A 57,671-nucleotide genomic window follows, 5' to 3' on the forward strand; every position below is an offset into this window, starting at 1 on the left:
ACGATTAAAGGTTTTCTTGATGGAAGCCTTGCAACCAGCTTTCGCATGTTTCAATTCCTGCATGGTACGATTAAAGGGCGCTTATTGCCGTCCTGAAACTCCACGATTAGTGCACAGTTTCAATTCCTGCATGGTACGATTAAAGGTACTGGTGCAAGTTCATTTACAGATATTTCAAAGTGTTTCAATTCCTGCATGGTACGATTAAAGGGCACCAGAAGCTTTGGGCAATTTGGCTGCATTGCCTGTTTCAATTCCTGCATGGTACGATTAAAGGGTTAAAAGGGTCATAGACATAAGCCAGCCCATTATGTTTCAATTCCTGCATGGTACGATTAAAGGATCGACTTTCTTTTGTAAGCCATTGTCTTTTAATACTGTTTCAATTCCTGCATGGTACGATTAAAGGTAATCGAACACTCACTATTAACTTCGTTTTTCTCGTTTCAATTCCTGCATGGTACGATTAAAGGAAAAGAGTAGGCGTAAATTTTTAAACATTTAGTATTAGTTTCAATTCCTGCATGGTACGATTAAAGGATTGGGTACTTATGGCATTGCTAACCGTAACGACCCGTTTCAATTCCTGCATGGTACGATTAAAGGTCGGTACGTCAGCGACAGACAAGAAAACGGCAGACTTGTTTCAATTCCTGCATGGTACGATTAAAGGCTTTACTTTTTGAACTAACTAAACATTTTATGCCAGTTTCAATTCCTGCATGGTACGATTAAAGGATCTTGACAAGCCTTTCCCATTTGTCAAAAATAAATGTTTCAATTCCTGCATGGTACGATTAAAGGAGACCGAAACACAAGCCAAACGAGCACTAACGGCCATGTTTCAATTCCTGCATGGTACGATTAAAGGAAGCAGTCGTTTAATAACTTGCTACGCACTAGGTAGTTTCAATTCCTGCATGGTACGATTAAAGGCGGCTCTGTAGGTAAGTCACACACTACATAAGAGTGTTTCAATTCCTGCATGGTACGATTAAAGGACAGCAATGGCCAGAATGTTCGCTAGTGGCTTACATGAGTTTCAATTCCTGCATGGTACGATTAAAGGTCGCAGGATTTGCTTTGGTATCGTGTCCAGTCTGACAGTTTCAATTCCTGCATGGTACGATTAAAGGCATTTTAAACCGTATTGAAAAACATTTTAAAAGCCGAGTTTCAATTCCTGCATGGTACGATTAAAGGTAAAGTGTTCTTTCCAAGAATGCCGTCTATTTTTTGTTTCAATTCCTGCATGGTACGATTAAAGGCTTTTCATCTAGTTCTTTATTAGGTTGGATATTCAAGTTTCAATTCCTGCATGGTACGATTAAAGGTGTTCCTAGCTTCAAAATCAGCAATATTATTAACGTTTCAATTCCTGCATGGTACGATTAAAGGGAAGTGCAGATAACATCGAAGCTGGGGGGAATATATAGTTTCAATTCCTGCATGGTACGATTAAAGGTTACTTGCTTTTGTCTTAATCGCTATTGGTATTCCGTTTCAATTCCTGCATGGTACGATTAAAGGTATTTAGTTTAAGGGTAAATTTTCCAAGTAATCTTGTTTCAATTCCTGCATGGTACGATTAAAGGTAATCATGAAAAGACCTGCCTTTTGCATGGTGCCGTGTTTCAATTCCTGCATGGTACGATTAAAGGGCTTGTTTATGGCATTCAAGTCTGAGCCAATACCGTTTCAATTCCTGCATGGTACGATTAAAGGCTACGTGAAAGAACTAATTGAGGCGTTCCGTGACAGTTTCAATTCCTGCATGGTACGATTAAAGGGCAAAATTCGTATCTGCAAGTCCAGTTCAATTGATTGGGTTTCAATTCCTGCATGGTACGATTAAAGGCGAGCGATAAAAATGTATAGAGTACGTCCAAAATAGTTTCAATTCCTGCATGGTACGATTAAAGGTGCACATGCAAATCAACTTCTTGTGCATTTTGAGGCGTTTCAATTCCTGCATGGTACGATTAAAGGATGCTAGGTAAAAATGACAAGCTTTCAATTGAAGATTAGTTTCAATTCCTGCATGGTACGATTAAAGGAAGAAATTAAGCCTCTACAGCTAAAAAGTCTGCCTGTTTCAATTCCTGCATGGTACGATTAAAGGCTTATACACGTGCAACGATGATAGTAGGGTAATTGAGTTTCAATTCCTGCATGGTACGATTAAAGGTGTTTACAGGGATTTATTTAAAGAGTTTCCAGACTGTTTCAATTCCTGCATGGTACGATTAAAGGCCATTCTGGTCGAATAGGATAACACCTTTTACCTTGTTTCAATTCCTGCATGGTACGATTAAAGGGGTGCTGGGAGCTCTAAAATTGTCATTTCAACACCGTTTCAATTCCTGCATGGTACGATTAAAGGTATTCAATCAAAAACGGTTTGTTTCAAAATTAATAGCGTTTCAATTCCTGCATGGTACGATTAAAGGAACATAAAATTGGAGACGATAGAAGAAAATAGATTAGTTTCAATTCCTGCATGGTACGATTAAAGGAAATACCCTTGTTTTTTGACAGAAGAAAGACCAAGATGTTTCAATTCCTGCATGGTACGATTAAAGGTCCATCAATACAGTGCTTTTACCTCTCTGTGAGTTAGTTTCAATTCCTGCATGGTACGATTAAAGGAGGAATATACCAAGTGTAAACGTGTGAACTTGTTTCGGTTTCAATTCCTGCATGGTACGATTAAAGGGGTAGCAAAGGTGGAGTAACTGTTCGGACTGCGAAAAAGTTTCAATTCCTGCATGGTACGATTAAAGGACAGTTATAACAAGCAGTTTATCGAAGGCACAACGATGTTTCAATTCCTGCATGGTACGATTAAAGGTCGACCAAGCGGGCGTTTCTGTCAAAATCATTAGAGCGTTTCAATTCCTGCATGGTACGATTAAAGGTTGTAAGTATAGTAAAAGAAGGACGTCCCAACATCGCGTTTCAATTCCTGCATGGTACGATTAAAGGTTTAGTTTTGCGGGCTTCAGTAAGGAAATTACTGCGTTTCAATTCCTGCATGGTACGATTAAAGGTTGTATAATTCGCTTGTAAAAAATTCACCTTCAACCGGTTTCAATTCCTGCATGGTACGATTAAAGGAGGACGAAAAGGTAGCTGAAATTGCCAGAAAAAAAGCGTTTCAATTCCTGCATGGTACGATTAAAGGATTAAGTGTATCGAAATCTATAATCAGGCTCTTTCGTTTCAATTCCTGCATGGTACGATTAAAGGATACCTTTTTTTCAGGATTGGCTTTTATAGGATTATGTTTCAATTCCTGCATGGTACGATTAAAGGCCGAACCTGTTGTATAACTAGCAAGTTTAATATTCTGTTTCAATTCCTGCATGGTACGATTAAAGGAATGAGTGCCATCTACAATCACGACGAAATATTTATGTTTCAATTCCTGCATGGTACGATTAAAGGGAAATACTAAGAAATATCATTGAACATAGTCAAAGGTTTCAATTCCTGCATGGTACGATTAAAGGGAATTAGAAATCGGTGGTGTCTACACTGGAGAGATGTTTCAATTCCTGCATGGTACGATTAAAGGAAAATACTATTACCAAGATCATCCGTTGCACCAATGTTTCAATTCCTGCATGGTACGATTAAAGGATATGATTACATCATTGACTACACAGATACAATGTGTTGTTTCAATTCCTGCATGGTACGATTAAAGGAAGATTTAATGGTTGATTTGAACCAGGAGCAAATGTAGTTTCAATTCCTGCATGGTACGATTAAAGGAGCGGAAACGTGCTAATAGTCCCAGTAATAGGCACGAGTTTCAATTCCTGCATGGTACGATTAAAGGTACAGTGATTTTGCCATAATAGAGGACATCGTACTGTTTCAATTCCTGCATGGTACGATTAAAGGTTGCCAGGGTGGGTTACATAGAATACCTTGAGTAGTTGTTTCAATTCCTGCATGGTACGATTAAAGGACGTTTTACGGTTTTGGCTTGTTCCTTAGTGAAAGTGTTTCAATTCCTGCATGGTACGATTAAAGGTTGTACAAGGAAAAGCAGCTCTTTCCTGGACAAATCATGTTTCAATTCCTGCATGGTACGATTAAAGGCGGCGCTCAAGACTTTCACCAGCTTTCAGCTCAAGCTGTTTCAATTCCTGCATGGTACGATTAAAGGGTGGCAAAAAAATTTTCAAGCAGGCATTTATTTACAAGAGTTTCAATTCCTGCATGGTACGATTAAAGGCGACAGACGAGGCGATGGAGGCTATTGAAAACCAGTTTCAATTCCTGCATGGTACGATTAAAGGCATTGTATTTAAAAGCTGATAATGCACATACGGTAAGGTTTCAATTCCTGCATGGTACGATTAAAGGCAAAGGAGTAAAAAGCAAGTCGATAGGCATTGTCACGTTTCAATTCCTGCATGGTACGATTAAAGGAACAGGACAAAATCCGATAAGTTACAGTGATTTGTTGTTTCAATTCCTGCATGGTACGATTAAAGGTGTACTTCTTGTTTAGGGTAGTCAATCCAGTAACCAAGTTTCAATTCCTGCATGGTACGATTAAAGGTTTTTGCAAACTTTCTTCTAATTGGGTGATTGAATCAGTTTCAATTCCTGCATGGTACGATTAAAGGAGAATAGAACTAGTAAAGCAATTTGTTTTTTCATTTGTTTCAATTCCTGCATGGTACGATTAAAGGCTAGTACTGGTGGAACAGGCTATTTGGCTTTAGACGGTTTCAATTCCTGCATGGTACGATTAAAGGATGTAGATACAAATATTATTACTTGTATGTCATTGAAGTTTCAATTCCTGCATGGTACGATTAAAGGAGGTTTCTAAGTGCTTCTTCGAAATACCCTGCTTAGGTTTCAATTCCTGCATGGTACGATTAAAGGTGGCTCTCGAAAAGACATTTGCAGTTTGACAATTCCTGTTTCAATTCCTGCATGGTACGATTAAAGGGATCTAGTCCGCCATCCATCGTCGCTTTGGAAAATTCTGTTTCAATTCCTGCATGGTACGATTAAAGGAAAAAAGGCAATCAGTTCCATGTTCTGCACTCTTACAGTTTCAATTCCTGCATGGTACGATTAAAGGGATTGAATGTAGCTTTGTTCCATTTCTGAAACTTTGTTTCAATTCCTGCATGGTACGATTAAAGGCGTAGGTATTTCTGTAAGGTTAGATTATAGCTTTTTGGAGTTTCAATTCCTGCATGGTACGATTAAAGGCGAGTCCAGATGCCGAATAGGGTACCCGATTTCTCGTGTTTCAATTCCTGCATGGTACGATTAAAGGGAGTCTCTTTTCAAATTAGAGGTATCAATTGTACCAGGTTTCAATTCCTGCATGGTACGATTAAAGGTTCTCATGTTCTTCAGTGTACCATCTATTTTTATCGTTTCAATTCCTGCATGGTACGATTAAAGGCTTGCAGGGCTACCAGAGTTCCAGTAGTAAGTATTTGCGTTTCAATTCCTGCATGGTACGATTAAAGGGGAATATGCTCTTTTCGTGGAGGCTAAAGGATATAATGGTTTCAATTCCTGCATGGTACGATTAAAGGGGTACTTTATTTTGAAGAAACCTTTAATCGAATCTGCTGGTTTCAATTCCTGCATGGTACGATTAAAGGCACAAACAAAAACGTATTATGTTGTTTGTGATTTGTTTCAATTCCTGCATGGTACGATTAAAGGAAGCATTGACACCACCAACGAAGCGCAATATAACAAAAGTTTCAATTCCTGCATGGTACGATTAAAGGTAATAAATCCGTCTTCAGTTTGGTTTTTAGCCAACTTGTTTCAATTCCTGCATGGTACGATTAAAGGTCCGATTTCATAACCGTTTTAATCTTAATCGAAAAGTTTCAATTCCTGCATGGTACGATTAAAGGCAGCTTCATCATTTTCACAATATTTCATTATTTCGGCTAGTTTCAATTCCTGCATGGTACGATTAAAGGCATTTTGCTGTGTGCCGTTTTCAAACATTGTCGATGTTTCAATTCCTGCATGGTACGATTAAAGGAACTGGAGAGTGATTTCATATCGATAGCCTACAATATTGTTTCAATTCCTGCATGGTACGATTAAAGGGCATCATTGCTCTCCAGTTGTCAATTGCTATCGTTGTAGTTTCAATTCCTGCATGGTACGATTAAAGGTGTATATAATCCAATCGTAGATTTAAAAAGAGAGTGTTTCAATTCCTGCATGGTACGATTAAAGGGAAGAAGGCTATTTATTGGATTGGTGGACGTTTTGGAGGTTTCAATTCCTGCATGGTACGATTAAAGGTAGTAAGCTCGCTACTACTGCGCTCTTGTATTCGTTCGGTTTCAATTCCTGCATGGTACGATTAAAGGTTTTGCAAATTATTCATAGCTATAGTTTAATATTAAGTTTCAATTCCTGCATGGTACGATTAAAGGTTGAAAAATATTTCACAAATATAGCACCAATATTGAATAGTTTCAATTCCTGCATGGTACGATTAAAGGAGACAGCAAGGAAAATCAACTTCGGGGCGTTGCTGTACGTTTCAATTCCTGCATGGTACGATTAAAGGGGCGTAGTGTTGTCCTGAGCCAGTGGCCAGCTCGGAAGTTTCAATTCCTGCATGGTACGATTAAAGGTGTTTTCTACTTCAGAAAGCCGTAAAATTGAATTGTTTCAATTCCTGCATGGTACGATTAAAGGAGAGTAGGTCTGACAAAAATCAATATCTCGCTCGAGTTTCAATTCCTGCATGGTACGATTAAAGGACACCATCGGGGTGCTCCAAAAAACTTTGTATGGCGTTTCAATTCCTGCATGGTACGATTAAAGGTCAGTCATTTTCAGGACAATAACTTTATTCTTATTCAGTTTCAATTCCTGCATGGTACGATTAAAGGAAATCTTTTCTAGTTATTACTCCAAATGCTATGCATGTTTCAATTCCTGCATGGTACGATTAAAGGGGGACAATTTTATTGGGAGCACTCTTTTTGAAAATTGCAAGTTTCAATTCCTGCATGGTACGATTAAAGGGCATTTTGTTTGCCTCGGTAACTCGGCTAATATATTGCGTTTCAATTCCTGCATGGTACGATTAAAGGTAACTAAGTACAATGGCAAGATACAAGAGGCTCAATCGTTTCAATTCCTGCATGGTACGATTAAAGGTTGCTCCTGCTGCTAATACTGCTGCAACGCCAATTATCGGTTTCAATTCCTGCATGGTACGATTAAAGGCTCCCTGCACAAAATTCAATTTTCCAATAGACTTGTTTCAATTCCTGCATGGTACGATTAAAGGAGATGCTCACCAATTGACAAAAGACAAATTGAAAGCTGGTTTCAATTCCTGCATGGTACGATTAAAGGGTGAAAAATGTGGACGCTTAGCATATTCTACTTCCTAGTTTCAATTCCTGCATGGTACGATTAAAGGCAAACGTTAAAGCCAAATTCCGTTGTAATTCAATCATGTTTCAATTCCTGCATGGTACGATTAAAGGACGAGGCTGGAGACTTAGAGTACACAGCGTTTTTGGAACGTTTCAATTCCTGCATGGTACGATTAAAGGTAGAGCATTTGGCGATTTTTGGAGGAACGTCAGATTTTAGTTTCAATTCCTGCATGGTACGATTAAAGGTTTGCTGGGCAGTAAGCAAAGCCTGTTCAATTTTGGCTGTTTCAATTCCTGCATGGTACGATTAAAGGAGTTTCAATCACTGGTTAGCGACTGGGATTTGGATGTTTCAATTCCTGCATGGTACGATTAAAGGAAGCTCTTAACGGTTCTTCTGATAGGCCCCAACTTGGTTTCAATTCCTGCATGGTACGATTAAAGGTTGAACTGCAGAATTGGAAGGCAACAGGCTGGCGTTCCTGTTTCAATTCCTGCATGGTACGATTAAAGGTTTTGCGACTTCAGCTTTTGCCTCAATAGGTTTTAATGTTTCAATTCCTGCATGGTACGATTAAAGGAAGGTGAGTGTATCTTTTGCGAAAACCATTTCGCCGTTTCAATTCCTGCATGGTACGATTAAAGGGTAGCTGTTGTCGCAGATGCAGCTGCTTGAGTTGCGTTTCAATTCCTGCATGGTACGATTAAAGGGGCTGTTGTTTACAGCCTTCTTATTAGTTGTTTCCAGTTTCAATTCCTGCATGGTACGATTAAAGGCCGTAGTCAGAACGAACAGCTCAAAGAGCTTGCTAGTTTCAATTCCTGCATGGTACGATTAAAGGTTCATATTTCTTGGTCAGGTCTTCGGGTTGCTTCAAGTTTCAATTCCTGCATGGTACGATTAAAGGTCTCCATAAGTATCATCATTCTGAGTATGGTCAAGAAGTTTCAATTCCTGCATGGTACGATTAAAGGCTACTAGAGTTCCGTTTCCGCCTCTTTTGTCATAGACCTGTTTCAATTCCTGCATGGTACGATTAAAGGTTCGTTGTGGGAGTCTTTCTGGGACTGGTTCAGCTTGGTTTCAATTCCTGCATGGTACGATTAAAGGCAAAGATGTGCTTCCATTGCCTCAAAGATTCTTTTGTTTCAATTCCTGCATGGTACGATTAAAGGTCGGTACAAAAATCGAAATACAGTCCAATAATCCGTTTCAATTCCTGCATGGTACGATTAAAGGGTTCCAAGATGTTCAAAACGCTATGGAGGCTATGACATCGTTTCAATTCCTGCATGGTACGATTAAAGGCGCCCCAAAAGTACGGTGCTTGTGTCACCGTTAGGGGAGTTTCAATTCCTGCATGGTACGATTAAAGGATGTCAAGGGACAACGAATAATTGTCCCTTCTGCGTTTCAATTCCTGCATGGTACGATTAAAGGTTTGCTCGGCCATCTTTTTCAATACACCTTCGTCAGGTTTCAATTCCTGCATGGTACGATTAAAGGGCAAAATCGTCATCTACCGAAATTCCAAATTCTTTTGTTTCAATTCCTGCATGGTACGATTAAAGGTTGAAGAGTCATTCATAGAATCTGAGAAAAACACCGTTTCAATTCCTGCATGGTACGATTAAAGGAACAATACGAATTTTATCGGTAGAAATCACATTTGTTTCAATTCCTGCATGGTACGATTAAAGGAATTGTGAAAGTTGTGGGTCAAGAAGAAGATCAGCTGTTTCAATTCCTGCATGGTACGATTAAAGGATCCCTTGATTGCTCTATTGCCATCCTGAATATCTGTTTCAATTCCTGCATGGTACGATTAAAGGGTGGTTAGGTTAGCTATCTGCCAAGGCAGATAGGTTGTTTCAATTCCTGCATGGTACGATTAAAGGATTCGGGTCTTTTGCTTCCCAATCTGAGTATGTCCAGTTTCAATTCCTGCATGGTACGATTAAAGGTATCAACCATCAAAATATCTTTTATGTGAACTTTTGTTTCAATTCCTGCATGGTACGATTAAAGGGAAAAATTTTGCAAGTATTATTTTCCTGTATTTTTGTTTCAATTCCTGCATGGTACGATTAAAGGAAACAGAGCTGAGCATTATGGTGATATTCTAAGCTTGTTTCAATTCCTGCATGGTACGATTAAAGGCGTATTATCACAAAATATACTTTCGGGTGTTTCGCTTAGTTTCAATTCCTGCATGGTACGATTAAAGGCCGTTGGAAAAGTGGCCTTGATTTGATAAAATAACACTTTTTCCCTCGAAAAAACTAGAAAAAAATCGTCGATGTGTAATGATAAGATTTACCCCGTACATCGACGACTATTGATTATCAGAAACTTAACTCAAAAACCTATCTCTTTGATTGATAAAATTTCAGTATTTCAATGAACTTTATAAGACTCGACGACTTGCGTATATCATTATACGTCATAAAAAATTATCCGTACTCATACGCTCTACTCCTATTATTTGCTTGTCAAGCCAACGCTCATTCCTGCTCTTAAAGATAATCAAACTATCTTCGTTTTCATTCATGATTTTTCGTGCACCTATCTCTAACTCCTTCAACTTTACCTCCGTAATTTCTCCCTCGAATACCGAATTTTGAATCCAGTTTAAATACTTTCGGCAATGTTTCATCATTTTGCTTACTCGCTTTTCTCCCATATCATACACCAAAATCACATACATATCAATCAAAGTTTTAATTCCATCAGCTTTATTCACTAAATCACTCATTCATAGCTCACTAATTGGCTTTACCACATCATTTTAAACGGTTTATAAGTCTCTATTCCCAAAATATGTTTGCTGAGTTTATAACATTCCAATTTTACTAGGTGCTTGTAACTAACGTTACGTCCTAATGTTCGATGTTTGAAGGTCTCTTTTAATCGTTCGTCAAATGCTTGTACAAATACCTTCTTGGCGTTGTCCTTTAAGACACATCTGTTGGTATCTTGTCGAAAATCATTCGCCTGAATTTGCTTTTTATTCAATACACTAAAAATTGTCCTATCTACCAACAATGGCTTAAATATCTCAGAAATATCCAAGGCCAATGAATATCGTCGCACACCTGGCTCATGCAAAAAACTAATCGTAGGGTTCAATTGAGTATGATAAATTTGATCCAAACACATCGTATAACACATCATATTTCCAAATGAAATCAAGGCATTCACTTCGTTTTTGGGAGGTTTTTTACTGCGATTTCCCATCTCAAAATCATTGATTATCGTATCAAAAGCATCATAATACGCCTGACGAATATTGCCTTCTATCCCCATTAATTCATCAACCTTTTTGGCACTTTCAATCAAAGAAACGTAATTTTCTATACGTTCCAACGAACTGGTAACATCTTTACCTCTACTCTGGTAATATTTCAAGTTACGACTCATATTAAACGCCGCTCCATTAATCAAGGTCTGGGCAATAACCATTCGTTTTTTATCCGAAATATAGTGCTTGGTTTGCTCTACTTGCATTTTGCCTGCCAACAGGTAATCTTTAGACATAAACGAGCCAGTGTAGTGCTCATAATAGTCAAAAAAATGTACCGATATATGGTTTTTACCCATAAAATTAAACAAAGCGCTATTGGCATCCAAACTTCCAAAACAGTATAAATTATCTACCGATTCAACAGGTATTGGGCGAACTTGACCTTCATTCCCATGCTCATCTACAGGTGTAAAGTAGAGCGTATTATCCTTACGACTCATACGCCCAGGGTTAAATAGGTAATAGGATTTTTTCATGTTGTCAAAAGGTTTATATTATGGTGTTCAAACGATGTTACTCTTCTATTTCACCAGACCAACAAAAATCAAAATAGCTACATGAACGGCATTTGGATATAGATAGTTTGGGTGGACAGACTTCTCTGTGAATAATCTCGGAAACATCTTTTATCCAATTTTCAATCTCCGACATTTCATCATCAAGCAATTCAACTCGTTCGGTAGTTCGAAGTTTTGGATACTCGATAATGCCATAATGTGCTGGAATACCATTTTTTCTCAATAAAAAGAGATAAAATTTCACCTGAGCCACATGGGCTCTTTCCTTGGCATCCGACTTCTTGGTCTCATGAACAATGCCTTTTTGAGCATCAAAAAAGTCTATCTTTGCCGAAGCTCGAATACCATCATTCAACTCTGCCAAAATTTCTAATTCTTGATTTTTCTCAGCACGCTGCGGGTAGCTTTCTTCTCCAATAAGTTTACCTTCATAAACCACATCAGAAGTATGCTCCATCGTAATACCGTTGGCATGAAGCCAAAGTTCACGGTGACAGATATGGTAAATATTAATAAGTGTGGCGTTGATGGTTTTCATTATAAAAAGAAATTTTCGGTAGTCTGAATAGCATTTTCATTTAAGCCGTGTTCTATCAAATAAACTGGGGTGCTCAAATTAAGACCAGATTCGGTTATTAATTGAAAACCATATTTTTCTTGTATAAATCCACAGCTTCTTAATTCTGTTACAACTTTTGTATGTGCAAACAACGAAAACGTAAATTTAGACATGATACTTTGCAGTATTTTAAAGTCTATTTTCGTCTTAATATCAAATCCTTTTTCTTCCTTTTTACTTTTTATCTCTCTATCAATCAACGACTCATAAACTCTCCAAACCTCACTCCCATCCAACAATTCATCTTCTGGAAGAACATTAAACCCTTTTAAAAACTTCAAATCGTCGGCTGAAAAAATATCTTCCTGTTCCCCAGTTTTACTTGATTCTATTTGAATAGGTAAATGTATCGGAACGAATACTGTTTCATTCTGTTGATCAATTATTTTAAAGTTTCTATCAACATCGTCAAAATTTAATTTTCCTACGTTATCCAAAATTTCTGCCTCGAAATTATCAGCATAAGCTTTTCGGTTATACAGGTTTATTCTTTCAAAAACCTCTTTATAAAGTCGGTAAAATTCCTTTTTGTTTAAAATATCAGATATATCTTCTTTTGAGATTTTAACTTCAGTATTTTTTGAATTTAAAACCTTATACCGTTCGTCTTTACCATAAATAAAATTGGCATCATTTAATTTGAATAAATACACTTCACAGGTATCCTTACTTGCATTTCTATTAACACGCCCAGCCAACTGTTCATCGCTATCTAAAAGAGAAGCATTTTTAAAGCCCAAATCCATATCAATATCTACGCCTGCTTCTACCACTTGCGTAGTAATGAGTAAGATATTTTTATCTCGATTGTCTTTATTCTTAATCTTATTGATGATTTTTCTTCTTTCTGGCTCCAATATCGTTCCAGAAAGGACAAGGATATTTTCTTCATCAAACAAGGTTTGTTCAGAATCTAAAATGAGTTGTCTAAAATTCGAAGCTGATTTCTTAAAAATAAATTCTATAATCGTATGAACACTACCCTTATTATCTGCGTAAGCTTTTGATTTTTTCAATACAACATCTCGTAGTTTTTCAATTGTTAAATTGCTCATTAGTTCTTCTTCAAACACAAATTGCACCCTTTGACTAAAGTTGGGATTTGAGAGATATTTCTGAGCATTAGGTAACAAATTCACGAACTCCTCCTTAAATGTTGGAATATCTAATTCATCAATTTTGGGCAAAGTTGCCGACATTAGAATAAATCGAATATTAAAATAGGCTGAATATTGGCTGATAAAATACAGCATTTTATCCCAAATATTGGGGTTGTATGTTTGTACTTCATCAATAATTACAATAGAATTTGCGAGTCGATGTAAAAGATAATTGGTCTCTTTATTATTGGTTTTTAGAATATCAAAAAACTTCACATGAGACAGCACACTCACTGGAAACAATGCAAACTTGTTATCAATGTAATCCTTTTTCTCATCTCCATACTCTCCATCTTCATTTTCTTCTCGTTTGCTATGAAACCCTGCCTTTGAGTGAATTTCAACCAATTCATTATCATTAAGAATAAGAGTTTCTTTCAACGATTTGTACGTTTGGGTAATCAATGTAGTAAAAGGAAAAACATAGAATACTTTATTCAATTCAGGATTCTGGTCTAACAATTCGGTTAGAGCAATCATTGAAAGGTTTGTTTTTCCTCCTCCAGTTGGTGCTTCGATATAAAAAAGTCTTTTATCAGCATTCTTCCGAATATTCCTAATCAACTCAACTGCCATTTGCTGACGAAGAAGATTCAAGTTCGATTTCGACATTTCTTGCAGTTCTTTGGCTGCATCATAATCTTTCCATGTTTCTAATTCGTCAAACGTTTTCTGATTATGAGGTTGGCTTTTACGAATATTTTTACAGACTTCTAGAATTCGGTCTCTATTTTTGAATACCCCAAAATCCCCAATAGCTCCTTCTTTACCATGCTCAGAACTATTCATATATTCGTGAGTTGCCAAATAATCAGAAGCAGTAAGTAAAGAAAAATTGAGTTTTAATAGTGCATAAAGGGGGAATGCATCCTCCTTTTTTTGTTTTTCATGAAACTGTTTTAAAAGGGTGTTGTAATCATCTTTTAAAATAAAATCAGAATAATCCTTATTAAAAGTAAAGCCATATTTTGCTAAATAAGGTTGCATTGCCTCATAAAATTTGCCAAAATTTGAATCTTTAATTTTATCTCCAACACTACCTAAGTTACTGCTATGGTGCATTAAAATAGAATAACTAAAAAAAGTAGTGATCATGAATAAGTTTTCATAATCTTCTTCACTTTGTTCTTGAACTACCTTTTCTAAAAACTGACTATTAAAAATATATGCTCCTAACCAAGAATGTCCGTGTGGGGGAGTAAAAGGGGATGATGTGTTTTTTCTAAATTTATTATTAGTCATTCTCAAAGCCTGAAAGTTTTCATTGATTTTACCATAATCATGAAAAACTATCGTGCTGACAAATAACTTTTTAATGAAATTTTCAACTTTTTCCTTTCCTTCAAATTTTAGCTTATTGCATAAGTCTATAATCAAAGAATCAATAATGTTTTCTAAGTCATGTTCTTCGATTAATTTGAGGAAATAGGTATTAACTAAATGGCAATGTTCATGCAAAAGCTCTACTGATTTTTTTTCAGCATCTTCTTTATTAGGTAAGTGAGCTAAATAGTCACTGTGGTTTTTGAGTTGTTGCTCAATTGGGAGCAACAACTCAAAGATTTGTTTACAGGTAAGCATCTTAGAACAACTGGATGATTTGAGGTTTATCGTTATCCCTATAAATTTCGTATAACTGATCAATAGTTGAATCTGCGGCAATAGTCCAATCTGTCAAGGCAAATTCTGCCATTTCATATTGAATCATTTTACCTTCTTCAAATCCAATAGGTAACCTTTCAAAATAAGTAAAAGTTGGTCTGTGTACAGTATCCTTATTTCTAAGTGTTATTTTGACGTTTATTTTTTGATTTTTTAAAATGCCATTTTTTATAAAAATTGAACGTATAAAAAAATCACTTCTTTCATCAAAAATCTTATACTCATACTCCTGAATAAACCCATTTATTGAAATAATCCACGCCTGAAACTCATTTTTTCCTAAATATGGTACATACTCAGCTTGACCATTTTTCAAATACTCATATAATTTCGCATGAAGTTCATTCTCTAGATCCAATAATAAATAACAGCGATACGCAGGCTTAACCAACATGGTTTCTTCAACCAATAAATTACCATCATCATTGGCATAACCAACGGTATTGGTATATTTTACAGACGTTTTTTGAAAATTACCTTTTTCATGAAAGCCTTCCAAAGGTTCTATGCCCACTGGAATATCTTTCAACTTGTGATAGTATTCGGGTAATTCTCCTTTTTTCTGATAACCTTCCAAACCAATTATCGCCCCTAAAATACCTAGTAGAGCTGGTTTATGAAGCATATTATAGGATAGTAAAATTCCTACGTTATGGTCTGGTTTCTTAAAAAAAGCAAAGTCAGCCTGTAAATCAAAAGAAATTAATTTTTGATTTGCCATAGCTTAATTAAGTTCAAATACTGTAGCATCAGCAGGTGCATTGATTACCGTTGTAACAGCACTATCGTAGTATAACTCTATTTTCTCAATCTGACTTTTTACGCTTTCTTTTGCCAAAACAGCAGAAACCTTTGTCAAATCAATGGTTCTGTTATCATCATTATTTACCGATACTAATTCAACAAAAGAAGGCAATACCAATTTGGAATCTTCTTTTAGTTGTACCCAAAGCAACAACTCGTTTTCTGTGCCAGCTTTAGCAGAAGAATCATAAAAAGACACACCCGAACGCATCGCCTCTTTTAATATTGCTATATCATTTTGCTGTAAACCATCATTTTCCACCTTACTTGCCAAATCCTCTAAATTTCGGGGATTGATAGAAAAATGATGAACATAATGTCCTTCTCTCAATTTGAACTGAGTACCCAATGTCGTTTGCATCGAGTCGGTACTTTTATCATTAGAGTTACGGAAGGGCGAAGAAATCTGCTCAGAGTAAATAATTCCTTCAGGGAAACGATTTACACCGTGGGTAATTTGTACTGGACCATGTAAGGAAATATTCGCATCTTTACTGGCAAATGTTCCGCCAAACAGACGAATATCAATACATGCCAATAAGTTTTTCAAGATCGTTTTACGGACTTTCAAAGCACCATCTTTACCAGCTTCTTTTTTGGGAAATTCTCCAAAATATTTGGTGTAAGTCTGGTCAAGGTCACGAGGTTGCATTTCTTCGTTCAAACTTTTAAAGTAAAAAACATCTTCATTACCAAAGTTCTTAGAGACATAATTACGGATACTATACTTAAACGTTTTGTCCGTTGCATACACTGTTCCGTCAGGTAAAGTACGTGGCTGATGAGAAAAGTCTGCGTTATAATTTGAATTAATTGATTTAATAATGGCACAGCCAAATACACGGTTTTTGAATGAGTTGCTCATTGTTGAATATTGTTAAAAGGTAGAAATATTATTCTTCTGCTTGTGTATCGTCATCTGATACTGCATCTTTTTCTTTATCACTAAAAAGGGCATTTTTTGAGAAAACACCTGCCAATAAAGTAGGCATATAATCCCTAATATTGGCGGAGGTTTCATAGTCCATCACTTCCGCAAAAGGGTTTCTAAAATTGCTTGAAAATGGTTCATGCTTGTAAGTATCAAACAATCTTGCTATTGCCTTATTAAGTTCTTTGGCATGAACTTGTTGTACAAAAGGTTCAAGGCGTTTGTAGCTTGTATCTGATGTTTTACTTTTAGTAAACAGATAATAAATCACTTGTCCAACTGCAAAAGCATATTGGTCATCTGATTCAATAGATGTTTCGCCTTTCGTTAGTTTTTCTATAAACTCTCGATGGGCTTGTAATTTGCTTGCCATACTTTCAGCGTTTGTTTTATTATTTATGTCAAATTTTTCGTAGAGACTAAACCAAATATTAAGCTTTCTTAGTATTGAAAATCGCTCGGAATGATTGCCGTTTTTAAGCTCATCCAATCGTATATCATCCAAAATACTGGTCCGCATGATATCATGAAACATCAAAGATGTAACTGCCTGTCTTTTGGATTTATAGATAAAATCATAAAACGCTTTTCTATATTTGTTGACCAAAAGGAAAGTATTATCCGACTTACAATATTTTGCATCAATATCATCAAAATAACGGTATTGAAAATCTCCAGTTTTAGTCTTCATCACCAAGGAGTTATTAAATGCAGGTTGCATTACAGCAATGTGTAAATCGAAAACATTATCTAACGTTCTGTTATTTTTTACACCAAATAAATCTTTTATTTCCCATTTATTACCTTCTCCGTCTATTAATTCATATTCAAATTTTGAGACAAAATCAAAGTCTTTAATTTCTCCGAAACTGTAAAAAAGTAGGTAATAATTGCCGAAGTCATCTTTATGTTTATCATAAAGTTTTTCGATAATTCGCTGGTAGCTAATTTTATCACCACTTTCAGCCGCTTTCTTGAACAGAGCGATAGCATCCGTTTTTAATTCCTCTTTATGAATAAAAATAGGCAAGGGCTTAGGTAGAATATTTCTTCCAATTATATCCTGAAATTCATACAATGACTTAGCATCATTGGCAGAAATTCTACCTGCAATATCAAAAGAAGCTGATTGATGCGTCAAAAAAGCTTTTTTGGTAGGAAATCCATTGAAAAAATCACTTGTACCAAAAACTGATTGTCCAATCTCTACATTATAATCACTCGTATTAAAAAGCTTATCCGCCAAATACTTTTTATTCGTAGCTTGATATTTTTCGATAGGCTCTTTCAAATAGAAAATCACATAATCTGAATCTTTTAATTCTGACCAGTATCCAGAATTTTCTACCCAAAATTGAAAACGCTCTTCGGTATTCAAGGCGTTCTTGAAAATCTCAAGGTACTGTTTCTCTTCCTCTGAGTCCAGCAACTCTGAAGCTTTCCCAAAATAGGCATTGATACGCTCATATACTTGCGACTTCTTTCCTGAAGCATTGCTTGCATACTTCTCTCCACCAACCAAATTTTCACGTTTGAGTGCAAGACAATAAGGCGAACAAGAGTGAATAGCCTTGATAGGTAAATCAAAACACTTATTGGTGTTTACGCACCAAGAAAGCTGCGTTAGCGTTGAAGTACGCTTTATCAAGGCATTTTCATCGGGCGTTAACTCTTTTTTACGAGTAAAGACAACTTCCATATTATCATCAATCCAGAAACGCTCACCATCGTTCTGAACTTCCAAGAAAATATGGAGTCCTTCTTTATTCTTCATACCTAAAGCCTTAAATTCTGGGTCTAAGGAATCGGTAAAATTGATTAATTCTCTAAGCATAGTGTATTTAGATGTGTATTATATCCATTACAAATTTCACATTCATTATCCAATTGACATACATACGCACAACATTGCGAACACTTTGGACGATTTACTAAAATATCATTACGTTTCATTATGCTATATGAATTTAAGTTCATTGCAAAGCTAATGAAAAAAATCAATAAATATCAAGTAATACAATAAATAGATTTTTTATTTTACAGATACTATATGAATACTATTTTGGCTAAAAATTACTATCTTTATAACTCGGAATATAAAGTTTCATTAATAGGATTTGAAATAGTAAGACAATCAATAATAATAATCGTACCATTCTATGAAACTTTATTTATTCTTAATGTTTGTATGTAAATATCAAGTTAACAAAACAAAGTCAATAAATTCCCAGAAAAAGACTATTCTTATTAAACGGTATCTATACTTATATTTTCATGCAAAACAGCTATTACTTTATTGATGAATGTGGAGACCCAGAGTTCTACGGAAAGGGAAAACGTCTACTTGTTGGTACCTCTGGTTATCAACCCTTATTAATCATTGGATTAATTGAAACACCTAACCGCAAATCTATACATAAAGCAGTTAAAGAATTTAGCGACTCGATTCGTCAAGATGTTCTTTTTAAAAGTATTCCTTCCGTAAAAGACCCACATTGGTTTTTACATGCCAAAAATGACCACCCTGAAGTTCGATCTCAGTTTTTTCAATTTCTTCGTCAATATCACGATATTACTTTCCATGCTGTCATTGCCAGAAAAGATTTAAATATTTTCAACAGAAAACATAACAACAATGCTTCTGAGTTTTATTTTGATGTCATCCGTAAACTTCTTGAAAATCATTGGTCTGTGGACTTAAAATATCATATTTACTTAGCTCACAAGTCTAAATCTACTACTGAAAAACTGATTAATTCAATCGAAAGAGCCATTGATAGCAGTAATAAGAAAAAGGGAATTATTGAACAAATAGACTATCAATGTACGATTGAGAAAAGTAGTTTTTTACCAGAATTGAGTGTTGTAGACTACTTTCTATGGGCATTACAAAGGTATATCTATAAGGGTGAAAGCAGATTTTGGGAGACGATAGAACCCTCTGTAGGTAGTGTTATTGATTTGTATGATGAAAATAAGCTATATGATAAACAAAATGTATTTCGACTTGAAAAAGCTCCTGCTTTTGAACTTATTTTGTAGAAAACTGATAAATCCCTTTATCCTCGTGCCAATACTGGCAACCCGCAAATAGTGATGCGTTCTGAGATAAAAACATTTATCAGTTCTTGTCACAAAGATAGTACTTTATTCTGGTTCTACAATTCCGAAAAAAATATTAACTACCTCTCCCAAACCTCCACACAACCACAACCAACGGCACAGTATTTTCCTAATCCTCCCAAAAATCCTATTTCCAAAAGCCTAGCTGGGGCGGTTATTTCGAAGGTAAAATTATGATAACCAATAACTTTGGTTTCATCCTTAAGCTTTCCTTCTTTTACGAAAAAACCTCGTTTCTTCACTTTTGTAGGGTCTGATATAAGTTTGAACTTCACTAAACTTTGGGCGATAGTACTATCTACTTGCAAACTGTCGGTACCTTCTATAGTGCGGTATCTGTCAACCAAGTTGATGGCGAAAAACTCGCTGTAACGTTCGTCTGTTGGACTTAAATATTGGTCTAATCCTTCCTCTTTTCTCGCTACCACCATAGGTGAAATGGTTCTGAACGACATCGTTACGACTTGATTACCCGTAAACGTATCGAATGGATTAGGCAATGCTTCGACGTTGGTTACGATAAAGTTGGCGCGGTAGTCGCGATTGAATAAACTTACCTCCTGATTCTGAAATAATCCTACGATAAATCCTTCGGCAGCTTTGTCGATATAGAACGATACCACTAACGAAATACTATCCGAACTGAGCTGTATATACGTGTCGCCAGATCTAATAGGTTTGGTCTTTCCGAGTTGTAATGAGGAAAATGTAAAGTGCTTAAAACTTTTATGGCTATTGGGCACTGCATAACCTTGATTATGCAAAAAGGAAGCATACGATTGGTCTGCCTGATACAAGATTTTATATAACCAAGCTTGTAAGGGATACTGATAATTAAAAAGTAGCTTTTGTCTATCTTCGGTCGGTTTAAGATGTAGCCTGAATCTCATTTTTTGGCGTAAAAGTTTAGTTTTATAATGGGTTCTAAAGGTGGTATAAATGTAGAAAGAATTATTGTTTTAAAAAAAAGAAAACAATAATTCTTATTAAGTGGATTTAGGCTTGATCTCGAGCTTTCAAAATCCTATTTTACACCTGAACAAAATGTCATAAAATCGGAAAACAATCTATATCATCGTTTTTTCCATATCATGATAAAGTAAGATTTTCCAATTTGCTTCTTGGGCTTGTTGCTTCCATTGAGTTCTTAGATCTCTGGCTTTTTTACCATCATAATCCGATTTGTAGGCAATGCTATGTTGCCAGTAACTTTCCTGTGGAAGATTATCTGAGCCAAAGAAATAGGTTTCAGCACCGTCTTTAATCCAAAATACTTGTAAATATGGTGAGTGCCCTCCTACTACTTGATAGGAGATTTCAGGTGTGAGATTTCCGCTATCTTCCTGCATCCAAACCATATTGGTTAGGTGCTGTAATGGTGTTAGTTTTGAGAAATTATAGGAGGTACTTTGTGTTTGCAAAAGTGCATATTCATATTCTCTCTGTTGTCCAAAAACTTGGGCATTAGGAAAATTTATTTGGTATTCCCCACCCTTGATAACTCCCAAACCATCAATATGATCTTTATGAAAATGCGTCAGAAATACCTTAGTTATTTGTTCGGGACGAATTCCCTCTTTGGCTAACAAATCTAGGATAATTGGGCGTCCTAAGTCTTCGTGCCCCGAACCAGTTTCGATAAGGATATAATCCGTATTGGTAATTACTAGAAATGGTTGCACTGCTAGTTTTAAACCTTGCTCGTTTATGGCAGAAGTCAATGAGATAAACGCTCGATTTTTATCAACAAAATAGTTGCCTTCTTGTAAGGGGATAATTTTCATATTCTCAAGTGGAGTATGAGCCTATACACTCAGTACACGGCTCTTAGTCAATATTTTATTTCTTAAAACAACCATGGTAATGATATTGACAAATGCCAAAACTACCAGTAAACTGACAAATTTTTTGACACTAAAATGAGCAATCATATAGCCACTCAACAGAGGTGTCAGTGCCTGTGCTACCATTGGTAGACCCGCCAATCTGCCCATGATCGTTGCATACGAGTCGGCACCAAATATCCACAAAGGTAATGTGCCTCGCAAAATTGAACGCATTCCATTACCCAAACCAAAACAAATGACCGCTAAAAAGGCTATTTGCTGACTCATTAAAAATAACACCAGACCAACAAAAATGGTTACTGACGATACCAAAGCTGAATTTAAAGGTGTTTTTTTAGGTAAAATTGCATCCAAAAATCGTATTCCTACTTGACTTGGACCTAACATAGCACCAACACTAATCGCCATAGTCAAGGGAAGTCCATTGTCATTTAAGATTTCTACTAAATGTACAGAAATCCCAGTCATCAAGATAGATCCAATGGTGAAATTTACTAAAAGTATCGTAAACACGCTGGTATTTTCCAAGCCTGTTGGGAGTTCTTGTTGAGTATTCGTTGAGGTATTTTCCTCCTCTATCATTTGTACTTTTTCTGGAATCAAAAATTTGTGCACTGGAAAAACCCAAACGATAAGAATTCCGGCATACACAAAACAAGCATTGCGCCAGCCATAATGATTCAATAAAAACGAAAGCAAAGGCCAAACAACCGTTGTAGTAAACCCCGAAATTAGGGTAACTTGTACAATAGATTTACGGGCGATTTTACCATATTTTTTACCTAAAGTAGCAAATAGTGCATCATACAAACCCATCGCCATAGCCACGCCAACCACACACCAACCTACTAAAAATAGTAAAAAATGATGGGATAAACCTATGATGATAAGCCCCGCTCCCATGACAAACCCTGCATATAACAAATTGTAATTTTTAGCGATTGTCTCAATCATTTTTCCCACTTTCGATGCCAACATTCCTGATACCAACATCGCCAAAGACAAGGCGCCATACACCAATTGGTGCGACCATCCTGTTTCTGCAATAATTGGTTTAGCCAAAATAGCCAACAAGAAAAATGAGCCACCCCAAAGTAATATTTGGGTAAACCCTAGGATAAAATTTTTCGGTAATGAAACCGCCTTATATTCGATATTCATGAATTGGGATGTTTTACGTTATGCAACATTCTTCTCAATATCATCCACACTCTAGAAATGCTTCATGATTACGCTACAAAGTTGTAGAGAAGTTTTAAATTCGTAAAACGCTTTTTTTCTATCACATCAATCGGTATTTTCGATTTAGAAAAGCCCCCTCAATTTCGGATTTGGGATATTTGATTTCGGATTTATAATAAATCCAAAATAGGGAATACCCTAAAACAATTCACAATTACGGCTGTACGAAGGATTCCAAACTATTTCAGATTTGGGATTACGGATTTCGGAAATTAGGTTAGTTATCTTTATTTTTTTAAGAAATGTAAATGATTACATTTCCGAAATCCAACATCCGATATCCGAAATAAACAGTTTTAGAATCCTTCGTACAGTTGTAATTCAAAATTCACTAATTCACTCAATCCCCATGGAGCTTCGTCAATTAAAATATTTTCTCAGGGCTAAAGAATTACTCAATTTTACAGAGGCGGCAGAGCAACTCAATATTAGTCAGAGTACTCTTTCTCAGCAGATTAAGCAACTAGAGGATGAGCTTGATATACCGTTATTCAATCGTATTGGCAAACGTATTACTCTAACTGAAGCGGGTGCATTATTTGCAGATTTTGCTTTGCAAAGTATCAATAAGGCACAAGATGGATTGCTGATGCTGAGGGACTTGCACAACTTTCAAACAGGAAAAATTACGATAGGGGTTACTTATGGACTGCGTTATGTATTGACTCCAGCGCTGATTCGTTTTGCAACGCAATACCCACAAATTAAGATAAAAGTCGTATTTGGCACTTCCGAAGAATTGATTGATAAATTAAATCATTTGGAACTTGATTTTGCCTTAAGTTTTTTTGGGGATATAGCTGTTGAAAAACATTTTGATTATCAAAATCTATTTTGCTCACCTATGACGGTTGTGACGGCTCCAAATTCAGGATTAGCGCAAAAAGAAATGATAACTTTAGAACAAATTACGCAATATCCATTGGTTCTTCCTGCCAAAGGATATATGACCAGCAAATTTGTTCATGATTTATTTGAGCGCCATGCCCTGTCGCCCAATATTGCGATTGAAATCAATGATATTCCGACTTTACTGGAATTGGTCAAAACAGGAAATTGGCATACGATTTTGGCAAAAACTTCGGTTAGTCAGAAAGACGGATTGGCAACGATTCCGCTGTTGGGTGAAAATATGGACAGAACGGCTATGATTATTTCAATGAAAGAAGTTTATCAGAAAAAGGCTGTCAAAGAATTTTATCGAATTCTGCATGAGGAAATTAACTTGTAAGATAGTTTTCTTGTTGTCTTTTACAGGTTCGTTTGATTTTTTATAACTTTACTTCATGGAAAAGGTTCATACTTTAGAAGATTTTTATCTGAATAGCGCAGATTGTTTACCCGAAAACCTCCGTAAAGACGTAGGGCATTTCAATGTATTCAAGATGGAGGATTATATTGGTAAACCGACAAAATCTGTGCCTTATAGTCGTAAGGACTACTATAAAATTTCGTTGATTATTGGCAACAATATTTATCACTACGCAGACAAATCGATTGAAGTAAAGTCTGCGGGAATCTCATTTGCTAACCCTATGATTCCTTACAAAATCGAGCGAATCGGGGAATCTCAGCGAGGATATTTTTGCGTGTTCACAGAAGCTTTTTTGAATCAAATTCCTAACATCAAAGAATATCCTATTTTCAAGCCTGGCAGTTTTCCCATTTATAATCTCGATGAGGAGCAAATTGAGGAATTTCGACTTATTTTTGAACAGATGTCTGCTGAAATAAATGTCGATTATGCCTTCAAATACGATTTTTTGAGAGCATTAGTACAACAAGTTATTCATAAAGCCATGCGTTTGTCGCCCAATGATAATATCCAAAAACATCCACATTCGGCCAATAACCGCATTACCTCTTTATTTGTGGAATTACTCGAAAGACAATTTCCGATTGAATCGCCTTTACAAAGAATGAAACTGCGCATTCCTGCCGATTTTGCTGGGCATCTTTCCATCCATATCAATCATCTCAATCGCGCCTTGAAAACAGTTACTGGTAAAACTACCTCTCAGTTGATTCAAGAAAGGGTGTTGCAAGAGTCGCAAACCCTCCTCAAACATACCGATTGGAATATTGCTGAGATAGGATACGCCGTTGGATTTGACGACCCTTCGCATTTTACTTCATTTTTCCGTCGTTCGTTGCAAACCACTCCAAAGTTATTCCGAGAAATATAAATTGTTTGATTTTTTATAGTTTCTGTTTCGTTTGGGATAACTGTACACAAGAGTTTTGTAAGAAATTTGCATCAGATTTTTAGTAAAAACTTTTTCAAAAACTAATAAAACAAAACCTATGAAATACAATTATGTAGGCGAAACTGGTCTTTTGGTATCAGAATTATGCCTCGGAACTATGACTTTTGGCGGACAAGACGCTGGTATATGGGGAAATATTGGTCAACTTCAACAGGAGGAAGTAAACCAATTAATCAAAGCAGCGATTGATGCAGGCATTAACTTTATCGATACGGCCAACATTTATTCATTTGGTCAGTCAGAACAACTACTCGGACAGTCACTTATTGACCTCGGTATCCGTCGTGATCAGGTGGTGATTGCAACCAAGGTTTTAGGACGAATGGACGAATCGCCTAATAGTGCAGGCTTGTCACGCTATCATATTTTTAACTCGGTAGACGCAAGTTTAAAACGTCTTCAAATGGATTATGTAGACATTTTGTATGTTCACGGCGTTGACCCTCGTACTTCGGTTGAGCAAATTGTACATAGCTTAAATGATGTAGTAAATGCAGGAAAAGCCCGCTACATTGCCATTTGTAACTGGCCAGCATGGATGGTGGCTACGGCGCAAGAAATTGCCAAAAGCCACAACTGGCATCATTTTATTGGTTTACAGTACTATTACTCGGCTGTTTCTCGTGATATTGAGCATGAATTAGTACCGATGGCACAGCATCACAAATTAGCAATTTTCCCTTGGAGTCCATTGGCTGGGGGGTTCTTAAGTGGCAAATATACCCGTCAGCAAGTTGTAGCAGGTTCGAGAAGAGAGAATTTTGATTTTCCTCCAATCGATAAAGAAAAAGCTTATGATTTGGTAGACGTTATGCAGGAAATTGCAACAGCTCATCAAACTACTGTGGCACAAGTAGCTTTGGCATGGGTTCGTCATCAACCAGGTGTTACCAGTACGATTATTGGAGCTAAAACAATTACTCAATTACAAGACAATATTGCTTCGACACAAATACAGCTTTCGGCTGAGGATTTGCAGAAAATTGATGCAGTGAGTCCACTTCCAATGCAATACCCGGGCTGGATGGTAAAACGTCAAGGAGATTATAGAAAATAATTAAGTGAATTGTGATGAGCGATTATTCTTCGTGAATTTAACTTGTAGAGACGCAATGATTGCGTCTAAGAATGTGTCAAAGGGAATATAGCATCCAAAAAGGCGTTCGAAATGAGTTTTTCGAACGCCTTTTTGGATGCTAATACATTTTAAAATAATCACTCATTCTCTCAATCACAAATCACTCAATCTAGAGAATGTCTCTTTTTTAGCTATTTCAACGCTTCTTTGATTGATAACGCTGCTTGCAAGACGGCAACTTTAGAGGCCGTAACCCCTGAAATAGGGTTCAGCATACCGTAGTCATGAATCAATCCATTATATCTTGCTAAAGTAACTTTGACACCAGCTTCATTGAGCTTTCTTGCATAAGCCTCACCTTCGTCACGTAATACATCATTTTCTGCGGTTTGTACCAATGCCTCTGGCAAACCTTTTAATTGCTCTACCGTAGCTTGCAAAGGTGAAGCATAGATTTCTTTACGTTTTTCCACCTCTGGCAAATAGTTGTCCCAAAACCATTTCATCATATTTTTAGTCAAAAAGCGACCTTCTGCAAATTCGTTATATGAACCAGTCTCAAAGTTGGCGTCGGTAACGGGCCACAAAAGTACTTGAAGTTTTATCGCTGGACCGTGGTTATTTTTTGCCATAAGCGCAACTACCGCTGACATGTTCCCTCCTACGCTATTACCTACTACTGCTAAGTTTTTACCATTTACACCTATCTCTTTACCATGTTCGGCTACCCATTGTGTAGCAGCATAAATTTCATTGATTGCTACTGGATACTTTGCTTCTGGCGATGGAGTATAATCAGGAAAAACAGCCACGGCGCCACTATTTACCACTAGGTCACGGACTAATCTTCTATGTGTTGGATAGTCTCCTAACACCCAACCTCCTCCGTGCACGAAGATAAAAACAGGTGCATTTGGTTTTACGCCTATAGGCTTGGTGATATGTACTTTTACTTTATATCCATTTTGAGAAATCACTTTTTCGCTCTCTTGAATACCAGAATAATCTACCTGAACCGATTTTTGTGCTCCGACCAATACTTGACGAGCATCGGTTGGACTGAGTTGTTCGAGCGGTTTACCATTACTTGTGTTGAGTGCTTTCAAAAATGGTCTTATTTCGGTAAAAACTTGTGGGTCGTCCTGACCAGCATAAGGGCGCAATTGACCAAATGTGATATGCGCTACTAAGGCTAAAAAGAGTACTAAAAATGACTTAAGGAAAGTCAAATATGATGTGTTGCTATACGAAATAGTTAGTGCTTGAGCTTTCATGTTTTTGATTTGTTTAGTTGTTGTTTCAAATTGATATGACAAAATTACTCCAACGAACCACCCAGATAAAGGCACAAAAGCATACAACTATTGTACTTTTTTCCCTTGAATGTATTTATTTCTAAAATTAGTTGTCGTATCACCTACTTTTTGAGCAAAAAGGCGATTAAAATAGGCAGGGTCGTCATACCCCAAGTGATACGCAATTTCTTTAGCGCTCATTTGTGTGTAGGTCAGAAGACGTTTTGCCTCCAAAATAATACGGTCTTTGATTACTTCATTAGGCTGCGACAAATGCAGTCTTTTAAATTTATGTGTCAAGGTTTTTGGGGCAAACCCCAATAAGTCCGCATAGTCAGCGACGCTATGTTTTTCTTTATAATGGATTTCTACCAATCGACTAAAATCTCGATAAAATTCCATGTCACTATTAGTTCCATCTTGAATTTGGTGTAGTTCTTGCTTTTTCCAGATGCGAGTCGCACGAATGATTAACTGTTTCAAATATACTCGTAACATTTCTTCCTGCCCTGATTCGTTCATGGTCAGCTCTTCCTCTATTTGTGCCCAAAGATGATTTGCCCATCCCTGTTCACTTGTTGGAAGTTCCACCATCGGCATATTTTGCAAATTGTTAAACAATAAACCATCGCAAGCCACCTCGGCATCGTGAATTTGAATACAATAAAAATCACGGTTGTAATACATTATATATCCTAACTGCTCCCCCACTTGGTCTATCTGTAAAAACTGATTGGAGTTCACAAAAAATAAAGTCGGTTCTAGTGTTTGATATTCTTGAAAATCTACTTTTAGTTGGTATCCTTTGGGCAAGTACAAGACCTTAATAAATGGTTTGTACATATCACTATTAGCTGATGCCAAAGTATCCGTTGAAAGTGGTAGTAAACCTAATTTTTTATAATGTGATTCGAAAATAGAAGGTGTTTGTTGAGTCATGTTAGCGGGAGTTAAGGATTCCTTTTTTGAAAGAACTATTTCGAAATTACTTACGTTGATTGAGTTTAACAAATCTATAACCCGACCTATGTCTTATTGCAAAGCTATTCAAAATATGCAAGCTGCCGACCGCAAGGCCTTGCATGCCAACTATCACGACCATCACTACGGCTTCCCGATTCACGACGATAATGCACTATTTGGAAGATTGATTTTAGAAATCAATCAAGCGGGTTTGAGCTGGGAAACGATTCTTAGAAAAGAAGAGGCCTTCAAGGAAGCCTACAGCCATTACGATATCGACAAAGTAGCTTCTTATACAGAGGAAGATCGAGAAAGGCTTTTGTCTGATGCTGGCATTATTCGCAATCGCTTAAAAATCAATGCAGCGATAGAAAACGCCAAAAAAATTCAGGTTTTGCAAAAGGAATATGGCTCTTTTGAAAAATGGCTAGAAGCACACCATCCCAAAACCAAGGAAGAATGGGTAAAACTTTTCAAAAAGACTTTCAAATTCACAGGAGGCGAAATTGTAGGCGAATTCTTAATGAGCATTGGCTATCTCAAAGGCTCACACGACGACGATTGTCCGACACAACAAAAAGTACTTGCCCAAAACCCTAAATGGGCGGAAGTTTAATGGTGAATTTATTCTGGTTTCCCTCCTTTAAATGGGTTTAGAGGAGGGGCAACTGGGATACGAAATAGCGACTCATGTTTTTTTTAGCTTCATGACAACTTTATAAACGTGAGAGCCTAAGTTTTTAGGATATTCTTCATCTTTTTCATCTAATTGCTTTGCTTGTTCGATAGCAAAATCAATGGTTGGAAGAAATAACTCTGGCTTAGGATTACTTTTATTATACGCACCTAAAATTTCCACTATTTTAGCATCTACGTAATTTTTCTTGCTACTTACTTTCCCATTTTTCAACATTAAATTAAGCTCTTCTTCACTGTATTCTGCTATATCTTTAATGTGTAAAAGTAACCAAAACTCAAAGCAAGGATTACTCACAGCGACAAACATATTTGACTGCTTTTTACATTCTGAAATTATATCTGGAATGTTTTTCCATCTATCTGTATCAATTATCATCCAAAGCTCATCGGTATCCTTAAAATTATACTCATCTTTTGCTTCCTTTTTCAGTTTTCTAAAGACGTGATTTGGAGCACTATTGGTGTCTTTTTTAGGTCGTTTTAGGAGGTGTAAAAATATCAAGGCATCATTGAAAATCTCTGAGTTCTTAAATTCCTCAAAATAGATTTCTTCCGTATCGTTACCTTCAAAGGCTAAAACTATTATTTTTTCTTTTTCTAAAGAATTGCTTTCTCTAAATAAATCCTCTCTTTCTCTTGGCATAATTTACAATAAATGATGATTTAAAATTGTAAGCTTATTTCTATTGCCTATGCGAGGTACTGCCTTAAATCTTCCTAATAAATAATCTTTTCTAATTTCTTTGTCGAATCGTACATTGTAATCTTCGAGAGAATGAAGTTTACTGGCTCCAAAATTATCTTTTACCACAAACCAAACTTCATCTTTTCGTAATAATTTTTGAGTTAATACAGATGATTCGTGACTAGCCAAAATAAGTTGGCTATTAATATTTGTAGCTTTTGAAATGAACAAATCGATTAAATCGTACATCAGATTAGGGTGCAGACTTCTTTCCATTTCGTCAATAATAAATACATTATCACCTTTTAACAAGTCCATTAAAAGTGGTATAAAATCCATTATTCTATTTGTTCCGTCAGACTCATCACTTGTATCAAACTTTTCTAATTCGTCCTGTCCTTTAACAGAATGCTTAGTCATAAATTTCTCTACAACTAAATCTGTATCTTTAATAGAAAGAAAATAGGTGGTATTTCTATTTGACAGAATTGAAGCTCTTACATTTTCTGACTTCTTACTTAATAGATCTTCTTTTATTTTACTTAAAATTGATTTAGGCACATCTACGCTATCAAAATCAACTTTTTCAAGGCATACACCATTTATACCAGTATCAAAATATTTTAAAAACTGCTCAAATGTTGTTAGTAACTCTTCATCTTGATTCAATTCAAACTTCAAACCCTCATTGTATTTGTCATCAGGAAAAATAACTTTTAAAGAGTTTTGAAACCAATCTATCACATTCAGTATATCTTCAATTTTTGAAACATTTTCTTTGACTTTTCGAGTTCTGATTTCATTTAAAAACAACTGATTATTCGGTGTTCCTTTTGCTATAAATTTCAAAAATTGCTTTTCTTCGTCAGATTTGATGTTTTTCACAATATTATCCAAATCATATATTTGGCTATTATTGATGTTTCTTTCAAATATTTTCACTTCGCTCTTCAAGCTCACCTCAAATAGCCATTCTTCCTTTATGGTAGTGGAATCAAAAACAAATCCATAAGCATAATTTTTGCCATTATGTTGGATAACATATTCGATTCTAGAATCTTTATTAGTACAATTTTTATCTAATCTGAATTTTTGATAGTCAATAATAGATTCAGGATTGGTTCCTCGTAATACTAATCTTTTCCCAAATTCGATTGCTTTGATAAGGTTTGATTTTCCAGAAGCATTGGCACCAAATAACACGGAAGTTTTAAGGACAGAGATTCCTTTAATTTTTTTTGTCTTATGTTCTCCCTTTAGCGTTCCTTTGCCTGGTAATAATGAGAAATTCTGCCTACCATTAAATGACGAAAAATTCTCTACAGAAAACTTAATTAACATACATTTTAGTTTTATCTGTACAAATTTAGTGATTTTTTCACAAGTAGTACATTTTTAATAGGTTTTAACAATAGATATAAAGGCATTCTAAAAAAATATGGCGTGCATATTAGAAACGGATTTAGAATAGGAAAAGGCAGGGGAACTGCGTTGTGAAACGGTAGACGTTAATGGCTATTATTCATCACTCTCCTCTATTCATTTGTTAGCGATTTTCCTTGTAAAGCCCACGATTTCCAAGTAGCACCAAAATTACAAAGATCATTATTCTCATCGTTGGACCTACTCCACGGCTCATTACGGCATCTAATATCTGTGAACGGGTTTTCTTCATTTCCCTTGTCACAATAATCCTTTAGCCCACAAAGATTTATTCTGCCTAAATCATTCCATTGTCTTGTGATTAACTCTCTAATTTGACTAAATACCCAAAAGTATTGTGGTTCAATTTCTACTCCAAATCCATTCAATACATTTTCAAAAAACATTTCATTATTATTGTTTACTATTATGGGAGTTCCTATTTTTCCCTTTACTGCTTTAAAAAAAATATTATTCCTAATATCTCCATTTCTAACAATATCAAGCATAAATGAAGGTCTTTGCGTTCTGAAGTTTTGGGATGCAGAAATTGTTCTCGCGATCCATAAATTATTACTCTTGTATATATTTGAACGGAAATAGTCTGATAATTGTGAATTCACAATATGCCCAGCGTAATAAAATAACTCAAGAGGTTTTTTGATTTTTTGAAACTCAAATTCAATAACATTAAATACGTAATCATAAATTTCTTCAGGACTTTGAGGATAATAACCTGTCGCATTCATCTGTCGCAATATTAAACAAAATACCATCCCTGGGTCATTATACATTAAGGAGGCATCGCATAATGCGATTAAATTTTCCGTATTTTTAGAAAAAATTGGATATAACTTATCGGCTACTAGCCTAGGTGCAGAATAAGGAAGCTTTGTCGGATTAGGAAGAATTACATTAGGATATAGCAATTGTTCCATTTCATAAGCCATTCCTTCACAAATACAGTATGAGCCAAAGTAATATTTAAACCCTCCTTCTCTTTCGTTTCCTACCTGAATAAACTCTTTCGTAAATGTCCATATTACTCCATTTATCGTTAGATTATACAGTTCGTTATTTATAATATAGTCTTGGTCAAAATTCTTATGCTCCCCTGCACCTATAAATATTTTTTTCATCTCCATATTCACATGTGTATTTCCATCCTCTATTGACGTTACCAAAGGAACGTTAATAGAGTTAACACCATCTTTTTGTAGCTTCGAATTAAAAAATTTTATAAAGTCTACCTCGCTTGCTATATTAAACAGTCCGTGAGTTGTCGTAATATCTTGTAAGAAATGAATATATTCATGAAAAAAAATAGCAGCTCCAAGTTCCGATAATGACTCATCAAAATTTAGAAAAGCATCGTTAGTGTCTACGTTAATTCTAAAATAGGATGAATAATAAAATCCTGCTGAGGTATAAAGTTTTTCTCTCATTTTCTATATAGTATCTTGTTTTAAAGTCTTCTCCCTAGAAAAAATTCAAATCAATATACAAAAAAACACCTTCGACCACTCAATAATTATTCCTCCCCAACAACTTTCTTACCCAACGTCAATATACCAATAAAACCCTGACAGAAATATCCATTTCCATCAGGGTTTGTGGCACTATTCGCGTTTCTGGTTAAGCTAAAACTTCTCTCCTACGGTAATGTGTGTGCTTACCGAAATACGATTCCATGCATTGATTGCCACTACAATCATAATGACTTGGGCGATGTAATCTTCACTGAAGTATTTTAGGGCATTTTGGTAGGTTTCTTCTGTCAAACCTTTTTCACTGATGAGCGTAATTTCTTCTGTTATGGCTAATACTACCTTTTCCTCCTCCGTAAATAAGTCTGTTTCTCGCCAAGCATCTAGTAATAGAAGGCGCTGCGTTGTTTCACCATTTTTTAGGGCGTCTTTGCTATGCATATCGATACAAAAAGCACAATGATTGATTTGTGAGGCACGCAACTTGATAAACTCTTTGTGAGTTTTACTTACTGAGGTCGTTGCCAAATATTGTTCTAATCCGTACATGGCTTTCCAAGCCGCTGGCTGTGATGCGTGAATTTTTACTCTAGTTGTCATGGTATGATGTCAATTTGTCGTTTAAAAATATCCATCGAATTTTATTATTATTTTCGTCGCTGGACTACATGACAAAGTTCACTTTTTGACTAAAGAAAAAACTTAAACCAGTTTAAGAACGCTCAAATGCTACTTTTTTTCTAAGGTTTTTTTCTTGCGAAGTTCACTCAAATACTCTGGTGAAAAACCCAGAAATGATGCCAATACTTTCTGCGGAATCCGCTGAACAAACTCAGGATATAAAGAAGTAAAATGTTCATAAAAAACTTCTTTCGGCATCGTGTAAAGGTATTTGACTCGAAGCAAAGAAGCTGAATACGCTCGTTGGTAGACTTTTCTGAAATACCTTTCCAATTGAGGTATTTCCAACAGGAGTTTTTCCAAACTCTCATGAGTAATTACCATCACCTCCACTTTTTCGAGTGCTTGTATGCTAAAACCCGATTCTCCAGATTTTTCGAAGGCCATCAGGTCGGTCATCCACCACGTTTCGAGGGCAAATTGAATGGTTTGCTCCTGTCCTTTTTCATTTATAAAATACAATCTCAAACAGCCTTTCGTCACAAAAAATATATTCTTGCAGATATTACCCTCTTTTAACAAATGTTCTTTTTTAGCAAAAGTTTGTAATTGAAAACGACTTAACACAATCGCTATCTGTGCTTCTGTCAAATTAACGTGCTTAGTTATATGTATGATTAACGGATGATTGGACATGGCTTGAACAGTTGTGTTTTTTGGAAGATAAAGATATTGAATAATGATGTCACCCTTTTTAAAATTCAAAAAAGATTACCAGTAAATTATTACGCATTCCTGCTTTATGAAAATAAAACAATATATCCCCTACAAAATATCAATTCCATCAACTGTTGAAAACAAAGTGTTTATTCCGAGGCAATTAACTAACAACAAAACAAATGTTTTCACAAAAATCCGTTTTATCACTCTGCCTGTTAACAGCAGTAAACTTGACTGCTTTTTCACAAGTAAAAAATTCATTTAAGTTTGATTTTGGCACTGGCGCTGTTGCCAAAGGCTATCAAGCTGTAAGTCCAAGCGACTATTATTCAAAGGCTAAAGGTTTTGGGTTTATGCCCAACGCTAAAATCTCATCCGAAAATCGAGCTTCTAAAGATGCACTTACCTCCGATTTCTGCACCAGCAATACTTCCTTTTTCTTTACGGTTGATATTCCTGAGGGAAATTATGATGTCAAAGTAATCTTGGGCGATGCCGAAGGGACTTCTTCCACAAGTGTCAAAGCCGAATGTCGCCGATTGATGCTAGAAAAAGTAGAGACCGAGAAGGGAAAATTTGTCACTAAAAACTTTACAGTAAACGTCCGTTATCCCGAAATTTCTGATTCTTCTAGCGTAAAACTCAAACCTCGAGAAAAGGAATATCTGCACTGGGATCACCAACTGACGCTCGAATTTACGGGAAAATCCCCCAAAGTGTGTGCCGTAGAAATTACGCCTGCCTCGAGTAAAATCCCAACTGTATTTTTGGCAGGAAACTCCACCGTTGTAGATCAAGCTATTGAGCCTTTTGCCGCTTGGGGACAAATGATTCCAAGTTTTTTCCAAGCAGGAAAAGTCGTATTTGCCAACCATGCCGAATCTGGCGAAACTATTAAAAGTTTTACTTCTGAAAAACGTTTTGAAAAAGTCATGAGTCAAATCAAAAAGGGAGATTATTTCTTTATTGAATTTGCACACAATGACCAAAAACCAGGCTCTGGACTCAAATCTCAAACTACCTACAAAGAATATTTGATTAGTTTCATCAAAAAAACGCGTGAAAAAGGGGCTACTCCTGTACTAGTTACCTCGATGCATCGCCGTAGATTTGATGAAAATGGTAAAATCATTAATACGCTTGAAGATTTCCCTGAAGCTATGCGTCAGGTAGCCAAAGACGAAAATGTAGCCTTAATTGATTTAAATAATATGAGTAAAACACTTTGGGAAACACTCGGTGTAGAAAACTCAAAAAAGGCTTTTGTTCATTATGAGGCTAATAGTTTTCCGAATCAAGAAAAAGCGATTCATGACGATACGCACTTCAGCAATTATGGGGCATACCAGTTGGCAAAATGTATCGTAGAAGGAATCAAATCTAATCATTTAGGGATAGAAAAGTATCTCAACAAAGATTTTAAAGCCTATAATCCAGCTCAACCTGATGATTTGAACACATGGAATTTTCCTGTAAGTCCTTTGGTCTCAGTAATCAAACCTGATGGAAACTGAATGGAGTGATGAGTTGTGAGTTTTGAGTGATGAGTTGTCCTTGCCTAAAATAGGTTGCCCTGAATTTTTAGTCAAGGACAAGTCCCTAATTCATCATTAGGGTTATACGAAGGATTATAAAACTGTTTATTTCGGATATCGGATGTTGGATTTCGGAAGAGTAAGCTTCTATTTTTTATAAAAAATAAAAGTATATTTTTATATTTCCGAAATCAGAAATCCCAAATCTGAAATAGTTAGAAATCCTTCGTACAGCACAAATTCACCATTCACAACTCACCACTAAAACGCCAACGTAGCAGCAACGCCACCAAATTGAGGAGAATAGATAGGTTGAAAAGTCAAGTTTTTCTTTTGTTGTAATCGTTTATGAAATTCAGGAACGAGAATGCCACAAATAGCCCCTGATACAAAACCTGTAATCACATCTGATTTAAAATGCTTACCAGCTTCTGTTCGGTAATAGCCCACCAAGGCTGGCGGAATGGCAGCAAGTGTAAATAGGCCTATTCGTTTCAAACCTTTTATTTGATGATAATCAGTATAAACCTTTGCCAAGAAAAAAGTCGCTGTTGAGCTAAATGAAACGTGTCCACTAAAAAACGAGTTACTTCTTCCATCTCCCATTTTTTCCTCCGCAGTCAAATTAGGATTGTAAGTCAAGGGGCGTGGTCGACGAATAGAATACGCCGCACCGAAATACAGAGCATTATCTACAGCATGGCTCATCATATACATACTCAGTAAATCGACCCAATCTTTTCGGATATTTTTATCAAGCATCAATAGCGCTGGACTTACCAGCGAAAGATTCAAGAACAAGTCAGAATTCTTCTCGGCAGAGGCAAAATTGGCAGGATTTTTAAACGCAATCGGTCTATCAAAACTATTCAAATCATTGGGATTTAGTTTTAATATATCCTCTTTTGATAAATTCGCTACCTTATCTAATTGACGAAAACCAAAAAAAGATGCCACTGTCAATCCAATGCCTGCGGTTAACTCAATTTTGGGTTTTACAAAATAGATTTTTTGATGCGCCAATGAGTCATTTTGTCCAAATGATGGTGCAACTAACGATACAAGGAATAGAATCGAAAAAATTATTCTCATAATAAGTGAATTAAAATCATATAACATAAGCCTTGTCGTATTGAGCATTTCAGACAAGCAAATTATTTCTTATGCTCAAACAACCAAGATAATAGATTTGGTTCAGCAAATGCGTTATCCCAGCTATTATGATTAACATTAGGGTATTCGGTATATTTCACTTCTTTGGCTTCCAAGGCACGCAAAGCCGCATACATATCTCTTGAATAGCCAACTTTTACGACACCATCAGCATCGCCATGAAAAATCCATACAGGAACAGTTTGAGCATATTTTTTGGCCCAAGTCAGATTGGCTCCTCCACAAATTGGCACGGCTGCGGCAAATAATTTTGGATTGCGAGCAATTGCCTCAAATGTTCCCATGCCGCCCATCGACAAGCCCATGATATAGATACGATTTTTGTCTACTTTTTCAGTTTTACTGATTTGTTTTACCAAATCTACTGCGGCAGCTAAAGGCCAGTTAGGTTGTTCGTTATAGGTAAAATCAATATCTAATGGAGACTTACTTCTATCAATTTTAACAGAAGCCCAATAACTATCTGTAGGACATTGTGGAAAAATAACAATGGCAGGAAATTTCTGGCGATTTTCTGGACTCAAAAATAATTTAGAACCATGTGTCAACTGCTTTTCATTATCGTTGCCACGCTCGCCTGCACCATGTAAAACTAATACGATAGGATATTTTTTTGAGGCATCGTAATTCTCTGGAAATAAAATTCTGTATGGCAATATATGCCCTTCTTTATCAGTAAAGGTTCTTTTCTCAAAAGTTTCAGCTTGAGAAAAACCCTTTATTGATGATAATAATAAAAATAAGTTGAGAAGATATTTCATAATTGTTTTTGGGGTTTGAGTGAAAGGAAGGTATCAGTTAATAGAACAAAACGAATAGACACTATGCAGTGCCCTAGCATTTGCAAGTTACAAATAACAAATTGGAGAATTTATCTTGGACTATCACTCTTCAATTACTAAAATTTAGTTTTAACAATAATCAATCAAAAAAGGCGGTCAAAAACAAATTTCGACCGCCTTTTTTGAAGCTATAATTCCAGTTGATATATCCTTAGACGCAAACATTGCGTCTCTACTCGTAAAAAATCAATCACTAAATCACAACTCGCGCAATCACTAAATCACTATCTCCAAGCTTTGTATGCGTTAATCAAACCATTAGTTGAAGAGTCGTGCGAGGTAATGCTATCTTCCGAAGCTAATTCTGGCAAAATTTTGTTCGCCAACTGCTTACCTAATTCTACGCCCCATTGGTCGTAGCTGAAGATATTCCAAATAACTCCTTGTACAAAGATTTTGTGCTCGTACATTGCTACCAAGCTACCCAAAGTGCGTGGAGTCAATTTTTTGAACAAGATAGAGTTAGTTGGTCTGTTTCCTTGGAAAACTTTGAATGGTGCTAGTTCAGCAATTTCCTCAGCAGATTTACCTGCTTTCTCAAATTCTGCTACGACTTCTTCATACGTTTTGCCGTTCATCAATGCTTCAGTTTGCGCAAAGAAGTTCGACAACAATAATTGGTGGTGATTGCCAATCACATTTTGAGATTGTGCAGGCGCCAAGAAATCACAAGGAATCAATTTTGTACCTTGGTGAATCAATTGATAGAAAGCGTGCTGACCGTTTGTTCCTGGCTCACCCCAGATAATTGGACCTGTTTGGTAGTCTACGGCTTTTCCGTCACGACCTACATATTTACCATTCGACTCCATATCTCCTTGTTGGAAATAGGCTGCAAAACGGTGCATATATTGATCATAAGGCAACAAAGCATGAGAATCAGCATCGAAGAAATTATTATACCAAATACCTACCAATGCCAAAATCACGGGGATATTTTCGTTGAAATCTGTAGTTCTGAAGTGCTTATCCATGGCGTGAGCACCTTCTAACAATTCAATAAAGTTTTCGAAACCAATAGAAAGGACAATCGATAAACCAATAGCCGACCACAAAGAGTAGCGACCACCAACCCAGTCCCAGAACCCAAACATATTGGCAGAGTCGATACCGAATTTAACTACTTCTTTTTCATTAGTTGAAATGGCTACGAAATGCTTGGCAACAGCCTCTAGCGAACCTCCATTTGCTACAAACCAATCACGAGCAGAGTGTGCATTGGCCATAGTTTCTTGTGTTGTAAAAGTTTTAGAAGCAATCAAAAACAAGGTAGTTTCTGGATTAACTTTCTTTAAAACCTCTGCAATATGAGTACCATCTACGTTAGATACAAAGTGTAAATTAAGGTGATTTTTGTATGGTTTCAACGCCTCTGTTACCATTACAGGACCTAAATCCGAACCACCGATACCGATATTTACAACGTCGGTAATAGCTTGATCTGAATAACCTTTCCAAGCACCTGAAATAACTTTTTCAGAAAAGTCTTTCATTTTATCCAAAACAGCATTTACCGCTGGCATCACATCTTCACCACCAACTGCGATAGGCGTATTTGAGCGATTGCGTAGCGCTACGTGCAATACAGCACGGTTTTCTGTTTTGTTAATCAAATCTCCTGTGAACATACGTTCGATGGCATCATCCAATTCACATTCGTTCGCCAAAGCAATCAAAGCTGCTTTTGTTTTTTCGTTGATAAGGTTTTTAGAATAATCAACTAAAATGTCTTCAAAACGGATTGAGTATTTCTCGAAACGCTCTGAATCGGCTGTGAAAAGTTCTTTAAGAGGTGTTTGTTCGACTTCAGCTTTTAATTTTGTTAAATGTTGAAAGGCGACAGTTTGGTTGAACGGGACAGATTTAAGCATGATTAGTCTTTAAATTTATAAAAAGGAATTGTTGGACAAAAGTACGAAAACCAGTTATAAGATACCGAAAAAAATAGTTTTTTAGCTTTGGTAATTTTTATTAGGTGTAAAATAAGAACAGAATTGTCCAAAACCATGGTCATATCGTCAAAATTCTGGAATGATACAGACATATTACACTTCTTCTGTTAGCATTGACTGTCAAATGTTTATGGAATAATTTTCTCAATTATATACAAAAATCAAAGCTCTTCACTTCAATACCTATCTACAAAATATATTTTAACCATTTATTGATAATTATTTAATAGTTTTTTTGCTACTTATGTAATTTTTTCTTGATTTTTTTGTTATATTTATAATTCGCATTCTAATCACTTTACGTAAATAAGTGCTGCAATGAAACAAGAAACAATCTATCAGGTGATTTGTGATGGTCATATTCATACCATCATTCCTGCGGAAAACGATGTTCCAGCAGGTTGGAAAACAACAGGTCGTATGGGTACAAAGGATTTGTGCCTAGAATATATCGACGAGGTAATGAGGAATTCGATCGTTTCTTATTTGAGGAACAGAGGTAATTGTACCTACTAGAGTAAAGAGTGGTTTGTGGTCGTATAAGAGAGAGTATTTTCAAAAGCTTTTTACGAATCCATGTTTCACTCCTCAACATTTCAAGATTTTTTACGATTTTTTCCAAATAACAAAGGGTTCCAGCTTCGGCTAGAACCCTTTTCTTTTAGATTTAGTCGGCTATAGGCGGATGGCAATAGGTCTCTATAATCTACTAATAAGCACACTTCATCACACAATTTTACCAACAAAACTTAAACTTAAGTCCAAGACAATCAATTATTAACGTACCATTAGTACCGTACGAAGGTTTAAATTTTGTTTTTTAAATAAAATTGCAGTTGGCAACTTTTCCGATTGCCCAACTCAACATGGCAACCACAAGGGTTGCCACTACTACAAAAATGCTATCGATAAAAATACTTGTGAACAAAATAAAATCCTTCGTACACTTCTAATTCACAGTTCACTAATTCACCATTCAAAAATCACTAAATCACTAAATTATTCACCCATTGCATCATCAAACCTGTGAGGTAACCACAATACGTGCCCAAGGCATAACCTAATATTGCCAGCAAAACACCTACCGAAGCCAAAGAAGGATGAAAAGCCGCAGCTACTACCGACGCCGAAGCTGCACCACCTACGTTAGCCTGAGAGCCCACAGCCGTGAAAAAGAAGGGAGCTTTGACCAGATAAGCCGCCAATAAAGTAAAGCTTGCATGAAAAAACATCCAAATAAGTCCAATCAGAAATAGCTGAGGTTTGTCTAACGCCGAAACAACGTTCATCTGCATACCGATAGTGGCGATGAGGATATACAAAAAAAGCGACCCAAATTGTGATGCTCCCATACGTTCTATCTGACGAGCTTTAGTTTGTGATAATCCCAGTCCAAACAGCGTAACCAAAGAAATCACCCAAAATGATGAAGAAGTAAGACTGAATTTCTTTAAATCAGGATAATGCGTTTCGATAAACGGTACAATCATGTCAGCACAGGCATGTGCAACTGCTGTAGTTCCAAAGCCCACAAACAAAACCATCATCAAGTCTTTCACGCTCAAACTTTGTTGTTGATTGGCTGCCTCTGCCTCCATTTTTTGCTTTACTTCCTCCACTGCTGACGTATCTGCGCCAAGCCATTTGTCTAATTTGGCACTACGAGCTACCCCAAATAGCAATACTGCTAGCCACAATTCAGCAGTAATCACATCAACGGCAATTGCCTGAGAAAAGACCTCTGGACTAGGTTGAAAAACTTCCTTCAATGCTGTCTGATTGGCACTTCCTCCTATCCAACTGCCTGCAATGGTGGCTAATCCTCGCCATACGTCTCCTGCTAGTACTTCTGGCCATATCGTTTTGACTACCCAAATTGAAACAGGGCCACCGACCATCACACCCAAGGAACCCGCCAAAAACACAATTAAAGCTTTAGGACCTAGTTTTTTAAGTGCCTGAAAATCGATACTTATGGTAAAATAGACTAAACAGGCTGGCAACAGAAATTTCGAAGCTACAGCATATAATTTAGATTCTTCTCCAGAGATAATATGAAACGAATTGAGTAAACCTGGCACAAAATAGCAAACCAAAATACTGGGAATAATTTGATAAAACTTTTGCCAAAAAGAAGACTTAATACTTGAGGTATAAAAGGTAAAAGCAATAATTCCAATAAGTAAACCAAAAACAATGGCATCGTTTGTAATGAGTGTCTGCATAGAAAATGGAGGTAAGTAGGTATTCTGTTAAAGAGCAAATTAGGGGATTATTGCGAAACAGACAAGTATCCAGATTTCTTTCAGCAGCTTCCTTCTTTATTTTTTCCAATTGAAAAACAGGAAAAAGTATCAAACAAACGTTTCATGCTAGTTTTTTGAAATATACCTAATAATTAGTATTGTAATCAATCTGAAAGCAGAATAAATTTGGTTTAGCATTCAAATGTAATGCTATATCAATTAGAGACAACAAAATACCACTTATGTTGTGTGTATGAAACACCGACCGCAAAATTGCCAGTCGGTGTTTTTAGTTTCATAGTTTTTATTTCTGAAAATTATTCAGCAGGATTTTCTTCATTCTTTTGTTTTTTAGTCATCTCTTCCATCAATTTCAACCCTAAAAGTCCACTTAAAGGACCCCCTTGTTCGTTGTTTCCACCTGTTATCAAAATATCAGGCATAACTTTAATTTTTTCTTTACCGATACTTTCTGTGATTTTTAATTGTGTGAAATTATCGCCACCCATAGCTGATACTTGTAACTGATACGACTCTGCTTCGGCTTTACCAATAGCCAGAATTTTCTCAGCCTCAGCATTACCTGTTTTGCTAATTTTTTCAGCTTCAGCAGTTGCCAACAATTTAACTCTCTCCGACTCGGCACTGGCTTGAAGTTTTACTCTTTCCGCCTCTGCACCAGCTTGTAGTTTCAAACTTTGAGCTTCCCCTTGTGCCTTTTTCACAGCAGCATCTGCAACCCTTTCGGCAATAACTACACCTTGGTCGGCTTTTACAATATCTTTCTGAATATCCGCAATCGCCGTTTCTTTCTCTAATGCCTGACGGGTTTCTTGCGCCATTTTTTGGGTATCATAAGTTACTTTTTGTTCTTCAGCTAACTTACGATCGGTCAATGTTTTCATCAAAGATTCTGGCGGAACGATATCCCCGATCAGCGTATCTACGGCATTTACATTGTATTGATTGAGTACTTCGGCAATATACTTACGTGCAGTATCTTGGCGTTCGGCACGAGAGCCCAAGAACGAAATTACATCTGAATCCTGTGCTGAATTTCTGAAATAGTTACCAATCGTTGGTTCTAGCACCTGACTAACCAAGTTGTTCATATTACCAAAACGAGCAATTACTTTGGGTGCTTCATAATTAGGAATATGAATGATTTGCGAAACATCCAAATTAAATGGGAAACCATCTTTAGAACGCACTGTAATCGTCGAAAGGTTTTTATCCAACTGATGGGATTCAGAACGGGCACTCGCCCAGTTTAATACCAAGTTGGTCGTTGGCACCAATTCGATTTTTTGCACATAGGTATTCAAGGGATATTTACCTGGTCCAAGAGGTTCGTTCCAAACTCCTTTGAAACCTTTTTCCACAATATTGCCATGCTTAAACTCGGTTCCGCTTATATCTACGCCGTCTTCGCCTACATACGAAATCACAACCCCAACGTGTCCAATCGGAATCTCGGTCATGTGGATTTCTTCGACACGGGCAAACCACGGATTAAGGTTATACGAACCCGCTAGGATTACTTGCTGTTGCAAACCTTTATTACCTCCAGCATTCAAAAACTGGTCAGCATCTTGAAAGTTATTATGCCCATCGATAGGCTTACCCGAAATTTGTCCGACAGGAATCGACGCACCATCCATTGTGGTGATAATTCCCACCATATTCTCCTGAATTTCGGTGATGTCTGTAATTTCTATTTCAAATAAAAGCGTGTTTATGCGGTAAGAACCCGCTGTGATTACGGCAGTCTGTCGACCTTTTCGACCACCAATTTTCAAAAATGCTTCAGCATCTTGAAAACCATCGCATTCGACCTTGCGAGCTAAAATACTGCCTGTTTCTAATTCTTTACCATCACGTGCCAAAACCAACCCAATTTTACCTGTTGGCACTACGGTAAGGGGTTGTAATACGACATCGTACTGCCAAATCCAAAGCCAAAAATAAATCCCTGGCGCTAATGGTTTTGCTTGAAAGCCAGCCTCTCCTTCGGTGGCAAAAATCCTGCCTTCGGGCAAAGATTTTTTATCGCCAAATAAGACAAACTTCTTGGTTACTAGACCAATACGGTCTTCTGGAACAATGATAATACCCAATAAACGGAAAATGAATTTGTAAAAAATGAGGCAAAGTATGGGTATCAAAATCACCACATACGTAGAATAGGATGCTAACATTGAAGTATATATGTTATGTGAAAGTATCAAACCGCTGATTAGCAGTGGTTCACATGCTAAATTTGGAGGGAAGTCAGACTCGTTATACTGCTTTTGTGAAGAATGGTAGGCGGTTAGGATAAAAGGAGCTTTTTGATTTTATCCTAAAAATACCTTTAAAATCTGAATATTTTTTCAGTTTTCGTTTTAGAAAAATAGCCTAAATATTTCTCTAAATTTGTATCTCCAAAATGTACCTCCTCAGCTTTAACAGCAAAACTTATGACGGATTTTTTGAGTGCATCACAGCACGAAACATATTTTAAAATATATTCTTCCTCGGCAGGTTCGGGGAAAACCTACACTTTAGCAAAGGAATACATCAAACTAGCGCTTCGTTCCAAATCTCCTTGGTACTTCAACCATATATTGGCAGTAACATTTACTAACAAAGCAGCGGGCGAAATGAAAGAGCGTATCTTGAAATATCTCCGTATTTTTTCAAGTAACGATCCGCAAGAACAAGCGACAGAACAAGGACTTTTTAATCAGATTTTAGAAGAATTACAACAAGAGGGTATCGAGATAGACGACGTTACCTTACGTGCCCGTGCCTCCGCTACTTTCAAGCATATCATACACGAATATGCTAACTTTTCGGTTTCGACGATCGACTCCTTTGTTCAGCGAGTGGTAAGTGCCTTTACAGAAGAATTAGGTTTTCCGTTCAATTTTGAGGTAAACCTCGATTCTGAAGTGCTATTAGATGCTGCTGTTGAGCAATTGTTACAAAAAACCAATACCGAAACCTACGAGCAAATTACCGAGGCTATCAAAAGTTTTGCCTTAGACAAAGCTACCGATGGTCGTTCGTGGAATGGTATCAATGATGAGATTGCCAATTTTGGTCGAGATTTATTGAATGACCAATTTCAAGAACATATTGAAAAATTAGGCGCACTAGAGCCTCTGGATTTTCTAAAAATTGAACAGCAACTCAAGGATTTTAATCAAGGTGTCGAAAAACATATCAAAGAAATCGTGGCTATTGCGCTTGAAACTGCCAACGAAAATGATTTGACGGTAGATGATTTTCCATTCAAAAAGTCTGGTCCGTTTGGATATTTTATTCAATTGGCAAACGGTGCTGATATTTTTAAAGAACCTGGCGCTCGATTTTTGAATGCTTTGTCCGACAATACTTGGCATGCCAAAAGTACAACCAAACCTATCGCTGCCACTATCATGGGTATTGCCGATACGCTAACTGATACAGGAAACTTTCTATTAGAGGCGCAAAAGCGTTTAAAACCAAGATTTTTGCTTTATCGAGAAATCTTAAAGCAAATCAAAAAACTCGCTTTGTTGAGCCAGTTGAAAAAAGAAATCGCTGCTATTCAGGACGAATCGGGACAAATCCATATTTCGGAATTTAACCGTAAAATCCTTGAAATTGTCGTCAATGAACCTATTCCATTCATTTACGAGCGTTTGGGCGAACGATATAATCATATTTTGATAGATGAATTTCAGGATACTTCTACCCTACAATGGCATAACTTTTTGCCTTTGATAGAAAACGCCCTTGCCAGCGGGCACTTTAACTTGGCTGTGGGTGACGCCAAACAATCTATTTATCGATTCAGGGGCGGCGAAATGGGTTTGATTGTCAACCTGCACAAAAAGCAAATTGATGATTTGACCAAACCTATTGCCGACGATACCTTTTTGGTAGAACGCTATGAGAGTATTCGTCCCTATATCAAGCCCGAAAATTTGAATACCAATTACCGAAGCTCGGCAGAAGTCATCAGCTTTAACAACGCTTTATTTGAAGCCATCAAAGTTGACCCTGAGTATTTGGCAATAGCACCAAGTTTGCCGAGGGTTTATGACGAATATTTTGCGCAAAAAGTACCTGCAAAACCTTTGGAGGGTGGGCATGTACAGGTTGATTTTATCATAGGAAAAGAAACTGACCGCTTGATGATTGAAAAAGTTGAGCAAATTCTGGAAGAAGTACTTGCCATTGGATACAAGCTCAAAGATGTAGCCGTTTTGTGTCGTAGAAATAAGGATTCTAAGATCATCGCTAATGCACTGAAGGAACGAAATATCGATGTAATTTCTTCCGATTCTTTGAGTTTAGCCGCTTCAGACGCCGTCAATTTAATCATGGCGATTATGAAAGTAGTACAAAATCCAGATAATGCCCTTGCCAAATATGAAGCCGTGTATTTGTACTATCGAGTGGTTTTGCACAAAGTTCCTAATACCCAAGAAAACAAGATTATCAAAGAAACCATCGAGAGTCGTGACATCTTGAAGTTTTTTGATTTAATTGATAAAAGCCTTGTTCCCACTGCCCTACAGCAAATGAGTTTGTACGAAATTGCCGAAAAGTTATTACAGACTTTCGAGCTTTTCAAACATGACAAAGAACTTGACTTTATTTTCCGATTCTTGGATGTTGTCATTGAGTTTCAGCACATGAAAAGTACTCACTTGACCGATTTTATCAATTATTGGGAAAACAAAAAAGAAAGCCTTTCGATTATGTCTCCAGCGGGGCAAAATGCAGTTACGGTAACGAGTGTACATAAATCTAAAGGTTTGGAGTTTCCTGTGGTCATTATTCCTTATTGTCATTGGTCGATTGACACAGGACTTAATTCTTCTCGTTGGTTTGGGTTAGAAGACGAAGGACTTTTTGAAGAATTAATCGTCGAACAAGCCGAAGAGAATATTACCAAAGCCCTGACAACAGCACCGCTCAAAATGGTCAAGGAGTTAGAAAATACGCATTTGGTAGAAGAATATCGTGCTGAGAAAGAAGAAACGTTTCTTGAGAGTTTAAATATGCTCTACGTAGCGCTTACTCGTCCTAAGGATAGGCTATACATGGTGGTCAAAAGAGATAGTAGAAATCTCAATAAGACTATCGGTGGCTTATTGCTCCGCTTTGTAGATGGCGAAGGAATACCTCCTGAAGAACCCTTTACGAAGGTACTATACGAAGGGTTACCAAAGGTCTTAAAACCCGAAAAAGAGAAGATTGCTCCTACGATGATTATTCAAGAAATCGTTACTTCAGAACGTAGTCAGACGATTCAGCTAAAACAATCGGCGGAAAGACTATTCGACTTAGAAACTTTCGAAAAAAGTAAAGATTACGGAAATAAAGTTCACGCAGCTTTTGCCAAAATAAAAACTAAGAAGGATATAGACAGCGCTTTGGCAGATTTACAGCGTGAAGGATTAATAGTCGAAAATGAGCAAGAAGAGTTAAAAGTAACCATTCAAAAAATCATTGATTTGCCAGAAATCAGTCCGTTTTTTGAAGTTCCAGAACGTTTTATCAGAAATGAAAGAGAAATTCTAAGACCCAATCAGTCGCCATTACGCCCAGATAGAGTAATCAAAATGGGCTCAAAAATCGTAATTCTGGACTATAAAACAGGTTCAAAAAGTAATAGCCACAAATACCAAGTCAAAGACTATCAGAAAATATATCAAGCCATGGGATATACCGAAGTAGAAGGATATCTGGTATATCTCGAAACCATGGAAATAGTAAAAGTTTAGGAATATTTCTGATGAAATGATGGAAACACTTTTGTCGAATATCCATAGCTAATTGCATAGCTTAAATCAGGTCTAACAACAAACATGAGTCATCCCGAATTTTAAGATTGGGGTTATCATCCAAGTTTTCATCAAAAAAGCGGTCGGAAAATATTTTTCGACCGCTTTTTTGATGCTACTATGCTAGATTTGCTCAGCTTAAGACGCAATCATTGTGTCTCTACTGCCAGAATACAAATTTTAAAATAATCACTCATTCAATCGATAAATCACTAAATTAGGAATGACTCATGTTGGTTTTAGACCTTATAATTTCTTCATCTCCTTATATGCATACTTCATCCAATAAATCACTCCAAAGAAAATAATCAACTGGAAAATATACTCAATGACAAACTTGATTTGTAGGAAATAAAACCAATTATAAAACGGTTTTCCAATTCTAAACCAAAGAGAAGGTTGTAAAACGGCTGCCGTTTGAATGATAAAAGAATAGACAAAAAACTTTTTATCTTCAAAATTGACCAATCCAAAAAGCATTGGCATGGCATAGATAAAAATATAATTTGAGTACGCTCCTATTTGAAATATCATCATTACGCCAAAAATACCGAGCCAAACAAAAGGTACAAATTGTTTTAATTCAAGATTTTTGAATTTGACTGCCTGCCAAGACGAAACCCCGACAATCACAAAAAGTCCAATCCAGTTTAAAATTCTAATATTAAATTTGGCGATTAATTCGCCGAATATCGGATAAGTTATCGACCAAACATTAGGACACATTGGCTCTTGTGCGAGTTGGATTGGCATCAAAAAAGCAGTGCCTCCATGCAAATACAAGAAAGCTAATGTAGGGATTCCTAAAGCCGCCATTCCCAAAATAAAATTCCAGCGATTACTCAGTTTTAGAAAAATGGGAGGTACAAAAAGCACAAAAAATGCTTTTGTAACGATTAATCCTAACGCCACAATCACTCCCAACACAAAGTCTGATTTACCTTTTAACCATACCCAAACCATCAAACAAGCAAATCCCCACATCCAGATATCTTCTTGTCCACCAATAACACAAAATATAAAAGGTGCAGGAAAACACAAATAAATCAAAGATTTAAACAAAACTTGCCCATTAGATAAACCATTGCGGTATGTCTTCATCGTTAGAAGCAAAATCAAGAGCTCAACGATAATCATTAATAGCGTTAAGGCTCTAGCTGTGTCCCAGAAAACTAGCGGAATAGCGGTAATATAAGCAAACAGTGGCGAGTACAATGAAGGGAAGTCTCGGTAAACAATACCTAAGTCTTTTGCCTTCTGTGCCGAGTGCCAAAAAATCTGCACATCAGACTGAGCATCAAAACTGAAATATAGATATACGACCAAAAACGGAAGTATCCTAAATACAATAGCTAACAAGGAAAAAGAAACAGTTTTGCCTACACGGTCAAAAAATGATTCGATTTGTGGTCTGAACCTAAATGCCAGCCATGCAATCAAACAGAGGCTTAAAGAAATATATGTTTTGTTGTAAATAACTTCGTACATAAAGAGATTGTTGGTGGATACTTCCTCAGAAATGCTAACACTATGATAGAATATTCTGAGCTAAGTTACGGAACCACTTTTACCGATAGTCTGTATTATAAGATAAACACCATGATTGATGTAACTAGCAAGAGAAATCACGGAGTAATCCAAACAAATTGTGATTAGAATCGTTACAAAAACAGGGTAAAAAAACAAAGGAAACTTCTTTTAACAATGATACTTCCCGTTGGGATTGCAAAATTAACTTTTCTAAATTTAATTATAGAAAGTTTGAGTAAAAACTATCAGGATTAATAGAGGACAAAATTATATTTTTCAAAGATAACTTTTGAAACAAATCCTTTACTCTTATTTTTGGCGTCTGAAATGAAACAGGGTACCGCCAGAAAAAAGATTTGATTAGTGGTTATTGACTAATACAAATGTGTTGTCTAGCTTTAATGCTTGTTTTATATTTGTGAATTACTTTAAAACGGTATTTTCAATCCCTTTAATTAAAGATTGATGCAACGCAAGTTGCTTCGACCATAAATTTCCTATAACTAAGAATCATGGCAGAAATTATTACGATGCCCAAAATGAGCGACACCATGACTGAAGGTGTTGTGGCAGAGTGGCTCAAGAAAGTTGGCGACGTCCTCAAGCCAGGCGACGGTCTTTTGGCTGAAATCGAAACAGATAAAGCGACAATGGAGCTTGATTTGGATGAGAGAATGGACTTGAGCAATTTTAAAGATTGTAGACTTTTATACATTGGCTTAGAAAAAGGTAAAGCTGTACCTATCGATAGCATCATTGCTATCATCGGTGAAAATGGCGAAGCATACGAGCATCTCTTGAGTGGTGCTCCTGCGGCGGCAGCTCCTGCACCTGTTGCTGAAGCTCCTGCGGCGGCTCCTGCTGCTCCAGCAGCTCCTGCGGTTGATACGTCAGGTATCAAAGCAGAAATCATTGGTATGCCAAAAATGAGTGATACCATGACAGAAGGTACACTTGTAACATGGCTTCGTAAAGTTGGGGATGTAATCAAACCTGGCGAAGCTCTTTTGGCAGAAGTTGAAACTGACAAAGCTACAATGGAGTTTGACCTTGATAACTTCATTGATATTTCTAAATATTCTCCTTGTACCTTGTTGTACATTGGTATCGAAGAAGGTAAAACAGTTGCAGTAGATGACGTTATCGCTGTGATTGGTGAGCCTGGTGCCAACTATCAAGCATTGTTATCAGCGGGTTCTGCTCCAGCAGCTCCTGCACCAGCAGCAACACCTGCGCCTGCGCCAGTGGCAACTGCTACTCCTGCGGCAGCTCCTGCACCAGCAGCAGCGCCTGTAGCTGAAGCAACTGTAACTTCTGCTGATGGCCGTGTGAAAGCTTCTCCTCTAGCAAAAGCTTTGGCGAAAGATAAAGGTATCAACTTAAACGAGGTAAAAGGTTCAGGAGAAAACGGTCGTATCGTAAAAACTGATATCGACAATTATGTACCTGCTCCTAAGGCTGCTCCAGCGGCTAAACCAGCGGCAGCAGCAGCTCCTGCAACTATCTTGGGTCAAGAAAGCTATGAGGAGTTCTCAGTAAACCAAATGCGTAAAACAATAGCACGTCGTTTGTCTGAGTCTAAATTCTCTGCTCCTGAGTTCTATCTAACGATGGAAATCAATATGGACAAAGCTATGGCTGCTCGTACTTCAATGAACGAATTCTCTCCTGTGAAAATCTCGTTCAACGATATGGTAATCAAAGCTGTAGCTGCTGCATTGACTAAACACCCGAAAGTAAACTCTTACTGGTTGGGCGACAAAATCCGTATCAACCACCACGTACATATTGGTATGGCGGTAGCAGTTGAAGACGGTTTGTTGGTTCCAGTAATTCGTTTTGCTAACACAAAGTCATTATCACAAATCTCTGCTGAAGCGAAGGATTTGGGTGGTAAGGCTAAAAATAAACAATTGCAACCAAAAGATTGGGAAGGCAATACATTTACAGTAAGTAACTTAGGTATGTTCGGTATCGATGAGTTTACTTCTATCATCAACCAACCAGAATCTTGTATCTTGGCTGTAGGTGGTATCAAAGAAACAGTTGGTGTGAAAAACGGACAGTTCTATGCTACTAACGTAATGAAAGTAACATTAACTTGTGACCACCGTACTGTGGATGGCGCAACTGGTGCTGCATTCTTGCAAACATTCAAGCAATTGCTTGAAGATCCAATCAAATTATTGGTGTAATCCAAGTATTTGAACCATCAAAAGATGAAAGATACTTCTTATCCAAAAGATGGGAAGCGTCTTTCATCTTTTGTGTTTTATAGAGGACTTAACGTCTTTCTTTTCTTTACCGACAAACATTTTATTCTTGAAAATAGATGGAAAAAATTAGATCAACCACCGTCTTGGCGATTGTGCACAATGGCGAGGTAGCCATCGGAGCAGATGGACAAGCAACCATGGGAAGCACCGTAGCCAAAAACCATGTTCGTAAAATCCGAAAACTGTTGAATGGTAAAATTGTGACAGGTTTCGCTGGTTCTACTGCCGATGCATTTACCCTTTTGGAAAGATTTGAAGAAAAACTCAATGCTTTTGGTGGGAATATGAAGCGTGCTAGTATTGAATTAGCAAAAGACTGGCGTACCGACCGCTATTTGCGCAGATTAGAAGCCATGATGATTGTAGCTGATAAAGAGGAGGCTTTGATTATTTCAGGTACAGGCGATGTCCTAGAACCAGAAAATGGTATTGCTGCGATTGGTTCAGGAAGTAACTATGCCCTTTCAGCAGCTTTGGCATTGAAAAAACATGCTCCTCATCTAACAGCTGAAGAAATGGTTAGAGAAGGATTAACCATTGCGGCAGATATTTGTATTTATACTAATCATAACTTCGTTATCGAAAAACCTGCTGTTTAGGTATAAATGCGAAATTATGAGCTAAGTCAAAAGCTCCGTAGCGACGATAGAATTATACTAAATTTGTTTTCTATCGTCGCTACGGAGCTTTATATGTATCAATCGCTACTTTACTTTCTGGTCTCTTCTCTGGCAAAAACAATAAAATCAGTGACAGGTAGTTCCTGCATTTTGCCCTTCAAATGACTCACCAATTGCCCACGGTGATAGCCAGAATGAAGCATCAAATGTGTAAGTATTTCATATAAACTAGAAAAATGTGTTTCGTCCTTGCTATTAGTATAGGATACGGTCCTCCCAAAGGTCAATTCTTCACTCTGATCTATGAGTTCTTGCCATCTTTGAGTAATATTTCTCAACATAATTACACATTCCGAAAAATCCTTAGTTTCCCATAAAGGAATATACGCTCGAACTTCTCTAGCACGATTATACCATGTCAAATGAGCAGCCAAAATATGCGATAATAGTTCTAGTGAGCGTGTATCTGGTCTATCAAGTGATTGTAAGGCTTGGATAACTTGTTCGTTTGCCCAAACTTCATAATTCATTAATTTAGCAAAATGATACTTCATAGTAAGAGTGTTTTTTGGATGATATTTAAAGGTATCAAAGTGGACATTTATCATTAAAATAATAAAAAATAGACCTAATCTTTGTATATTCGGCTAAATCTTTTCGAAAAAAGTTGATTTTTATCAAGATTCATAAAGTTTTCTTCAAAACTGGAACTAAAACAAATATAATCTTGTAAGTTTATAGACTAATTAGAGTACCCAGAGTATAAACCTAAAACAAATATTATTATGTCATTAAGATTAGGAGACATTGCCCCAGACTTTACGGCAGAAACAACGCAAGGCACAATCAATTTCCACGAGTGGATTGGCGATTCATGGGCTTTATTGTTCAGTCACCCAGCTGATTTTACTCCTGTTTGTACTACAGAGTTAGGTAAAACAGCGCTTTTGAAAGGTGAATTTGAGAAAAAAGGCGTAAAAGTTATTGCAGTTTCGGTAGATGATTTGGACTCTCACCAACGTTGGATTCCAGATATTGAAGAGGTAAATGGTGTGTCAGTTAATTTTCCTATCATTGCTGACGAAAGCCGTAACGTTGCTACTTTGTACGATATGATTCACCCAAATGCTTCTGAAAAAGCTACAGTTCGCTCGGTGTTTATTATCGGTCCAGATAAAAAAATCAAATTAACGCTTACTTACCCAGCTTCTACTGGTCGTAACTTCCAAGAATTGCTTCGTGTGATTGATTCTTTGCAGTTGACTGCCAACTATCAAGTAGCGACTCCAGCAGACTGGAAAGACGGTGAGGATGTAATTATTACGCCTGCGGTAAAAACAGAAGATGCTGCTGAGAAATTCCCTAAAGGATTCACAGTAGTTAAACCATATTTGCGTACAACACCACAACCTAACAAATAGGTTGTCTTATGTTATGTTTGACTTCGAATTCTAATCGAGTGAATTGAGATTGAGGGAAAGAGTGATTATTTTAAGCTGTAGAGACGCAATGCTTTGCGTCTAAGAATGAGTCATATTGCATATCAAAAAAGCGTTCGAAAAACAATTTTCGAACGCTTTTTTGATGAATAGTTAGAGAATAACCCCTATTCCGAAATCAGAGAAGACTCATGTTTGTATTTTCTGTCAAAATCTTCTACCAAAAGCGCAAGTAGTTCAGAAATAGTTTACTACGAATTTTATATTTTTGCAATATGATTCAACTATTACTGAAAAGATATTTCGCTTTACCACGCAATACAAAAATTGCCATACTTCTCACGATTTTCCTAGCTATTGTTTCCTTAATCATTTGGGGAATCTATGCTATTGTGATGCTTTTCAGACCTAATCCTAATGGTTGGGAAAATGTCTCGAAAGTAGGCATTTCAATGCCTTTACGATACGAAGTACATGGTATTGATGTATCTCACCACAATGGTGAAATTAACTGGAAGAAAGTCGAAAAGATGCGTTTTGAAGATAACAGAAAAATAGAGTTTGCCTTTTTGAAAGCTACCGAAGGTATTACACACGCCGACCGCCAGTTTGATCGTAACTGGGAGCATGCACGCAAATTTGGTATGCGACGTGGTGCCTATCACTTTTACATTGCTTGGCGCGAACCAGTAGGGCAAGCAAAAAACTTTATCAATTCAGTAAAACTCGAGAAAGGAGACTTTGCTCCTGTTTTGGATATCGAACAAAACTCCTTGAAATCTGACGAGCAAATTATTAGAGAAATTGGCGTGTGGCTCAATATGGTCGAAAACCATTATGGCACTAAGCCCATCATTTATACCAATCCTAATTTTTATAAGAAGTTTATCAAAGGTAATTATGATGATTACCCACTATGGATTGCGGATTATTCTAACGAGACACTCAAGGGATATGGATCTAATCTTTGGTTTTGGCAACATAACAAAAATGGCTGGGTTGAGGGTATCAAAGGAACTGTAGATTTTAATGTTTTTTTAGGAAGCAAAGCTGATTTAGGCAATCTGTACATCAAATAACTTTGGGAGTTACCCATAAAAAAGCCCCACTAACTTTCGTCGGTGGGGTTCTTCATTTATATTGATGTAATCAGTTATTCGTTAATTTTTGCAAAAATATCGTCAATCGAAAGTTTGAACTGCTCCCCAGAAGTCATGTCTTTCAGAGTCAACAAACCTGATTGTAATTCATCAGAACCAATAATTACGACAAAAGGAATCTTCTTACGGTCTGCGTAATCCAATTGTTTTTTGATTTTGGAATTGTCTGGAAAAACCTCTGCATTAATACCTCTTTCACGAGCAGCACGAAGCAATGGCAAGGTATAGTTTTGCTCCTCTTTTCCAAAGTGACAGAATAATAATTTGGTCGTTACTGCTTGGTTATTAGGGAATAAATTCAATTCTTCCAAAACATCATAAATACGATCAACTCCAAATGAAATACCCACTCCCGACAAACCTGGTACTCCAAACGTTCCTGTTAGGTTGTCATAACGACCACCTCCTGTGATAGAGCCAATTTGAACATCCAAAGCCTTTACTTCGAAAATAGCGCCAGTGTAGTACGACAAACCACGTGCAAGCGTAATGTCCAATTCAATATTTTCATCGGTCACGCCAAAGGCTGTCATGTAATTCCACATTTCACGAAGCTCTTCAATACCTTTTTTACCAACTTCCGAAGTTTGAAGTAATTCCTCCAACCTCGTAAACTTTTCTTGGTTAGAACCTGTGATAGAGAAAACAGGGGTTAAATTAGCCAAAGCCTCCTCTGAGAAACCTCTTTCCGCCAACTCTTCCATTACTTTTTCCTGACCAATTTTATCTAATTTATCAATCGCTACAGCTAAAGCAGCCTCTTGTCCAGCAGCACCAATAGCTTCGGACAAACCAGAAAGAATTTTACGGTTATTGATTTTCAGGTTAAAGTTGATATTCAAACTTTGCATTACTTCCTGAATCATCATCACGATTTCGGCTTCACAAATCAAAGAATCCGTGCCTACTACGTCGGCGTCGCATTGATAAAATTCACGATAACGCCCTTTTTGAGGACGATCCGCACGCCAAACTGGTTGGATTTGGTATCTTTTGAAAGGAAGAGGCAATTCGTTACGATTCATCACAACATACCTTGCAAATGGTACAGTCAAGTCATAGCGCAAGCCTTTTTCTGAAATTTTGGTCGTTAGTTTTTTATACCCTTCATCCAAATCTGTTTGTGAGATTTTCTCAGAAAAGTTTCCAGAATTCAAGATTTTAAACAAAAGTTGGTCACCTTCATCTCCATATTTACCCATCAAAACCGAGAGATTTTCCATCGATGGAGTTTCCAATGGTTGGAAGCCAAATCTTTGAAAAACGGCCTTGATTGTGTCAAAAATATAATTTCTTTTGACCATTTTCTCTGGGCCAAAATCTCTAGTTCCTCTTGCTAATGATGGTTTGCTACTCATGATTCTGAATTAGTAATTTGATTAACTCTTAAAAAGTAGGTGCTTTTGAGGGCAAAACGAATATAAAAGCGCTGAATCGCAACGTATTTAAGCATTTTTGAGATTCAAACTTGATTTATGGATTTCCTACTCGTTATTTAAAATGTCTGCAAAAATAACAAACCCTTTAGGTTTTTGGAAGCCTAAAGGGTTTTAATATCCGAAAATCTCTATATTTCAGGGTATTTCTCAAAGGAATATCCAATATTGTGTTGGATAAGAATGTTTAATTCTGTAATTTTGCACCTCAAACAAAAAATCTGTTTACAATGGCCGTTACAAGACTAAAAAGAAAAGACAGAAGAAATAAGGCTATAGCTACAAACAAAGTCGAAGCAATTAAGCGTTTGCGTTTGAAGCCAGAAATCAAGTTGATTGATATCGAAGCTATCAAAGCTGAATTTGCTGCGAAGGCTGCGAAGTAATTTTCGAAATTTCTTCTAAGAGATTTAAACCTCGTCGGTAGTGGCGGGGTTTTCTTGTTTTTCTACCTTTGGTTTTTCGTTTACTTTTCTCTGATTGGGTTTCCCTTTTCTATCATCCTTTTTATCCTCTTTCTTTTCCACCTTTTTATCTTCCTTATTTCTAAGTACCTCACCCAAGTGGTTCAATTTCTTAATTTGCTTTGCTAGTTCTTTTTCCTGCTTATTCATTTTCTTGTTAATATCCATCAACAATCTAAAACGAACAGCCTGTCCAAGGCATACCAATCCCAAACTTGTCAAGATTAATCCGTACAAGCCTAGCAAAAACCATATATAAAAGGCCTCATTCATGCCTTTTTTGAATGCAGCGGTAGCTACTACAGAAAGTCCAAATCCAAATAATAAAATACCAGCAGCGGCGCACAAAATCCATTTGGTACGCAATGGCATACGCTTTACTAATCTTTCTCCTGGTGCTTTTTTTGCAATTTTTGGTCTCATGTTGTATTGTAAATGTATTAGGGTTAAAAAGATGTGTTAGTTTAGCTTGGGCTTTTGGCGGTAGACCAGCAGCCAAAATAACGATGATTGTTATCGCTTATCAGCAAAATACTGATAACACTTATCTGGAAAGCCAATAGTCGGCCAACAGTTTTTCTACCTCTCTAAATTCGTCGTACAAACTTTGTGGCAAAATGGCTTTTGAATACGAATAACCATGTTTTTGCCAGAGGAAAAAAGTATAATAGTCAGACTCATAAATAGCTTTCATGATAGACTTTTGTTTGGTATTGAGTTTGGTTGGCAATTTTTTCTCAACACTCATCAAAAAGTATGCTTTGGTTTTGAAAAGTAGCATTTTTTTCCCGTTTACATATTTTTCAACAGGCTGAGCCTCCATTTCTACACTTTTTAGCGCCTCTTTTGGCAAATATACATCATCGACACGTTCGATATAAAAATTTGATCCATTCGTCTTAAATCTCCAACCTTGTGGCAGCTCGTTTCGGAGTGCCAATACACGTTTGTCTTTACATAAGGTATTTACATCAAGATAGCGAAAAGCTGTATTTTGTCCAAAAAAAGTATGAGAGATAAGTATAAACCCTGATAGGATATAGAATTTAATCCAATTAATTTGGGCATTTTTCATATTTATTCAAGTTTGCTGTTAAATTTACAGACAGTTTATTTCAGTAAACTTAAAACTATTTTTATAATCAATAACTATTCCCGAATTACAGTAGGACAAAACGTCTTATTTGGATACACTCAAAGCAGTCGAATTGTTTTACTGTAGATTAAAATTTAAACTTAAACAATTTTTCCAATGAAAATCAAGAAGAAGGTAATTTTAAGTGCCGCAGTTTGTCTTTTGGGCTTAAAAGTTCAAG

41 protein-coding genes and 1 CRISPR repeat array (1 of these 42 running past the window's edge) are annotated in these 57,671 nt (G+C 36.7%); of the genes, 14 read left to right on the plus strand and 27 right to left on the minus strand.

Annotation, left to right across the window (positions count from 1 at the left end; translation table 11 throughout):
• Positions 1 to 47: 47 nt before the first annotated feature.
• Positions 48 to 9,641: a CRISPR direct-repeat array (repeat unit 30 nt; unit sequence GTTTCAATTCCTGCATGGTACGATTAAAGG).
• Positions 9,642 to 9,856: 215 nt separating this feature from the next.
• The 7 genes from cas2 to GVN22_RS17880 are packed head-to-tail and all read right to left on the minus strand — an operon-like array spanning position 9,857 to position 18,245.
• Positions 9,857 to 10,168: a CRISPR-associated endonuclease Cas2 gene (gene cas2, locus GVN22_RS17850; RefSeq protein WP_240915699.1), complete on the minus strand. Its 312-nt coding sequence runs from the start codon at positions 10,166 to 10,168 to the stop codon at positions 9,857 to 9,859.
• A 20-nt stretch (positions 10,169 to 10,188) separates the two neighbouring features.
• Positions 10,189 to 11,193, minus strand: a complete 1,005-nt coding sequence (gene cas1b, locus GVN22_RS17855; protein WP_166552371.1) for a type I-B CRISPR-associated endonuclease Cas1b — start codon at positions 11,191 to 11,193, stop codon at positions 10,189 to 10,191.
• A 37-nt stretch (positions 11,194 to 11,230) separates the two neighbouring features.
• Positions 11,231 to 11,773 carry a CRISPR-associated protein Cas4 gene (gene cas4, locus GVN22_RS17860; RefSeq protein WP_166552372.1) on the minus strand — a complete coding sequence of 181 codons (543 nt, stop codon included), beginning with the start codon at positions 11,771 to 11,773 and terminating at the stop codon, positions 11,231 to 11,233.
• On the minus strand, positions 11,773 to 14,565 hold the full coding sequence (gene cas3 / locus GVN22_RS17865; protein WP_166552373.1) for a CRISPR-associated helicase Cas3': 2,793 nt from the start codon (positions 14,563 to 14,565) through the stop codon (positions 11,773 to 11,775). Before cas3 ends, cas4 begins: the two co-directional genes overlap by 1 nt.
• Before the next feature lie 31 nt (positions 14,566 to 14,596).
• Complete coding sequence (gene cas5b, locus GVN22_RS17870; protein ID WP_166552374.1) at positions 14,597 to 15,397, minus strand: type I-B CRISPR-associated protein Cas5b; 801 nt, start codon at positions 15,395 to 15,397, stop codon at positions 14,597 to 14,599.
• Between the two features lie 3 nt (positions 15,398 to 15,400).
• A complete protein-coding gene (locus GVN22_RS17875; protein ID WP_166552375.1) occupies positions 15,401 to 16,345 on the minus strand; it encodes a type I CRISPR-associated protein Cas7 in 945 nt (314 codons plus the stop codon).
• Positions 16,346 to 16,373: 28 nt separating this feature from the next.
• Positions 16,374 to 18,245: a hypothetical protein gene (locus tag GVN22_RS17880; protein WP_166552376.1), complete on the minus strand. Its 1,872-nt coding sequence runs from the start codon at positions 18,243 to 18,245 to the stop codon at positions 16,374 to 16,376.
• Between the two features lie 440 nt (positions 18,246 to 18,685).
• Between GVN22_RS17880 and GVN22_RS17885 the strand changes: the two genes are divergently transcribed.
• A complete protein-coding gene (locus GVN22_RS17885; RefSeq protein WP_166552377.1) occupies positions 18,686 to 19,453 on the plus strand; it encodes a DUF3800 domain-containing protein in 768 nt (255 codons plus the stop codon).
• Between the two features lie 140 nt (positions 19,454 to 19,593).
• Here GVN22_RS17885 and cas6 read toward each other — a convergent pair whose 3' ends face one another.
• The 3 genes from cas6 to GVN22_RS17900 all read right to left on the minus strand — a co-directional run bounded on the left by cas6 (position 19,594) and on the right by GVN22_RS17900 (position 22,542).
• Positions 19,594 to 20,424, minus strand: coding sequence for a CRISPR-associated endoribonuclease Cas6 (cas6, locus tag GVN22_RS17890; RefSeq protein ID WP_166552378.1), 831 nt, complete (start codon positions 20,422 to 20,424; stop codon positions 19,594 to 19,596).
• Positions 20,425 to 20,601: 177 nt separating this feature from the next.
• Complete coding sequence (locus GVN22_RS17895) at positions 20,602 to 21,318, minus strand: MBL fold metallo-hydrolase (RefSeq protein ID WP_166552379.1); 717 nt, start codon at positions 21,316 to 21,318, stop codon at positions 20,602 to 20,604.
• Positions 21,319 to 21,339: 21 nt separating this feature from the next.
• Positions 21,340 to 22,542 (minus strand): MFS transporter, encoded by a 1,203-nt coding sequence (locus GVN22_RS17900; protein ID WP_166552380.1) that lies wholly within the window; start codon positions 22,540 to 22,542, stop codon positions 21,340 to 21,342.
• Positions 22,543 to 22,972: 430 nt separating this feature from the next.
• On the opposite strand from GVN22_RS17900, the gene GVN22_RS17905 reads away from it, so the two are divergent.
• From GVN22_RS17905 to GVN22_RS17915, 3 genes are all read left to right on the plus strand, one after another.
• Positions 22,973 to 23,854 carry a LysR family transcriptional regulator gene (locus GVN22_RS17905; RefSeq protein WP_166552381.1) on the plus strand — a complete coding sequence of 294 codons (882 nt, stop codon included), beginning with the start codon at positions 22,973 to 22,975 and terminating at the stop codon, positions 23,852 to 23,854.
• A 55-nt stretch (positions 23,855 to 23,909) separates the two neighbouring features.
• Entirely contained in the window at positions 23,910 to 24,809 is a 900-nt protein-coding gene (locus tag GVN22_RS17910; protein ID WP_166552382.1) for an AraC family transcriptional regulator, read from the plus strand.
• Between the two features lie 118 nt (positions 24,810 to 24,927).
• On the plus strand, positions 24,928 to 25,947 hold the full coding sequence (locus GVN22_RS17915; protein WP_166552383.1) for an aldo/keto reductase: 1,020 nt from the start codon (positions 24,928 to 24,930) through the stop codon (positions 25,945 to 25,947).
• A 212-nt stretch (positions 25,948 to 26,159) separates the two neighbouring features.
• On the opposite strand, the gene GVN22_RS17920 is transcribed toward GVN22_RS17915, so the two are convergent.
• Together GVN22_RS17920 and GVN22_RS17925 are read right to left on the minus strand one after the other, a co-directional pair.
• Positions 26,160 to 27,242 (minus strand): alpha/beta hydrolase, encoded by a 1,083-nt coding sequence (locus GVN22_RS17920; protein ID WP_166552384.1) that lies wholly within the window; start codon positions 27,240 to 27,242, stop codon positions 26,160 to 26,162.
• 87 nt (positions 27,243 to 27,329) lie between these two features.
• A complete protein-coding gene (locus GVN22_RS17925) occupies positions 27,330 to 28,202 on the minus strand; it encodes an AraC family transcriptional regulator (RefSeq protein WP_166552385.1) in 873 nt (290 codons plus the stop codon).
• Between the two features lie 88 nt (positions 28,203 to 28,290).
• Here GVN22_RS17925 and GVN22_RS17930 point away from each other — a divergent pair, with 88 nt between their 5' ends.
• Positions 28,291 to 28,842 (plus strand): DNA-3-methyladenine glycosylase I, encoded by a 552-nt coding sequence (locus tag GVN22_RS17930; RefSeq protein ID WP_166552386.1) that lies wholly within the window; start codon positions 28,291 to 28,293, stop codon positions 28,840 to 28,842.
• Between the two features lie 72 nt (positions 28,843 to 28,914).
• Here the strand turns inward: GVN22_RS17930 and GVN22_RS17935 are convergent, their stop codons facing one another.
• The 5 genes from GVN22_RS17935 to GVN22_RS17955 form a co-directional block, all read right to left on the minus strand.
• Complete coding sequence (locus GVN22_RS17935) at positions 28,915 to 29,568, minus strand: RloB family protein (protein WP_166552387.1); 654 nt, start codon at positions 29,566 to 29,568, stop codon at positions 28,915 to 28,917.
• Between the two features lie 3 nt (positions 29,569 to 29,571).
• Positions 29,572 to 30,951, minus strand: coding sequence for an ATP/GTP-binding protein (locus tag GVN22_RS17940; RefSeq protein WP_166552388.1), 1,380 nt, complete (start codon positions 30,949 to 30,951; stop codon positions 29,572 to 29,574).
• Positions 30,952 to 31,145: 194 nt separating this feature from the next.
• Positions 31,146 to 32,477, minus strand: coding sequence for a hypothetical protein (locus GVN22_RS17945; RefSeq protein ID WP_166552389.1), 1,332 nt, complete (start codon positions 32,475 to 32,477; stop codon positions 31,146 to 31,148).
• Positions 32,478 to 32,672: 195 nt separating this feature from the next.
• Complete coding sequence (locus GVN22_RS17950; RefSeq protein WP_166552390.1) at positions 32,673 to 33,119, minus strand: carboxymuconolactone decarboxylase family protein; 447 nt, start codon at positions 33,117 to 33,119, stop codon at positions 32,673 to 32,675.
• A gap of 129 nt (positions 33,120 to 33,248) precedes the next feature.
• Entirely contained in the window at positions 33,249 to 33,836 is a 588-nt protein-coding gene (locus GVN22_RS17955) for a Crp/Fnr family transcriptional regulator (RefSeq protein ID WP_166552391.1), read from the minus strand.
• Positions 33,837 to 34,039: 203 nt separating this feature from the next.
• Between GVN22_RS17955 and GVN22_RS17960 the strand changes: the two genes are divergently transcribed.
• On the plus strand, positions 34,040 to 35,374 hold the full coding sequence (locus GVN22_RS17960) for a rhamnogalacturonan acetylesterase (protein WP_166552392.1): 1,335 nt from the start codon (positions 34,040 to 34,042) through the stop codon (positions 35,372 to 35,374).
• 282 nt (positions 35,375 to 35,656) lie between these two features.
• On the opposite strand, the gene GVN22_RS17965 is transcribed toward GVN22_RS17960, so the two are convergent.
• The 3 genes from GVN22_RS17965 to pgi form a co-directional block, all read right to left on the minus strand.
• Positions 35,657 to 36,487: a phosphatase PAP2 family protein gene (locus tag GVN22_RS17965; protein WP_166552393.1), complete on the minus strand. Its 831-nt coding sequence runs from the start codon at positions 36,485 to 36,487 to the stop codon at positions 35,657 to 35,659.
• A 62-nt stretch (positions 36,488 to 36,549) separates the two neighbouring features.
• Entirely contained in the window at positions 36,550 to 37,329 is a 780-nt protein-coding gene (locus GVN22_RS17970; protein WP_205690946.1) for a prolyl oligopeptidase family serine peptidase, read from the minus strand.
• Positions 37,330 to 37,634: 305 nt separating this feature from the next.
• Positions 37,635 to 39,281 (minus strand): glucose-6-phosphate isomerase, encoded by a 1,647-nt coding sequence (pgi, locus tag GVN22_RS17975; protein ID WP_166552394.1) that lies wholly within the window; start codon positions 39,279 to 39,281, stop codon positions 37,635 to 37,637.
• Positions 39,282 to 39,680: 399 nt separating this feature from the next.
• Between pgi and GVN22_RS17980 the strand changes: the two genes are divergently transcribed.
• Positions 39,681 to 39,878, plus strand: a complete 198-nt coding sequence (locus GVN22_RS17980; protein WP_166552395.1) for an MbtH family NRPS accessory protein — start codon at positions 39,681 to 39,683, stop codon at positions 39,876 to 39,878.
• Positions 39,879 to 40,348: 470 nt separating this feature from the next.
• On the opposite strand, the gene GVN22_RS17985 is transcribed toward GVN22_RS17980, so the two are convergent.
• Both GVN22_RS17985 and GVN22_RS17990 read right to left on the minus strand, forming a co-directional pair.
• The gene (locus GVN22_RS17985; protein ID WP_166552396.1) at positions 40,349 to 41,587 is read right to left on the minus strand and encodes a DUF819 domain-containing protein; all 1,239 of its coding nucleotides are present in this window, start codon (positions 41,585 to 41,587) and stop codon (positions 40,349 to 40,351) included.
• 338 nt (positions 41,588 to 41,925) lie between these two features.
• Positions 41,926 to 43,806 carry an SPFH domain-containing protein gene (locus GVN22_RS17990; RefSeq protein ID WP_166552397.1) on the minus strand — a complete coding sequence of 627 codons (1,881 nt, stop codon included), beginning with the start codon at positions 43,804 to 43,806 and terminating at the stop codon, positions 41,926 to 41,928.
• 261 nt (positions 43,807 to 44,067) lie between these two features.
• On the opposite strand from GVN22_RS17990, the gene GVN22_RS17995 reads away from it, so the two are divergent.
• Positions 44,068 to 47,370: a UvrD-helicase domain-containing protein gene (locus GVN22_RS17995; RefSeq protein ID WP_166552398.1), complete on the plus strand. Its 3,303-nt coding sequence runs from the start codon at positions 44,068 to 44,070 to the stop codon at positions 47,368 to 47,370.
• A gap of 306 nt (positions 47,371 to 47,676) precedes the next feature.
• Here GVN22_RS17995 and GVN22_RS18000 read toward each other — a convergent pair whose 3' ends face one another.
• Positions 47,677 to 48,918: a hypothetical protein gene (locus GVN22_RS18000; RefSeq protein WP_166552399.1), complete on the minus strand. Its 1,242-nt coding sequence runs from the start codon at positions 48,916 to 48,918 to the stop codon at positions 47,677 to 47,679.
• Positions 48,919 to 49,472: 554 nt separating this feature from the next.
• Here GVN22_RS18000 and GVN22_RS18005 point away from each other — a divergent pair.
• Positions 49,473 to 51,155 (plus strand): 2-oxo acid dehydrogenase subunit E2, encoded by a 1,683-nt coding sequence (locus GVN22_RS18005; RefSeq protein WP_166552400.1) that lies wholly within the window; start codon positions 49,473 to 49,475, stop codon positions 51,153 to 51,155.
• Positions 51,156 to 51,292: 137 nt separating this feature from the next.
• On the plus strand, positions 51,293 to 51,835 hold the full coding sequence (gene hslV, locus GVN22_RS18010; protein ID WP_095162887.1) for an ATP-dependent protease subunit HslV: 543 nt from the start codon (positions 51,293 to 51,295) through the stop codon (positions 51,833 to 51,835).
• Between the two features lie 110 nt (positions 51,836 to 51,945).
• Here hslV and GVN22_RS18015 read toward each other — a convergent pair whose 3' ends face one another.
• Positions 51,946 to 52,410 carry a DinB family protein gene (locus tag GVN22_RS18015; protein WP_166552401.1) on the minus strand — a complete coding sequence of 155 codons (465 nt, stop codon included), beginning with the start codon at positions 52,408 to 52,410 and terminating at the stop codon, positions 51,946 to 51,948.
• A 228-nt stretch (positions 52,411 to 52,638) separates the two neighbouring features.
• On the opposite strand from GVN22_RS18015, the gene GVN22_RS18020 reads away from it, so the two are divergent.
• A complete protein-coding gene (locus GVN22_RS18020; protein WP_370520435.1) occupies positions 52,639 to 53,277 on the plus strand; it encodes a peroxiredoxin in 639 nt (212 codons plus the stop codon).
• Between the two features lie 293 nt (positions 53,278 to 53,570).
• Positions 53,571 to 54,374: a glycoside hydrolase family 25 protein gene (locus GVN22_RS18025; protein WP_205690947.1), complete on the plus strand. Its 804-nt coding sequence runs from the start codon at positions 53,571 to 53,573 to the stop codon at positions 54,372 to 54,374.
• A 74-nt stretch (positions 54,375 to 54,448) separates the two neighbouring features.
• Here the strand turns inward: GVN22_RS18025 and hisS are convergent, their stop codons facing one another.
• On the minus strand, positions 54,449 to 55,813 hold the full coding sequence (gene hisS / locus GVN22_RS18030) for a histidine--tRNA ligase (RefSeq protein ID WP_166552403.1): 1,365 nt from the start codon (positions 55,811 to 55,813) through the stop codon (positions 54,449 to 54,451).
• A gap of 308 nt (positions 55,814 to 56,121) precedes the next feature.
• On the opposite strand from hisS, the gene GVN22_RS18035 reads away from it, so the two are divergent.
• Complete coding sequence (locus GVN22_RS18035) at positions 56,122 to 56,277, plus strand: hypothetical protein (RefSeq protein WP_166552404.1); 156 nt, start codon at positions 56,122 to 56,124, stop codon at positions 56,275 to 56,277.
• Between the two features lie 24 nt (positions 56,278 to 56,301).
• On the opposite strand, the gene GVN22_RS18040 is transcribed toward GVN22_RS18035, so the two are convergent.
• Positions 56,302 to 56,778 carry a hypothetical protein gene (locus GVN22_RS18040; RefSeq protein WP_166552405.1) on the minus strand — a complete coding sequence of 159 codons (477 nt, stop codon included), beginning with the start codon at positions 56,776 to 56,778 and terminating at the stop codon, positions 56,302 to 56,304.
• A 121-nt stretch (positions 56,779 to 56,899) separates the two neighbouring features.
• Positions 56,900 to 57,430 (minus strand): hypothetical protein, encoded by a 531-nt coding sequence (locus GVN22_RS18045; RefSeq protein ID WP_166552406.1) that lies wholly within the window; start codon positions 57,428 to 57,430, stop codon positions 56,900 to 56,902.
• Between the two features lie 177 nt (positions 57,431 to 57,607).
• On the opposite strand from GVN22_RS18045, the gene GVN22_RS18050 reads away from it, so the two are divergent.
• Positions 57,608 to 57,671: the 5' end (the start) of a DUF1080 domain-containing protein gene (locus GVN22_RS18050; RefSeq protein ID WP_166552407.1), read on the plus strand. 698 nt of this gene lie beyond the right edge of the window; the window shows 64 of its 762 coding nt (coding positions 1–64); its start codon is at positions 57,608 to 57,610; its stop codon lies off the right edge, out of view.

It is taken from the genome of Cellulophaga sp. BC115SP (assembly GCF_009905545.1).
GTDB classification, from domain to species: domain Bacteria; phylum Bacteroidota; class Bacteroidia; order Cytophagales; family Spirosomataceae; genus Flectobacillus; species Flectobacillus rivi.

Coding starts and splice junctions, on each gene's coding strand:
- cas2 (WP_240915699.1), bottom strand. CDS start 10,168: ATGAGTGATTTAGTGAATAAAGCTGATGGAATTAAAACTTTGATTGAT.
- cas1b (WP_166552371.1), bottom strand. CDS start 11,193: ATGAAAAAATCCTATTACCTATTTAACCCTGGGCGTATGAGTCGTAAG.
- cas4 (WP_166552372.1), bottom strand. CDS start 11,773: ATGAAAACCATCAACGCCACACTTATTAATATTTACCATATCTGTCAC.
- cas5b (WP_166552374.1), bottom strand. CDS start 15,397: ATGGCAAATCAAAAATTAATTTCTTTTGATTTACAGGCTGACTTTGCT.
- GVN22_RS17875 (WP_166552375.1), bottom strand. CDS start 16,345: ATGAGCAACTCATTCAAAAACCGTGTATTTGGCTGTGCCATTATTAAA.
- GVN22_RS17880 (WP_166552376.1), bottom strand. CDS start 18,245: ATGCTTAGAGAATTAATCAATTTTACCGATTCCTTAGACCCAGAATTT.
- GVN22_RS17885 (WP_166552377.1), top strand. CDS start 18,686: ATGCAAAACAGCTATTACTTTATTGATGAATGTGGAGACCCAGAGTTC.
- cas6 (WP_166552378.1), bottom strand. CDS start 20,424: ATGAGATTCAGGCTACATCTTAAACCGACCGAAGATAGACAAAAGCTA.
- GVN22_RS17895 (WP_166552379.1), bottom strand. CDS start 21,318: ATGAAAATTATCCCCTTACAAGAAGGCAACTATTTTGTTGATAAAAAT.
- GVN22_RS17900 (WP_166552380.1), bottom strand. CDS start 22,542: ATGAATATCGAATATAAGGCGGTTTCATTACCGAAAAATTTTATCCTA.
- GVN22_RS17905 (WP_166552381.1), top strand. CDS start 22,973: ATGGAGCTTCGTCAATTAAAATATTTTCTCAGGGCTAAAGAATTACTC.
- GVN22_RS17910 (WP_166552382.1), top strand. CDS start 23,910: ATGGAAAAGGTTCATACTTTAGAAGATTTTTATCTGAATAGCGCAGAT.
- GVN22_RS17915 (WP_166552383.1), top strand. CDS start 24,928: ATGAAATACAATTATGTAGGCGAAACTGGTCTTTTGGTATCAGAATTA.
- GVN22_RS17920 (WP_166552384.1), bottom strand. CDS start 27,242: ATGAAAGCTCAAGCACTAACTATTTCGTATAGCAACACATCATATTTG.
- GVN22_RS17925 (WP_166552385.1), bottom strand. CDS start 28,202: ATGACTCAACAAACACCTTCTATTTTCGAATCACATTATAAAAAATTA.
- GVN22_RS17930 (WP_166552386.1), top strand. CDS start 28,291: ATGTCTTATTGCAAAGCTATTCAAAATATGCAAGCTGCCGACCGCAAG.
- GVN22_RS17935 (WP_166552387.1), bottom strand. CDS start 29,568: ATGCCAAGAGAAAGAGAGGATTTATTTAGAGAAAGCAATTCTTTAGAA.
- GVN22_RS17940 (WP_166552388.1), bottom strand. CDS start 30,951: ATGTTAATTAAGTTTTCTGTAGAGAATTTTTCGTCATTTAATGGTAGG.
- GVN22_RS17945 (WP_166552389.1), bottom strand. CDS start 32,477: ATGAGAGAAAAACTTTATACCTCAGCAGGATTTTATTATTCATCCTAT.
- GVN22_RS17950 (WP_166552390.1), bottom strand. CDS start 33,119: ATGACAACTAGAGTAAAAATTCACGCATCACAGCCAGCGGCTTGGAAA.
- GVN22_RS17955 (WP_166552391.1), bottom strand. CDS start 33,836: ATGTCCAATCATCCGTTAATCATACATATAACTAAGCACGTTAATTTG.
- GVN22_RS17960 (WP_166552392.1), top strand. CDS start 34,040: ATGTTTTCACAAAAATCCGTTTTATCACTCTGCCTGTTAACAGCAGTA.
- GVN22_RS17965 (WP_166552393.1), bottom strand. CDS start 36,487: ATGAGAATAATTTTTTCGATTCTATTCCTTGTATCGTTAGTTGCACCA.
- GVN22_RS17970 (WP_205690946.1), bottom strand. CDS start 37,329: ATGAAATATCTTCTCAACTTATTTTTATTATTATCATCAATAAAGGGT.
- pgi (WP_166552394.1), bottom strand. CDS start 39,281: ATGCTTAAATCTGTCCCGTTCAACCAAACTGTCGCCTTTCAACATTTA.
- GVN22_RS17980 (WP_166552395.1), top strand. CDS start 39,681: ATGAAACAAGAAACAATCTATCAGGTGATTTGTGATGGTCATATTCAT.
- GVN22_RS17985 (WP_166552396.1), bottom strand. CDS start 41,587: ATGCAGACACTCATTACAAACGATGCCATTGTTTTTGGTTTACTTATT.
- GVN22_RS17990 (WP_166552397.1), bottom strand. CDS start 43,806: ATGTTAGCATCCTATTCTACGTATGTGGTGATTTTGATACCCATACTT.
- GVN22_RS17995 (WP_166552398.1), top strand. CDS start 44,068: ATGACGGATTTTTTGAGTGCATCACAGCACGAAACATATTTTAAAATA.
- GVN22_RS18000 (WP_166552399.1), bottom strand. CDS start 48,918: ATGTACGAAGTTATTTACAACAAAACATATATTTCTTTAAGCCTCTGT.
- GVN22_RS18005 (WP_166552400.1), top strand. CDS start 49,473: ATGGCAGAAATTATTACGATGCCCAAAATGAGCGACACCATGACTGAA.
- hslV (WP_095162887.1), top strand. CDS start 51,293: ATGGAAAAAATTAGATCAACCACCGTCTTGGCGATTGTGCACAATGGC.
- GVN22_RS18015 (WP_166552401.1), bottom strand. CDS start 52,410: ATGAAGTATCATTTTGCTAAATTAATGAATTATGAAGTTTGGGCAAAC.
- GVN22_RS18025 (WP_205690947.1), top strand. CDS start 53,571: ATGATTCAACTATTACTGAAAAGATATTTCGCTTTACCACGCAATACA.
- hisS (WP_166552403.1), bottom strand. CDS start 55,813: ATGAGTAGCAAACCATCATTAGCAAGAGGAACTAGAGATTTTGGCCCA.
- GVN22_RS18035 (WP_166552404.1), top strand. CDS start 56,122: ATGGCCGTTACAAGACTAAAAAGAAAAGACAGAAGAAATAAGGCTATA.
- GVN22_RS18040 (WP_166552405.1), bottom strand. CDS start 56,778: ATGAGACCAAAAATTGCAAAAAAAGCACCAGGAGAAAGATTAGTAAAG.
- GVN22_RS18045 (WP_166552406.1), bottom strand. CDS start 57,430: ATGAAAAATGCCCAAATTAATTGGATTAAATTCTATATCCTATCAGGG.